We start from the raw sequence: 57,671 nt of genomic DNA, 5'->3' as shown, positions 1-57,671 counted from the left end.
TCCGATTCTCCGCAGCGAACAAATTGGCCCAGCTAACAATTGGCTTAGTTTGCTTTGCCGAACTAACAAAGGCACGCTAGCCATGCGTTAGCGTAACGTTGTTGTCATGCGTTTGCCGATGCAGGGTAGATACCGGTAATGGCATGTCGCGCGCGGTGGCCGTTTTATTAGTTGCCGATCATTTGACAAAAGCCTGCGGACGTACCATTCTTTTTGAGGTGGCGGTTGCAGAGTAGTACGGCCAGGCCGGTCACGATGAGCTGTGAAAGACACGTTACGTTCGGATCTAATTACAACCCTGGTTAAAACGGTAATTAAAGGAATCCGAATGGCGTCCACAGCACAAAAAATGTCAAAGATGCAGCTCACCGCGATGGTGGTGGGCGGGATGGTCGGAGCGGGGATTTTCTCCTTACCTCGAACTTTCGCAAATGCCACCGGGCCGCTGGGCGCCGTCATTGCGTGGCTGATTGCCGGCACCGGGATGTACATGCTGGCGCGGGTGTTCCAGTCTCTCGCCGAGCGAAAGCCCGAAATGGACGCCGGTGTGTTTGCCTACGCGAGGGCGGGCTTCGGCGACTACCCCGGTTTCCTCTCCGCCTTCGGCTACTGGATTGGTAGCTGCATCGGCAACGTTTCCTACTGGGTGCTGATCAAGTCGACGCTCGGTGCCTTCTTCCCTGTTTTTGGCGACGGTAACACGGTCGTGGCAATCGTCGTCGCTTCGATCGGGATATGGTTATTCCACTTCATGATCCTGAAGGGCGTGCAGCAGGCGGCGTTTATCAACAGCGTCGTCACGGTGGCCAAGATTGTGCCGATCCTGGTGTTCATCGTGATCCTGATCTTTGCATTCAGGATGAACCTGTTCCGCGCGAACCTCTACGGCGGAGACCTGACGGGTAATATCTTCGAGCAGGTGCGCGCGACCATGCTGGTCACGGTGTTCGTGTTCATCGGGATCGAGGGGGCGAGCGTGTATTCGCGTTATGCGAAGGAGCGTGCCGACGTCGGCCGCGCCACGATCCTGGGCTTCATCGGCGTGACCGCGCTGATGGTGCTCGTGACGATGCTCCCTTACGCGGTGCTGCAGCGCGCGGACATCGCGGGCATGCGCCAGCCTTCGATGGCGGCCGTGCTCGAGGCGGTGGTCGGACACTGGGGCGCGATTTTCGTGAGCCTGGGTCTGATCGTTTCCGTGCTCGGCGCCTATCTGGCCTGGTCGCTGATCTGTGCTGAAGTGCTGTTTGCTGCGGCGAATACTAAAGACATGCCGACGGTGTTCGCGAAGGAAAACGCCAACAAGGTACCCGCCAACGCATTGTGGCTGACCAACGTCATCGTGCAGCTGCTGGTTATCAGCACTTATTTTTCGCGGGACGCGTTCGCGCTGATGCTCAATCTCACCAGCGCCATGTCGTTGATTCCGTACCTGTTCGTGGCAGCTTACGGTTTCATGGTTTCCAGACGTGGTGAGACCTATGAGCTGCGCCCTGAGGAACGCACTCGGGATCTGATCATCGCCAGCATCGCCGGGATCTACACGATCTTCATGATCTTTGCGGGCGGTCTGAAATTCATCCTGCTTTCCGCCGTGCTGTATGCGCCTGGAACGGCGCTCTACATCTGGGCCCGGCGTGAGCAGGGCAAGACGGTCTTCATTACCCCGGACTGGGTCATCTTCATCGTTGCCGTCATCGGCGCGGTCATCGGCATCTATGCCCTCGCGACAGGAATGATCACGCTCTAATGACACCAGGTTGAACACAGCCGGTCAATGCCGGCATTCAGGAGATCATCATGGCGAGTACAGATGCGAAAGCGGAAGAGTTTGGTGTCTATTCCGAAGTCGGGCAACTGCGCAAGGTGATGGTGTGCGCGCCCGGAGTGGCACATACGCGGCTGACCCCGAGCAATTGCGATGAACTGCTGTTCGACGACGTTCTATGGGTCGAGAACGCCAAGCGCGACCACTTCGACTTCGTCACCAAGATGCGCGACCGCGGCGTCGAGGTGCTGGAAATGCACAACCTGCTGGCGGAAACCGTGGCGGTGCCCGAAGGCAAGAAATGGATCCTCGATAATCAGGTGGTTCCAAATCAGGTCGGGCTGGGTTTTATCGATGAACTGAGGAGCTTTCTGGAGGGGCTGGAAAATCGTAAGCTGGCCGAAACGCTGATCGGCGGGCTGTCGACCCACGATTTCCCGGAGTCGCATGGCGGCAAGGCGCTGGAGATCGCGCGCGAAGCAGCAGGGACCACCGAGTACCTGCTGCCGCCGCTGCCGAACACGCTATACACGCGCGACACGACCTGCTGGATCTACGGCGGAGTGACGCTGAACCCGCTGTACTGGCCGGCGCGCCATGAGGAGACGATTCTGACGACGGCGATCTACAAGTTTCACCCGGACTTCGCGGGCAAGGTCAACGTGTGGTGGGGCGATCCGACCGAGGATCACGGCTTGGCGACGCTCGAAGGCGGCGACGTGATGCCGATCGGCAAAGGAGTTGTGCTCATCGGCATGAGCGAGCGGACCTCACGCCAGGCGATCAGCCAGTTGGCGGCGACGCTGTTCAAGAAGGGCGCGGCCGAGCGGGTGATTGTGGCGGCCATGCCGAAGATTCGCGCGGCGATGCACCTCGACACGGTGTTCACTTTCGCCGACCGCGACTGCGTACTGCTTGCGCCCGACTTCATGAACAAGACGCGCACCTTCTCGTACCGGCCGAGCAGCCACCCGAGCGGTGTGGAACTGCACCGGGAGGACAAGCCGTTTGTCGACGTGGTGGCCGAAGCGCTGGGGCTCAAGAAGCTGCGTGTGGTGGAAGCGGGCGGCAGCGATTATCAGCGCGAGCGCACGCAGTGGGATAGCGGCGCGAACCTGGTGTGTGCGGCGCCGGGGGTGGTCTATGCATACGACCGCAACACCTACACGAACACCCTGCTGCGCAAGCAGGGCATCGAGGTGGTGACGATCGTCGGCGCGGAACTCGGCCGTGGGCGTGGCGGTGGCCATTGCATGACCTGTCCGGTCGTGCGCGATCCGGTGGACTACTAATCCAGCGAATGACCGGCGCAGCGTTGCCTGCTCGCCAAGGTTGCGGCGAGCGGCGACGCGCTCGCGACAGAACCGGACTTCACTGAAACGGTAGCGGGTTGATTACAGTTGGTGCGGATACGGTGACAAGCTCAAATGACCAGGCCCGAATCACCTCAACCGGTCACGCTGACCGAGGCGATCATCCCTGTTGCCAGCCTGATCGTGCTGGTGGGCCTGTCGTATTTTCTGTTTGGCGACGCCGGTGCAGGCGGCCCGAACCAGGTGGGCCTGGTCGTCGCGACCATGATCGCGGTGTTTATCGGCTGGCGTCGCGGGCACTCGCTGACGTCTCTGCGCGAAGCCGCGGTCGCGAGTGTCGGTACGGGGATCGGCGCGATCTTCATTCTGCTTGCCGTCGGCGCGCTCATCGGCACCTGGGCGCTCAGCGGCACGCTCGTGGCGATGGTCTATTACGGCCTCAAGCTTCTCAGTCCCAACTACTTCTACCTGACCGCGGCCGCTATTTGCGCGTTCGTTTCGGTCAGTATCGGCAGCTCGTGGACGGTGGCCGGCACGATCGGCATCGGCCTGATAGGCATTGCGCAAGGCATTGCGCAAGGCATGGGGCTGAGCCCCGCAATCGCGGCCGGCGCAATCATCTCTGGCGCATATTTCGGCGACAAGTCTTCGCCGCTTTCCGACTCCGCCAATCTTGCCGCTGCGGCGTCCGGCGCCGAGTTGTATCGGCACCTGCGTGAAACGTTCCTGACGTCGGTTGTGTCGATGGCGGTCACGCTCGCGTTGTTTTACATCCTTGGCCGGCCCGGCGATTTCGATGCCAGCGCCGAGATCGCCGCGATGCGGGGCGCGTTCCACATTTCGCTCTGGCTGTTTCTGCCGCTCCTCCTCGTCATCGTGCTGGCGATCTTCAAAATGCCACCGTTCACGGCGATCTTTCTCGGGGCCCCACCACAGCGGGACGACTGAGTGCTGGTGCCAGCGGAGGTTCTGCGTCCGATCGCTATGTAGCCCGGTTGGCGTTAGCGATTTTTCATTTGAATCAGTTTCGGCAAACAGGTGCAGCGGGGAATTCCTGATCTTGCGGCGAATATGCTGCGGTCGCGCAGCCCGGCTTGAAGTCGAACAGCCTTTTACTATACTCTGAACGACTACGAGTAAAACCTGAAATATCATTGCTTGCTAGATGGTTTCAGGAAATTGCATTCGGTATATCTGCCGTCGAGTGCAATGAACTTCGAGTCAATCAATTTGCCAACGGCGTCGTTGCCGGAAACGGGAAGTCTTCGAACCTTGGCATTGCATAACCATGCAGCAGATCCATGGCATGAATGTGGGTGTCGTAACGATGTGCGGTTAACTTCACACGAGTCAGGCAGTTCGTGAAGATGAGCTGACATTGTGACGTCGAAAAGGCATTGAACGTTGCGACGCCCTAACCTTTCTTTCACAGCAGGGAGGTTTGATCATGAACAAGCGGATTATCGTGCAGCTCGTCGCCCTTTCGTTTTCCGGCGTTTCCCTCGTCACCATCGCGGCAGGGCCGCCACCGGATGAAGGCGGGGCGCAGATGGCCAACCCGGGAACGGGCCGCCAGCAGGTCATGCCGTCGATTCCACATCGGGACTGGCACAAGGGGCAACGCGTTCCCGCCGAGTACCGTAACTACAACTTCATAATGAATGACTGGCAGGGTCATGGACTCAAGGCGCCGCCGCGGGGACAAAAATGGTTAGGGGTCAACGGAGACTACGTGCTGGTGTCGACCAGCAACTGGACCATCGCTAACATCGTCGCCGGAACACCCTGACGCGGCGTGAGCGAGCGTGTCGATGCTGTGCCGTAAAGGGAGTCGTGCCGCACGTGCAGCTTGTGCACGAATGCTGCCGGATCGGGCCGAAGCACGAGAGAAAAGCCAGCGTGCGCTTGCTGTTGCGAAATCCCCGTATTCGCCGCTCATAGCCACGCGCAGGTTGATGGCTATTCCCGGCCCGATCGTTCGCTGGATTTTCAGCCTTGGCGAATACGTGCCTGAGATTTGCCAATCCAACAAGGCATCTGCGCGAGCGGAGATCACACGATTCAAAAAGACGCTGTCTTCCAGGCCGACCCGAACGTTGCTACCCGTGATCGCGCCCATCGTCGCGAACGACAAACGCCGGCATCCCGCACCGGGAATCGAAAAGTGATAATTCTCGCGGCCGAACAGACGGCACCCGCGCACGCCGATATTTATCCCGAGTATCTGGGTGTCCGTGTTACTTCGATCAGCCGCAATGCGAGCTTCACTACGACAGCGGCATCCTCGAGCAGAAGCGTCAACTCGCGCACCGGTTGACGGCCACGCTATTGCAGGAAACGTGCGACAGGCTCATCGGCCAGGCGAAGACTTCCGTCGGCGTTTCCGGCGAGGTGTATCAGGTGCTGCTGCGCAAACCCGGCGAGTTTCCGGATATGGAAGTAGTCGCGGACGCGTTGTCGATGAGGAGCCGAGCGCTGCGGCGACGGTTGGAAAGCGAAGGCACTTCGTTCGTGGCGATTGTCGATGATGTACGCTGTTCGCTCGCGACCGAATACCTGAAGACCACCAGGATGAGCACCAAAGACATTGCGATGCTGCTGGGATTCAGCGACCCGGCGAACTTTCGGCGGGCGTTAAAACGCTGGACCGCGAAGGGGCCAGGCGAACTGCGTCGCTAGCATTGACGCAGTACACGCTCGAGCGGAGCATGCGAACAACGTGGCGCTGGTCCATGCGCCGGATCCGGAGATGAGGCGATTCGTCGATGTGGCTACGGCGGGGTTGTCGGCATTTCAGAGTGCAGAGGCGGCGCGTCGTTTCACGCTCACATCGACCGCGCCAGCTTCCTGTTCAGCCCACGCATACCGTCGAAGACCGCTTCGGCCACGTCCATCGGAAAATCCGCGGGCAGCTGCGACGACACTTCGTCGATCACCGCGTCGGTTCGTGCGGTCAGCTCGCCGATCATTGCCTCTACGCTCGCCGCGGAAAACCCGACGCGTTGTCCTTCGGCAATCCAGTGCCGACGCTGGATCTGATTGAGCAGATAGTGGACGTTCTTGCCATGCAGGGCCATCGCCAGCTTGACCTTTTGCGCCGGCAAACGACCGGCGCCGGCACCGATGATCGGGTGAGCGGAAAGCACATCGTAGAGCGGCGTGGATTCGTAACGGTTGCCCGGCAAGTGCGCGATGCTGAAGTTCTTTGCATGGCCGTCGGTTGCGGCGAGCAGCCAGAAGATCATCTGCGTCGTGAAGAAGTTGCGCCGGTCGATCGCCGCGCGTGCGGAGCCGGAGAGCACCTCCATGATCGCTTCGATCCCTGGCCCGCCATCGGCTTCGTACTTGTGGAGCGCCGACGTGGCTGTCGCCTGGCACATGTCTTCCTGGGGCAGGCGCACGATCCAGGTTGCGTCGCTGGATGGACGGCGGTCGAATCGCTCGACGATCAACACCTTCTGCTCTTCGAATCCGCCGATCTCGCAACGGGCGACGGGTAGTCCATAGGCCGCGACGATTTGCGAGCAGAGCCACTCGTTTTCGACGGAGGTGCGCATGTCCGCACGCATGTTGCCGACCAACCCCAGCGGCAACTTGAAGATATGCGTGGTCGGCGTGCTGCCTTCGGGCAGCAGCCAGCGGTCGTGATGCCGGAGCAGGGCGGTCTTTTCCTGCGCGCCCGCGATCGACAGGCGCAGATCTTCCAGTGGATCGTGCTGTCCGAGCGGTGACGCCGATGTCGTGCCGCGCAACAGGCGCGCAATCTCGCTGTCGCTGAGTTCGCGACCGCTGATGCTCGCGAGGTCGGTGGGCGCCTCATCCGGCGGCAGCATTTGCAGCGCGCCGACGCAGTCGCGGCCGAGCGCGGCGAGCAGCGCGAATGGCGCGGTGCTGCCGGTCCGGTAGCGCGTGGCGATCCGGCGGCGGATCGGTTCGCTGTCAGGAAGCAGGTTGTCGAAATAGTCCGCGACGACCTCGCCACGGTACGGCTGGTTGCCTGGCGTAAAAGGAAGCGACAACGACAGCGGACGCCCCTGCGGATCGTCGATCCAGTCGTCCCGATACACCAGACGCTCGCCGTTGCGGGTCGTTTCCCAATAGCCGACCTGCAAGCCGTTCATCCACAGGTTCAGGCGGTTGGGTTGTGGGCTTCGCACCATGCTTACCAGTTCTCCCGTTTCCTGGTTGCGCTCCTGGGTTTGGCGACGGTGCGTGGGGTTTCGGACGCGGTATTGCCGCGGACTTCCCGCGTAGTCGTTCTGGCGGTTTGCTTCGCGGGGCCCCTGGTGCGCGCGTGCGTTTCAGGGGGAGTCTCCTGCTTGCGCGACGATGAGGTTTTGCGCTTTACGTTGCCCGTTGTTATGGCCGATGCCTTTTTTGCGGAGCGGGCAGCCGGGGTTCGGTCCGCTGTTGGCGTGACGCCAGAGGAGGACGCTGCATTTTCCCCGGCGACGCTGCTTGCCGATGCCCCCCCCGCGGTTTGGGTTAGCTTCAGATCGACCTGGAGCACCCGCAAGACCTTGAAGAGCCGCTCCACGCTGACGGCGGCCGGATTGGCCTCGAGTTGCGCGTAACTCTGCTGGGTGACGCCGAGATGACTGGCCATCGCGGCCTGGGTGAGACGGGCGGTCTTCCTGAAGCCCTGCAGAATCGGCCTCAACTGGCTCAGCGTCTTGATCGGGTAGTCCACGGCAATATCTCCGGCTTGTGCTTCGGCACCATGACAGGTTAAAGCCTGTAAATTCTTTATACAGTCTATACCCTGTATTTTGCAAATACAATCTAAAGCCTGTTAATGGAGAATACACTCCTGGACTTGTATTCGCAGGGGCAGTGCCGCGTTTGGGGAGTGGCGTGGCGTGAGTTGGACGCGGCATCGAAGCAGGCACTGCTTGCCGCACAGCGACTATAACGCAACTAACGGTCAAGTCGGTTTCAGTCCACCCCGGCTGCTGCGCAGCCATCTGGTCGCGCTCAGGATCAGCGGGCCGGAACCGAGCATGGCACGTCCCGGCGTGCGCGGCACTTGACGACTACCCGCGTACGGATTCTGCAATTCACGCGAATGTCATGCTTCATCTGAAATCGACGAGTGGTGACCGTCAGAGCGTCATGCGTACATTCTCCAATTCCACACAGTCTTTATGATTTTTCTGATGTTTATTGCCCAGGTCAGGCCGTATTATTCAAAAAAATTTGAACTGACAGGCTCGGGGAATGGCAGGTAATGAAGGCGGAACGCATTGCGTTCGAGAACTAAAACCAGAAAATATCCTTGTGGCGCATGGGGTATCGGTTGTCACGAAAATGCACGTGAGGTTTTAAAGCCGCGCAGAATATTCGAGGGTAATTCACGCCCTGCCAAGTGTTCAAGAATCCCTGCATTCAGGGATAGCGGCAGCGAGCCCTATGCCACAAAGCCGATGCCAGGAAGTATTCCAGGCGAAAAATCGTTAAATTGCATTTCAATTTTTGAGGCGAAATTCGCGGGGTGTGATTCGCCATTCAGATTGTGCTCTTATGTCTACGGGAAACAGGTTGTGCGTGATATCCGGTAGCGGATCTCTCTTTCTATTTATCTAGAATAACTAAAATGCGTGAAATTGCTGTGGTCGGAATGGCGTGCCGCCTTCCTGGGGGGCTGGACGACGTCGATTCCCTGTTGGCTGGTCTTCGTGAACGTGTCGTCACCGCCGGTCCGATACCGGCGGATCGCTGGGATGCGGCTCGCTACTATTGCGCCGACGAGAGCGTGAAGGGCAAAGCCTATGTCGACAAGGCCAACTTCCTGAAGCAGGACGTCCGGTCGATCGACGCCGGGTTCTTCGATCTGCCCGCGCGGGTCGCCGAGAACCTCGATCCGCAGCAACGGCTGCTGCTGGAACTGATCTGGGAAGCATTCGAACACGCCGGTCTCGACCTGCCTGCTCATGCGGGTCACAAGATTGGTGTCTACGTCGGCGGCTTCATGCTCGATCACATGATCACGCTGATGCAGGTCGCGAACCGAACGCGGCACAACGCCAACACCGCGGCCGGCATGATGATGACCATGCTGGCCAACCGCTTGTCCCACGCGTTCGATCTTCGCGGCCCGAGCCTGTCGATCGACACGGCCTGTTCGTCGTCGCTGGTCGCCTTCAGCTATGCGTGCCGCGACATCTGGTCGGGCGACTGCGATGTCGCCGTGGTCGGCGGCGCGAACATCATGACGCGTCCCGAGTACTCGATCGGGATGAGCAAGGGGCAATTCCTGTCGCGCGACGGGCAGTGCAAATCCTTCGACGCCCGCGGCGACGGCTACGGCCGCGGCGAGGGCGGCGGCATCGTGCTGCTGAAGACGCTGGAGCGAGCGCTTGCCGATGGCGACACGATTCTCGCGACCGTCGCGGGCGCCGGCGTCAACTCGGACGGCCGCACGCCGGGCATCTCGATGCCGAGCGCGGACGCGCAAAGCCTGCTGATTCGCGACGTTTGCGAACGCTTCGCGATCGATCCGGCGCAGGTGCGCTACGTCGAATGCCACGGCACCGGCACGGCGGTCGGCGATCCGCTTGAGGCGGCGTCGATCGGCTCGGTTTACGGCACCGGTCGCCATGGCGACGAGCGCGTGGTGCTGGGCTCGATCAAGAGCAACATTGGCCATCTGGAGGCGGGCGCGGGGATCGTCGGCGTGATCAAGGCGGTGCTCACGCTGATGCATCGCGAAGCGTTCCCGCTCGGCAACCTGCAAACGCCGCATCCCGGCATTGCGTTCGAAGAACTCGGCGTGCGTCTCGCCGACGCGTCGATCCCGCTTGCCCAGCCGGACGAGCCTTTCCTTGTCGCTGTCAATTCGTTCGGCTATGGCGGCACCAACGCGCACGTGGTGCTGCGCTCGGCGCCGGAAGCGGTGAGCAAGGCGGGCGCCGCAGCGTCGCGGCGTCCCGAAGGTTTTCCGCTGTACTTGCCGTTGTCCACGCGCAGCCCCGCGGCACTCGAGGCGCTCGCGCAGCGCTACCACGACCGTCTGTCGAAGCCCGACGCGCCGCTCGCCGCTCTGCTGCATTCCGCCGCGCTACACCGTGCTTCGCTGAGCCATCGCGCCGTCGTGCTGGGCACCGGCAAGGACGGGTTGCGCGACGCGCTCGCAGCGCTGCTGCAAGGCGAGAAGTCGGACCAGGTCGTGACCGGCCAGCAGGTCGTGGCGGGCCGTCCGCTGCCGGTGTGGGTGTTCACCGGCATGGGACCGCAATGGTGGGCGATGGGCCAGGAGCTGTATCGCGACGAGCCCGTGTATCGCGCGGCCGTCGACGAAGCGGACCGCATCTTCCAGCGGCTTGCCGGCTTCTCGATCCTCGCGGAAATGCTGAGGAGCGAGGTTGAGTCGCAAATCACGCGGACCATCCACGCGCAGTCGGCGAACTTCATGATCCAGTGGGGCATCGTCGCGGTGCTGCGCGCCGCGGGCGTCAAGCCGGGCGCGGTGGTGGGCCACAGCGTCGGCGAAGTGACGGCGGCCTGCGTCAGCGGCGCATTGAGTCTCGAAGACGCGTTGCGCGTCAGTTACGAGCGCAGCCGTCTGCAGGCGCGTACGGCGGGCAGCGGCAGCATGCTCGCGGTGGGCCTGGATCGGGAGAGTGTCGCCGCGCTGTTGCAGCCGTTCGAAGGACGCGTCGAAATCGCCGCGGTCAACGGGCCCAACACGCTCACGCTGTCGGGCGAGACGGCGGCGATCCAGGCCCTTGCCGCGGACCTTGCCACGCGCGAGATATTCCATCGCGTGCTGAACGTCGAGGTGCCGTACCACAGCTACCTGATGGAGCCGATTCTCGATGAACTCGCGTCGTCGCTAAGCGCGATCGTCGCTTGCGAGCCCGCGGTGCCGCTGTATTCGACGGTCACCGGCCGCCGCACCGAAGGGCCGTCGTGCGGGACTACGTACTGGCCGCAAAACGTGCGTCGGCCGGTCGCTTTTGCCGACGCGGTCCAGTCGCTGCTCGACGACGGCTTCGCCACTTTTGTCGAAATCGGACCGCATCCGGTGTTGTCGAGCGCGCTGCGCGATTGCGCAAAGGCGCGGGCGAAAGAGATCCGTCTGGTCGAGACGCTGCGGCGTAACGAGGCGGAGCGAGCGCGCCTGCATCGCAGCGTGGCCCAGGTGTTCGCGAGCGGCTGCGAGATCGATTGGACGCCGCTGAACGGCCAGGGCGAGGCCATCGCGCTGCCGAACTATCCGTGGCAACGCGAGCGCTCGTGGATCGAGACCGAACGCGCAGTCCATCAGCGTGTCAGCCCGACCGAGCGTCCTCTGCTCGGCTGCGAGCAGTATCCCGCACTCGACGTGTGGGTCAACGACCTCGAACACCAGGGCCTCGCCTATCTGAAGGACCACATCGTCTCCGGCACGTCGATCATGCCGGCGGCGGGTTATGTGGAGACCCTGCTCGAGATCGCCGCGGTGCTGCATCCCGATGCGCCGGGCTGGCGCGTTAGCGATGTCGACATCCGCGCGCCGCTGGTGATCTCCTGCGACCGCGCGATCGACTACGTGTCCAGTTACGAGCGCAGCACATGCCGCGCCGCGATTCGCAGCGTCGAAAGCGGCAAGATCGGCGAAGGGCAACTGCATCTCACGGGCAGCGTCGGATCGCTGCAGTCGGCTGAAGTCCGTCATGTCGATCTGCAATCGCTGAAGGCGTCGCTGCCCGTCGAGCGGGATCCCGCGGTCTTTTACCGTGAGCTGTCGCGCACCGGGCTGCAGTACGGGCCGCATTTCCAGTCGGTACGGTCGCTGCGCGTCGCCCCGCAAGGCGGACGTGTGCTCGCGCTGATCGAGCGCGGCCCCGATCTGCGCAGCGCCGGCTATTGCGCGCAGCCGGTGATGCTCGACGCCTGCTTCCAGGTGCTCGTCAGCATGCTCGACGACAACGAATCGACGTTCCTGCCGACCGGCTTCAAGGAATTGCGCCTGCTCGTGCCGGCATTGCCGGATCGCTACTGGTGCGAGGCGGTGCAGGTCAACGCCACGCCGCGCCATGTCGACGCCGATCTGACGATTCTCGACGACGCCGGCCGGGTGCTCGCAGTGATTCGCGGGCTGCGCGTTACCGCGTCGTCGGCGAAGGTGGAACGCACCGATGCATACGGCGATCCCGTGAAGCTGCAAATGCCGCGTTACGAATGGGCCGACGCCGGTCGCCTGTCCGAGCCGAGGCGTCTCGGCCACTGGCTGATCGTCGAAGATGGCGCTACGACAGCGCTGGCCGACCAGCTGGCTGGCGGACTGGAAGCGTTCGGTGCGCGCGTCTGCGCGCGTTTGAGCGCGGGGTCGTCGTTCGGCGTTCAGGGCGTGCGGATCAGCGTGTGTCCCGATTCGGCCGACGACATCGCCAAAGCAATGGAAGCCGCCGGTGCGCTGCATGGCGTGGTCTTCGTTCACGGCGTGAATGCGAAGCTCGACGGTGCCGACCCGACCGGCATGCACGCGCTGCTATTCATGCACGCGGTGACGCGCCATCTCGCCGGCTTACCGGTGGCGCAACGCCCGCGCGCGTATGTGCTCACGCGTGATGCGTTCAACGCGAGCGAAAGCGATGCGCCGGTGCAGCCCGCGCAGACCGCGCTGAATGGTTTCGCGCGCGTCGCCTTCAACGAACTCGAAGGCATGCGCTTCACCACCGTCGATATTCCGGCGGCCGCCACCGACGACGACGTCGATGCGGCGATTCTCGAGTTGTTGTGCGACGCGCCGGAAGACGAGGTCGCGATCCGCCGCGGCCGCCGTCTCTTCAGCCGTCTCGAGGTGACACCGTTGCTTGCGCAGCCGCGCATCGCGCCGGTGCCGCTCACTGCCGACCGTGCAGTCCAGGTCCGCAATGCCGGCGAGCATGAAGACAGCGCGGGCAGCGTCAAGCTGATCGAGATCGCCCGCACGCCGTTGCGCGACGACGAAATCGAACTGAAGGTCGAGAGCATCGCATTGACGATGCGAGCGCTGCGCAGCTCGAACGGCGACACGCTCGATCTGGACTTTGTTGAAGTGATCGCGACGGTCCAACGCGTCGGCGCCGAAGTTGCTGATCTGCACGCCGGACAGCGGGTCTACGGTCTCGCGCCCGCCGAGTTTGCCAGCCACATTCGCGGGCCGCGTTCGGCCTTCCATCTGGTCGAACTGGCCGACGGCGCAGCCGCTTCGTCGCTGCTGCTCGCGGCGGTGCGCGAGGCGGTCGCCGAACGCCTGATCGAGCAGGCTGACCTCGACGGGAATGCCCATGTGCTCGTCGAAGCTGACGAACTTGGTGTGTCGGTGAACGCGGCGTTGCGCCGGCGCGGCATCCAGACCACGCTGCTCGCACACCCGAACACCGAGCCGGCGAAGCCGGTGGCCGGCTGCACACCGATCGCGGCGAGCCCTGCCGCGCTGGAAGCGGCGGTCGCCGATCGCACCGGCGGCAAGGGCTTCGACGCGATGGTCGGACCGCTCGCCGCGTGGGCCGACGCATTCGGCTGGCGCGCGCTTGCCGCGGGCGGCGTGCTGATCGACACCGACCAGCGTGCGCGTGCATTCACGCTGCCGAACGCGGCGTCGTCGATCGTGCGTGCCGACCTGGCGGTGCTGGCGCAGCGCGCCGAGCGCTTCGCCGCGGCGCTGCGCAAGGCCGTCGACCGTGCGGGCACTGGCGAATTCGTGCCGGCGGACAGCCTGTCGGTGTCGATCGTCGATCTCGCGAGCCGGAAGTTCGCGCTGCCCGATATCGACATTGCGCTCGTCGTCAGCTTCGACGATGCGTCCACCGCATTGCAGGTGCACGTGCTCGAAACGATGACGTTCAAGCCCGATGCCAGCTACCTCATCACCGGCGGGCTAGGCGGTTTCGGTCAGAAGACCGCGCGCTGGCTGGTGGAGCGCGGTGCGCGTCATCTCGTGCTGGCCGGGCGCAGCGGCGCGGACACGCCTGAACGGAGCGCCTTCGTCGCCGATCTGCGTCAGCGCGGCGTGAACGTGGTCTGCATCCAGTGCGATCTCGCCCACGAAGGCCAGGTGCGCGACCTGTTCGCCACGATCGCGGCCGCCGCACCGCCACTGCGCGGCGTGTTCCACGCGGCGGCGGTGATCATCGACCAGCCGATCGTCGAACTGGCTGCGCAGGATCTCGTCGCGGTGATGCGCGCGAAGGCCGAGAGCGCGCGTCTGCTGCACGAGTTGACTCGCGAGATGACGCTCGATCATTTCGTTCTTTACTCGTCGATCGCGAACCTCGTGGGCAATAGCCGCCAGGCCAGCTACGTCAGCGCGAACGGTTTTCTCGACGGCCTTGCATGGCACCGGCGCGCGCTGGGATTGCCGGCCACCAGCATCAACTGGGGGGCGATCGCCGACGTCGGCGTAGTGACGCGCGACGAGAAGCTCGAACAGTTCATGCGCTACATGGGGCTGCGCGGCATGGAATCGGCGGAGGCCTTGCACTGGCTCGAACGCGCGATGCTGCGTGAAGTCACGCAGCTCGGCGTCACGCTGATCACGAACTGGAGCGAGTGGGGCCGCTACGAAACGCTCGGCGCGCAGTCGCCCCGCTACGCGGAGCTGATTGCCGCCGACGCGAGCCCGGACGCCGATCCAGGCGCCGTGTTGCGCGCCGGGCTGGCGGAGTTGCCGGCGGCCGACCGCTTCACGGTGCTGGCGGGCCTCGTCGCGTCGCTGATTGCCGATGAACTGGAAACCGCGGCGGAGGCGATTCCGGTCGACCGGCCGATCCTCGATCTCGGCGTCGATTCGTTGATGGCGACTGAAATCCAGTTGCTGCTCAGCCGCGATCTCGGCATCAGCGTGTCGGTGCTCGAGATTCTGGACGACCTGACGATCCGCGCCATTGTCGACAAAGCCCTGAACGCGTTCGGATGGGGCGAGGCGGGCGACGCTGCCGCGCCGGCGGCCCAGGCTGCGTGATCCTGGGCTGATGCCGGTCTGACCCAAGTCTGCTCCAAGTCTGCTCCAGCAACATGAAAGAGAGTTGAACATGAATCCTGCAATGCACGTCGAGCGTCTGCGCGCCAGATTGCTCGGCAAACAGGGCGCCGCAAGCGCAGGCGACGACGCGCCGGCGGCGCGCGCGGTTGCGCCCAAGGTCACGGTCGGTCGCGAGCATTACGACTTCGCGCAGTTTCCCGAACTGCGCGAGTACGCCAACACGCGCTGGTACTACGACAAGCAGGGCTACGAGTGGAACATGTTCCGCGAGCATGTCGGCGTGGCCAGCGCGGAGGTCGAAGTCGCGGGGCGGCGGATGATCAATTTTTCGTCGTACAACTACCTCGATCTGTCGGGCGACCCGCGCGTGCAGTCGGCCGCGAAGCAGGCGATCGACCACTACGGAACCTCGACCGGGTCCGGGCGCATCATCATCGGCGAGATCCCGATCTTCGGCGAGTTCGAGAAGGAACTTGCCGACGTGCTCGGCGTCGAGGACGCGGTGCTCGGCGTCAGCGGCTATGGCACCAACGTCGCGGCGATCGGCTATCTCGCGCGCAAGCAGGACCTGGTGCTGTACGACGAACTGGTCCACAACAGCATGCTGGTCGGCGCGAAGCTCAGCGGCGCGCGCCGCTTCGCTTTCGCGCACAACGACTGCGATGCGCTGGAGCGGCTGCTGGCCGAGCATCGCGGCAACTTCGAGCGTGTGCTGATCCTGACCGAAGGCGTGTTCAGCATGGACGGCGATATCCCCGATATCCCGCGGCTGATCGAGATCAAGAAGCGGCACCATGCGCTGCTGATGGTCGACGAAGCGCATTCGATGGGCGTGATCGGCGCGCGCGGGCTCGGCGTGGTCGATCACTTCGGGCTGAACGGCGCGGATATCGACATTCACTACGCGTCGATGAGCAAGGCCTTCGCGACGATCGGCGGCTACATCGCCGGGCGCCGCGAGCTGGTCACGATGCTCAAGTACTACGCGCCGGGACTCGGCCTCTACATCGCGTCGCCGATGCCGGCCAACGCCGCTGCCGGGCTGGCGGCGCTGCGCATCATGCGCGCGGAGCCGCAACGCGCGCGCCGCGTGGTGGAGAACGCCCGCTACTTCCGTGAGCAGGCAAGACAAGCGGGTTTGAACACCGGACTGAGCGAAGGATCGGCTGTGATCCCGGTGATGCTGCCCGACGCCGAACTCGCGCTGTGGATGGCCGCGCGCCTGTTCGACAACCACATCTTCACGTTCCCGATGATCTTCCCGGTCGTGCCGCGCGATGCCGCTCGTCTGCGCTTCTTTATCAATACCGCGCACACCCGCGAGCAGATGGACCGCACGATTCGTCTGCTCGTCGAACTGAAGGCTGCCGCGCCGGCCAGCAAGGGGCTGTTTTGAAGCAGATTCGTTTCGACGCGTTCGGTCCGCCGTCACAGGCCGCGCGCTGCTGCGAGGTCCCGGCGCCTGGCGCGCCCTCGGCGTGGGAAGTGCTGGTCGATGTCGAGGCTTGCGCGGTGAATCCCGCCGACCTCGCGCGGCTCGCCGGCCGCTATGGCGAACTGCCGAAGCTGCCGGCCACTGTCGGCCTCGAAGCCGTGGGGCGGGTCGTCGATTGCGGCGCTTCGGTACACGATCTGGCAGTGGGCGACCGGGTCATCCTGATCGGCAACGACAACTGGTGTCAGCAGCGCCGTCTGGCGGCGTCGCAAGTGTTCAAGGTCGCGCCGGAGCTCGACCCGTTGCAGCTTGCCGCCCTCAAGGTGAACGCGTGCACCGCGCTCGAACTGGTGCGCCGCCACGCGACGCTCGAGCGGGGCGCCTGGATCGTGCAGACCGCGCCGCTGTCGGGTGTCGGACGCGCGGTGATGCAGATCGCCCGGCACGACGGCCTACGCACGCTCAACATCGTGCGGCGCTCCGACGCGATCGAACCGGTGAGGGCAGCGGGCGGCGACGCCGCCATCGTGGATGGCCCCGACCTGGCGCAGGCGGCCAGAGCAGTCACAGGCAGCGCGCCGGCGATGCTTGCGCTCGATGCGGTCGGCGGCGATGGCGTTGCGCGTCTCGCGAAACTGCTCGAACCCGGCGGCGCGATCGTGAACTACGGCATGTTGTCGGGCAAGCCGATCGAGCTTGGCTGCGATGAGTTGATTTTCAGGGGCATCGGTCTCAAGGGCTTCTGGCTCACGCAGCGCCTGTCGCGCATGACACACGTTCAGCGCAATGCGTTGATGGCGGAAGCCGTCGAGCTGCTGCGTCTGGGCGTGCTGCGCGCCGAGGTCGCCGCGACCTATCCGCTCGACGCCGTCGGCAGGGCGTTGCGCCATGTGGACGAGCCTGGGCGCAGCGGCAAGGTCTATCTGTTGCCTAACGGCCCGATCGACAGCGGCGCCGGCGACCGGCAACGCGCGTCGCCGGTTCTTGCCGCCGCAGACCCTCTTTGAAAAGACATTCAGGACATTCATGAAAATCGATCCGCACGAATCTGCGCTGCCCCTTGCGGACCTCGGGCCGGTTGCAAGCTATGCGAGGCCGGTCGCGCGTCTGAGCGGGGTCGGCAAGACGTACGGTCAGGTCCATGCGCTGGCCGATATCAATCTGGACGTTCAGGCAGGCGAGATGCTGGCGATCGTCGGGCCGTCCGGCAGCGGCAAGACGACCTTGCTGAATCTGATCGGGCTGCTCGACAAGCCGACCACCGGAGAGATCGAAGTGCTGGGCGAGCCGACGGCTCGCCTGAGCCCGGTCGAATACGCGCGACGCCGTCAGTCGTCGATCGGCTTCGTGTTCCAGAGCTACAACCTGATCCCCGTGCTCGATGCGCTCGACAACGTATTGCTGCCGCTGCGGCTCGCCGGCCGCACGAGTCACGCGCAGAACGCGCGGGCGCGCGAACTGCTCGATGAAGTGGGACTGAACGGCCATCACCACAAGCACCCGGAACAGATGAGCGGCGGACAGCGGCAGCGCGTGGCGATCGCGCGCGCGCTGATCACGAATCCGCAACTCGTCATCGCCGACGAGCCGACGGCCAGTCTCGACAGCGGTAACGCGCGCGCCGCGATGCAGCTGTTCCAGCGCCTGAACCACACGCACGGCGTGACCTTTGTCTTCTCGACGCACGACGAGCGCGCGCTGAGCTATATGACCCGCTCGATACGCCTGTGCGACGGACGGCTGCCTGATGGAGATGAACACTGATGCATTCGCTGGTTCTCGCGCTGAAGAACGCTTTTAGAAACCGTCGCCGGAGTTTTGTCACGCTTGCGGCGATTGCGCTCGGCCTCGCCGCGATCAATCTGTTCAGCGGCTATATCGCCAACGTCTATGCCGGGCTTGAGCAGCAGGCGGTGATGGGCGAGCGGCTTGGTCATCTGACCATTTTCAAGCGTGGCTTCCTGCTGGAAGGCAAGCTCAAGCCGAAACGCTATCTGTTCACGCCGGAAGAAACCCGCAGGATCGAGGCGCTCATTCTGCGCGAACCCGGCACGAAGCTGGTGTCGCCGCGCCTGAGTCTGAACGGCCTCATCTCGAACGGCGAGGCGTCGACGGTGTTCATCGGCGAGGGCATCGTCGCCGAACATAACGACATGCTCGGCGCGGCGGAAGAAGGCGATGCCGGCGGCCATCTCGACCGGCACAGGCAGGCGGGCGTGGCGGTGTCGTCGGATCTCGCGAAGCTGCTCAATCTCAGGAAGGGCGAGACGTTCAGCCTGCTCGCGTCGACCATCGACGGCCAGGCGAACGCTGTGGATGCGGACGTCGTCGACCTCTTCAATACGGGCAGCGCGGGCACCAACGACAAGTATGTGCTGACCAGTCTCGCGCTCGCGCAGTCGTTGATGAACACCGACTCGGTGGAGCGCTTCATCGTGCTGCTCGACAACGCTGGAATGACGCAGAAGTTGAAGCTGGACCTGAGCCGTCGTCTGCGTGCGGCGGGCTTCGACGTCGAGATCAGGAGCTGGCAGGAAATGTCGAGCTTCTACACGCAGGTCAAGGGCTTGTTCGACATGATCTTCTCGTTCATTGCGAGCATCGTGCTGGTCATTTCCGCGATGAGCGTGGCGAACACGATGTCGATGGCGGTGGTCGAGCGCACCCGCGAGATCGGCACGTTGCGCGCGCTGGGCTTGAGCAACGCGGGCGTCGTCCGGCTATTCGCGTTTGAAGGACTCTGGATTGCGCTGCTCGGCTGCCTGTCGGGTCTCGTTGTCACGCTCATCGCGGCGTTGGCGATCAATGCTTCTGGTATCGGCTATATCCCTCCCAACTCGTCATATCGCGTGTTGCTGCAGATCGACCTCGACTGGCTGCGCATGGGTGCGATTGCGCTCGCCGTGAGTTTTTTCGCCGTGCTGTGCGCGACTTATCCGGCTTATCGCGCAACCCGTATCGAAGTCGTCGATGCGTTGAGCTTCGTTTGACCGGCCGAATCGTTTCATCGTTTTTCTTATCAGGTATCGCGATCATGCAGCGTTATAAAAAAACCGTCCTTCTGCTGGCTTCACTGATCCTCGCGAGCGCAACCTTCGCGGTCAGTGCGCCTGCCACGGAAACCCCGAATGCCACGCAGATCGTCGCAGCGAGCGACCGCGCGCGCGGCGGCGGTCTGAATGGTGTGCAATGGACCATCGACATCACCGGCCAGGATTCTGGCGGCCCGATCGACAGGCGTACATATGTCGTGCGCGCGAGCGGCGACGACAGTCTCGCGGAGGCCACCTATCCGCCCCGTGAAGCGGGCAGCCGCCTGCTGCAAAACGGTCGCAGCATGTGGTTCGGCAAGGCCACGCTGACCAAGCCGGTGTCCATCTCGACGCGCCAGAAGATGGTTGGTCCCGCGTCGAACGGCGACATCGCTTCAACCAATTATGCGAAGGATTACGACGCAACGATGCTTCGCATCGAGCAGGTGAACGGTGAAGACGCTTACGTGCTCAACCTGCTGGCGAAGAACAAATTCGTCACCTATGACCGGATCGTCTACTACGTTTCGGTGTCGCGCCTGGTTCCATTGAAGGCCGAGTTTTATACCGTGTCGGGAAAGATATTCAAGACTGCCGTGTTCGAGATGAACAACCGGCTGGATATCGACGGCAAGGCGCAGCCGTTTGTCAGCAAGATGAGTATTCAGGACACCATCGAAAAGTCGAACTATTCGCTGCTGCAGTACAGCGAAGTCAGAACGCAGCAATTTGGTGCGGACACGTTCAACCTCGGCTCACTCAATCGTCCCTGATTGCAGGCTAGCGAAGTCATGCATCTGAAATGGGCCGATGGGCGGCCACGCTGCGAGCCGGGCGCGGCGACGCGCGTCATACTCGGCTTGTTGCGGGTGTTCGCGCTCATCTGGACAGGCATCTCGTCGCCGGCATGGGCGGCCGATGCGCAGGACGACGGTCCGTTCGGCGGTCTTACTTTCCAGCACCATACGCAGATTGTCGGCTTTGTGACGGGGACCGTGCTCAACCAGCGCTCACTGGTCAACCCGGACAACCAGATCGCGAAGCTGCCGAAGATCCAGGCCGAAATCGATCCGCGGGTGGATCTGACGCTCAGGGTGGATCCGTGTTTTCTGCAGCTCAAGCCTCGCGGGTTTTTCGTCTGGCAAGGCAATACGCCCGGCGCGGGCGCTCGCACGTCGACCGATGCGTACCTGAACGAAGGACGCCTGTCATGCCAGATGCGCGGGAACGTGAACGTGGAGGTCGGGCGCAGCGTGCTGCTCTGGGGCAGTGCGATACTGCTGTCGCCGAGCAATCCATTTTTTGCGGAAACGGGTAAGACCGACCCCGTCAGGGAGCAGCTAGGCCGGGATATGGTCCGCGTGAGCGCGCAGATTACTCCGGCATGGAGTGTTGAAGGCATCTACAACTTCCACGTCGATACACGCGATACGACCAAGGCTTACTTTTCTCCCGTCGCCGCCCTGAAGGTCAATTGGACCGGCGACTCGGTGTCGGCAAGCGCGCTGGTATCGCATCGCGACAATGGCGTGGACCGGCTCGGGGCATACGGCACGTGGACGGTGTCGGATGCGCTGCTGTTATACGGCGATGCGTCGGTGGGGCAGGGGCGTAATGCGCTGTTTGCCGAACAGCGGGCGCAGGCTCCGGCCGGCTGGACGCTCTCGCAGAATCAGACTCGCGACAGTTCATGGCGCGCCAGTGCGCTGCTCGGCGCGAGCTATACGCTATTGTCCGGATGGACCCAGACACTGGAGTTGCTCTACAACGGCGATGGTTACACGAGCGGCGAGCGACGCGCCTATCAGAACGCGATCCAGAGCGGCAATAGCGCGCTTGCAATGGGCAATCCGGCGGGGGCCGCGTTGTTGGGTCAGGCGTTGAACCCGCAGCAGAACCTGCTCGGACAACGTTACGCACTAGTCCAGTTGGGCCGCACGGACCTGTTCAATAAACTCGATGTGACGCTTCGTTATATCCAGGCTTTCGACGCGCCATATGGGGGAAATCTTGCGTTGTCACTCAACTATAAGCTGAGTCCGGCGGCCGAGTTGTTTGCATTCGGGCAATGGAATGTGGGCAACCCTCAATCAGAGTTCTTGCAGCTTTACCGATTTTCTGTCATGAGTGGTTTGCACTACTATTGGAACTGAATTAGATCGACTCTTGACGAATTAACAATTCATCCATCATCGATTAACTAGCGCCGCTGCGTTGGATTGACGGGACCAGCGGGGACATGAGCCAAAGCCGAACCGGCGAGGTAATTGGCGGAACAATTCTGTTTCGCATCCGACACTTCCCGGTCAATTCCTGGACAGACAGAATAAGCCATCGTCGTCGACAAGGACTAGTGGCTCGCAAGAATATACTCAATGCGTGTCGCTTTGACAAACGCTCAGCGTCTACTCGCATCGCGCCGCTTTCTTTCGTGTTCAGAGCGCACTTTCCTCGCCTTTCCGCGCGGCGCCGCTCTTCTGCGGCTTGCGCGGAAATGGACTTGGAAAATATGGAAAACGCTCTAGACTCTATAACGTGCGAAACCTTCAATGCGCGGATAGTTGACAACATCGCCAGCGACGACACCGGTTCGCGTCTTTGGGGGGAAAGTGAATTGTCCGCACCCAGCGTTGCCCGCGAAGCGATACTCGAGTCGCTCATTCGGTCTTCGTCGAGACTGCCCGGCTGCTCCGCCCGACGCCTCGTGTCCGCAATCAATCCCAGACCGTCATGACGATCTCCGCCATCAAGTTCGACGACGGAATACACAAGCCTGGACAGCAGGCAACTATTTCCCCGGCCAGGCCGGACTGGATGACCCTACTGCGCCAGGCAAGCCTGAACAAAGGAGACACGCACAGACACAGAGACCCTTCTTCTACATGACTCTATCGACGCCGCCGGATACGGTCGGCGCAGGATGCTGGAGAACATAACTTCCATGGAGTACGTGATGGCAACTAAACCGCAATGGCGAACGCTGTTATCTCTGACTTTCCTGACGTTCGCAATGATGGGCAATGTCGCCCGCGCAGAAAGCATTCCGATTGTCACGGGCGAGCAATGGACCACTTCGTCGGACGAGGCCAAGAAGGCGTATCTCGTTGGTGTCGCCAATATGCTTGAAATCGAGCGCGCCTACGCCGGCAATACGTCGGCCAGCAGCAAGGACATCGCGCCGCGCTTTGCGAAAGGCATGCAAGGTCAGACTCTCGACAGCGTGCGCCAGGGGCTCGACAGCTGGTACGCCGCCAATCCTACGAAAATCCAGCACCCGGTGATTGAGACCCTGTGGTTTGAAATGGTCGTGCCAGGCCTGAAGAAAAACCCATAAGGAAGACGATCATGAAACGACTTGGATGGATCATGAGCATTGGCGCGTTTGCGGTCGTGGTCGGGTGTACGGACATGACTCCGCGACAGCAGGGAACGATGAGCGGCGCGGCGATCGGCGCTGCCGGCGGCGCCGGCATTGCGGCGATCGCGGGCGGCGATGCCTGGACCGGTGCAATCATAGGCGGTGCAGCAGGCGGTGTGGCCGGCAACATCAGGGGTGGCCGCCAGTAAGAATTCCGGGGCGGGGCGGGGCGCGCCGTGCTTGCCGCGCTCCGGCCGGGTCAAGCGGTCTGCGTCAGGACGGGCGGCGGGGAGGGCCGGGTGACGGGCATCACTTGTCCGAGGCTCCGCGCCTGAGCCATCGAACGCCGTGAACGTGGCGGCATGAGAGCACGACGCAGACAGAAGCCTGCGAGGGAGCGCAACCCTCACTAAGAGAGCACGAATGCTACGCACGTCGCTGAAGGTAATAAAGATAAGTGCATTGATTCTGGTCCTGCTGATCATAGCCGCGCTCGGGTTGCGCGCGTGGTACTCGCAGCGTGCTCCGGAACTGGCTGTCTGGCATACCTACGTGCCGCGCGAAATGACGATCGTGGAAATGGACGCCGGCGACTGGAATGCCTACCTCAAGGCGGAGTCCCGGGTTTTCGAAGACGTGCGCACCAATGTCGTCGAAAAGCTGAGCGCGGCCCAGCGCGTTCCGTCGAACCGCTACTACGAAGGCTCGCCGATCTATCCGGAGCACTTCGAGCAGAACTGGAATCGCTCGTACATCCTTGAACCGTCGGGGCCGCCGGTCGGCGCCGTGGTGCTGCTGCATGGTCTGACCGATGCGCCTTTCAGCTTGCGTCACATCGCGCGCCGCTACCGCGACCGGGGCTTTGTCGCGATCGGCATCCGCTTGCCGGGACACGGCACGGTGCCGGGTGCGCTGACCCGGGTCGAATGGCGTGAATGGGCTGCCGCAACCCGCCTCGCGGTACGCGAAGCGCGTCGGCGTATCGGTCCGGACAAGCCGCTGGAACTGGTCGGCTTCTCCAACGGCGGGGCGCTGGCGCTGCAATATGCGCTCGACGCGATCGAGAATCCAGCTCTTTCGCGCCCGACCCGTGTCGTGCTCATCTCGCCGATGATCGGCGTGACCCGTTACGCCCGCTTTGCCGGTCTCGCCGGTCTGCCGGCTGTGTTCCCGGCGTTCGAGCGGGCTGCGTGGCTCGGCATCGTGCCGGAGTTCAATCCGTTCAAATACAATTCGTTTCCGGTCAACGGCGCGCGCCAGTCCCATCTGCTCACGAGCACCATCCAGGAGCAGATCATCAGACTGCATCGCGAGAACCGGCTGACTGCATTGCCGCCGGTGCTGACGTTCCAGTCCGTGACCGATTTCACCGTCAGCACGCCGGCGGTGATGTCGTCGCTATACGACCAGCTTCCCGAGAACGGCAGTGAAGTCGTGCTGTTCGACGTGAACCGCAGCGTGAGATTCAGAACCTTTCTGCGCGTGGCGTCTTACACCGCGCTGTCACGGCTGCTGCGGGTTGGTCCGCAAAACTATCGCGCCACGGTCATCGCTAACGCGTCTCCGGAGTCGAGCAGCACCGTCGAGCGCAGCGTCGACGCCGGCGAAGTCGAAACGCGCGTCAAGCCTTTGAACATCGATTATCCGCAGGATATTTTTTCGTTATCGCACGTCGCGATTCCGTTCCCGGTGACGGATGCGCTCTATGGCATTGCCCCGGACGACAAGGAAGATTTCAACGAGAACCTTGGCACGCTCGCACCGCGTGGCGAACGCGGCACGTTGATTCTGACGCTCGACTCGATGTTCCGGATCGCGTCGAATCCGTTCTTTCCGTATCTCCTGCAACGCATCGACGAGGGCATCGGCAAGATGCCGCCGCCGGTCGTCAAGTCACCCGAACGCTCCCATGCAACTGCGGCCGGGCAGCCGGACGAATCGGCCGATACGTTGCCTGAATTCAACGAGGTGGGGACTTACGAGCCGTAAGACACGGATGCCCGAGTCCCCAGAACGTCACGGCCTTGATGGTGGGCTCGTATTCGAACAGATCGAACACGGCTCGATAACGCTGCGCCTGTGCGCGCATCACGTCGTTCGGCACCGGATGACCGAGGTCGGGAAGACACGCACGCGGATTGCTCCAGCATTCGCCGGAATCCGTATAGAGGCCGCTGGACACGAAGGGCGCGGCGAAGGTCGCGGTCATCGGACCGACCGCCGACGATCCGTTGGCGCTGCTGGCCGGCTACAGTTTCCCGGTGCATCTGATCAACTCCGGCGGGCAGTCGGTCGCGTCGATCAGCACGCCTCTGAAGGCGCTGCGCGCGCTGCTCGGCGATGAGCGGGTGATTCACGCACGCGGCTGCGACATCATCGCGGAGCGCCGTGCCGGCGCGCCGGTGTTCCCCGGCGAATTGAAGGCCTTCGCCCGCGTGCCGCTGGCGGCGGGCGCCTGCGCACAGGTTCGCGTGCGCATGCCGGTCGACATGCTCAACTTCACCGACGGGCGAGGGGAGCGTATCGTAGAGCCGGGCGACTTCGATCTGATGATCGGCAGCTCGAGCCGCGACATCCTGCTGAGCGACACGGTGACGGTCACCGGCAACGCGGTGCGAACGCCCGAACGCGACTGGCGCATGGTGAGCGAGGTCGAGGTCCTGTCGTAACCCGCATGTCGGGAATGCGTGCAGCCGGGGGCGGCTGCATGCCATGTATTTGTTGTCATACTCGGAACAAGTGGAATATCAGATGTCGTACGCAATCTATCCCAGCCTCTCAGGCAAAACGGTTGTCATCACCGGCGGCGGCAGCGGCATCGGCGCCGCGATGGTCGAAGCATTCGCACAGCAGGGTGCGCGAGTTTTCTTCATCGACATCGCCGAGGACGATTCGCTCGCGTTGCAGGAATCGCTGCGCGACGCTGCGCATCCGCCGTTGTTCCGTCGCTGCGATCTGCGCAGTGTCGATGCGATCCAAAGCACGTTCGCCGAGATCGCCGAGATCGCCGGGCCGATCGAGGTGCTCGTCAACAACGCGGGCAATGACGACCGGCACGAAGTCGACGCCATCACGTCGACCTATTGGGACGACCGCATGGCCGTGAATCTGCGGCACCAGTTCTTTTGCGCGCAGGCCGCGGCGGCCGGCATGCGCAAGATCGGTCGCGGCGTGATCCTGAATCTGGGCTCGGTCTCCTGGCATCTCGCGTTGCCGAAACTCGCGATCTACATGAGCGCGAAGGCCGGTATCGAAGGGCTGACCCGAGGTCTCGCGCGTGATCTCGGCGACGCCGGCATTCGCGTGAACTGCATCATCCCCGGCGCGGTTAAAACCCCGCGTCAGATGCAGCTCTGGCAGTCACCCGAGAGCGAAGCGAAGGTCGTCGCGAGCCAATGCCTGCGCTTGCGCATCGAGCCCGAGCATGTCGCCCGCATGGCCTTGTTCCTTGCGTCCGACGATGCGTCCCGCTGCTCCGGTCGCGATTATTTCGTCGATGCCGGGTGGTACGGAGAATGAAAGTCGCCTCCCCGCGTGCGTATGGCCGGTCAATGCCGAACCGGGCGAAGGCTCGCTGTGGCAGGCCGCGGAAAACGCGGTTTATTTCGTCGACATCAAGGGCCGCAATATCGGTATCAACAACGGTACTTATGCGCTCGGTGCATGTCTGCTGGTCAGTTGCGTGCTGATCCTGCTCGTGCCGCGTAGCATGTTGACAAGAGCGGCGTCGGCCAACGACAGCAAGTCCGGCGCACAGACGGCGCGTGCCGCGGGCACGCAAGCGATTTAACCCTCCCCATGACCGAGAGACAAGCATCATGTCAGCATCCACACCGCGCCGGCTGAGAAGCCAGGAATGGTTCGACGACCCATCGCACGGCGATGCTTTCCGGCAGACCTATCTGAGCGAGCCCGGCGCGGAAAATACGTTCGAGGCCCGCGCAATCGTGTTCGACGGTCCTGAGGACTACCACGCGCGCATCAACGACCCGTCGCTCGAAATCGACCAGCACTGTATTCTGGTGATTCGCGGCGCGGGCACCGTGGGCTATCCGGGCAGCGCCGAAGTGGTGAACATGGCGCCGCCGGCGGAGCTCGTGCGGCAGGGCATCACGTCGTTGCCGACGCTCGGCGACGGACGGCAAAGCGGCACATCCGCGAGCCCGTCGATTCTCAACATGTCGCCCGAGGCGGCGGTTGGCGGCGGACTCTCGCTGTTGCGCACGAATGACCGCATCCGCGTGGACCTGAATGCGCGCAGCGTCAACGTGCTGGTCGACGAGGACGAACTCGCGCGGCGCCGTGAAACGGCGAGCTTCGCGATTCCGCCGGCGCAGACGCCATGGCAGGAACTGTACCGCCAGACAGTGGGCCAGCTCTCGACCGGCGGCTGCCTCGAACCGGCGACGCTCTATCTGAAGGTGATTGCCGAGCGTGGCAATCCGAGGCATTCGCACTGACGTGCAGGTTGCAGGGCCGGGCTCAGATTGCAGATCGAGCCCGGCCCTCCTGGTCTTCCAACTTTCCTGAAGAAATCTATTCCCATGTCCGCAACTACTCAATCCAGTTTCCTCCCGGACGATCTTGGCCAGGCGCTGCTCGTGGGGCGCGTGTGGCGCAAGACTGACCAGCATGAAGGCCCGTGCGTGGTCGTCGTGCGTGGCGGCGAGGTGTTCGACATCACCGCAACCGTGCCGACGACGGCAGACCTGTTCGATCGCGAGAACGCCGCGCAGGTCGCGCGTACTGCGCCTGGCGTGTCGCTTGGCGCCGTCGCGCAGCTGATCGCGTCCAACCTGCCCGGCGCCGCCGTGCCGGCCGCGCGATTGCTCGCGCCGTGCGACATTCAGGCGATCAAGGCGTGCGGTGTCACGTTCGCCGTGAGCCTGATCGAACGCGTCATCGAAGAGCAGGCGGGCGGCGATCCGGCGAAGGCGAAGGAAGTCCGCGAGACCATCGCTTCGATGATCGGTACGGACCTGTCGAAAATCGAGCCGGGCTCGGACGCCGCGCTGAAGCTGAAGGCCGAACTCGAGCGGCGCGGTGCGTGGTCGCAATACATGGAAGTGGGCATTGGCCCGGACGCGGAAGTGTTCTCGAAGTCGCAGCCGATGTCGGCGGTCGGTTTCGGCGCTGACGTAGGGCTGCTCGCGGCTTCGACCTGGAACAATCCGGAGCCGGAGATCGTACTGGCGGTGAACAGCCGCGGCGAGATCGTCGGCGCGACGCTCGGCAACGACGTCAACCTGCGCGATATCGAAGGCCGCTCGGCGCTGCTGCTGGGCAAGTGCAAGGACAACAACGGCTCGTGCGCGATCGGCCCGTTCGTGCGCCTGTTCGACGAGAGCTTCTCGCTCGACTCGGTGCGCAACGCCAGTGTCGCGCTGCGCGTGGAAGGTGCCGACGACGACTTCGTGCTCGAGGGCGTGAGCCATATGAGCGAAATCAGCCGCGATCCGGCGGACCTGGTTGCGCAAACATGGGGACGGCATCATCAGTATCCGGACGGTTTCATGCTGTTCCTCGGCACGATGTTCTCGCCGATCAAGGACCGCGACGCCGCTGGCGCGGGATTCACGCATCACCTGGGCGGCCTGGTGACGATTTCGACGCCGCAACTGGGCGCGCTGACCAACACGGTCCGGCTGAGCACCGAGATCGAACCGTGGACGTTTGGTGTGCGCGCGCTTTATCAGAATCTGGCCGCCCGCGGCCTGCTTGCCTCGGCCTGATCGGTCTGAGTGTATTGAGCGTATTGAGCGGCTGTCGCGTCACGCGCAGCCCACATGCATTTCCAGTCGCCTCCGCCGCGGCCTGACGATCAGGTGGTTCCGGCGGAGGCTTCATTCTGTATCGACCGGAGAGAGACCATGAGCCAGTTTGCAAACTACATCGACGGACAGTGGGTAGAAGGTGCGAGCGTGTCCCGCAACGTCAATCCGTCCAACCTCGACGACGTGATCGGCGAGTTCGCCCAAGCCGACGCCGAGCAGACGCAACGCGCGATCAGCGCCGCGCGCAAGGCGTTCGCGCGATGGTCGTTGTCCACGCCGCAACAGCGCTTCGACCTGCTCGACCAGGTGGGCAGCGCGATCCTCGCGCGCAAGGCCGAGCTGGGCCGGCTGCTCGCGCGTGAAGAGGGCAAGACGCTGCCCGAGGCGATTGGCGAAGTGGGCCGCGCAGGGCAGATCTTCAAGTTCTTCGCGGGCGAAGCGCTGCGCGTGGGTGGTGAAATCGTGCCGTCCGTGCGCCCGGGTATGACTGTGGAAGTGACCCGGGAGCCGCTCGGTGTGATCGGGCTCATTACGCCGTGGAATTTCCCCATCGCGATTCCGGCCTGGAAGATTGCACCGGCGCTTGCGTTCGGGAACACCGTGGTCGTCAAACCGGCTGACCTCGTTCCGGCCAGCACGTGGGAGCTCGTCAAGATCATCGCCGAGGCGGGCGCGCCGGCGGGCGTCATCAACCTCGTCATGGGACGGGGCGCCGTGGTTGGCGAAGCGCTGGTTTCTTCGCCGGATGTCGACGCCGTGAGCTTCACCGGTTCGGTCGCGACCGGTCATGCGATCGGCGCGAAATGTTTCGCCTCTGGCAAGAAGTTCCAGCTGGAGATGGGCGGCAAGAACCCGATGGTGGTGCTCGACGACGCCGACCTCGACGTCGCGGTCGAGGCGTGCATCAACGGTGCGTTCTATTCGACGGGGCAGCGTTGCACGGCGTCGAGCCGCTTCATCGTGACCGAAGGTATTTACGACCGGTTCATCGACGGTATGAAAACGCGCATGCGTGCGTTGAAGGTGGGCGATGCGCTGGCTGACGGCACTCACATTGGGCCGGTCGTCGACGACAAACAACTTCAGCAGGACGAACGATATCTCGCCATCGCGCGCGAAGAGGGCGGCACGGTCTTCGGCGGGGAGCGGGTCGAACGCGACACGCGCGGCTACTTCCTCGCGCCGGCGCTGGTCACCGACACGACCCCGGTCATGCGCATCAACCGGGAAGAAGTGTTCGGCCCGGTAGCCTCGGTCATCAAGGTCAAGGACTACAACGAGGCGCTCGCGGTTGCCAACGACACGGAATTCGGGCTCTCAGCAGGCATCTGCACGACGTCGCTGAAATACTCGAACCACTTCCGCCGTCATGCGCAGGCCGGCATGGTGATGGTGAACACGCCGACCGCGGGCGTGGATTATCACGTGCCGTTTGGTGGGCGCAAGGGTTCGAGCTACGGTCCGCGCGAGCAAGGCAGCTATGCCCGTGAGTTTTACACGACGGTCAAGACAGCGTATGTGAGTCCGGGCGTGGTTTGATGTCGAGGGAGTAGCAAGATTGGGCGATGACGAAGGCAAGACCGATTTGTCATGGTCATCGCTTAGCGGCGGTTGATAGAAATTCGTCGGCGTTCCGAGCAACACCGCGTTGTCCAACGACGATACCCGCGTGAACAGTCGACGGCGAATGGCGACGCAGGCCAGGCGGACGGCTAGAAAAGAGGAATAAAAAAAGCGCCCGCCCACGGAAGGCTGGGCGAAGCCGCCGGGAATCCGGGGCGGAGGTTCTGATATGAAACTGGCCCGCGATCGCGGGCCAGTGACTTGAACCAGCCGGGCGCAGCACGGGCGAGCGCTCCAGCAAAGCGACCGCTTGAAGCCGGCAGGCTTACTCGGCTGCTGCGTGACCTTGTTGCGACGAACCGCTGGCGATGCCGCCTACTGCGCTGTTCTGGGCGGCAACGCGTGCTTCAGCAGCCTGGATGTTCGCCGGATATTCGTTCGGGTTCGAACGTGCCGGGTTGTAGCCAGCCTTTTCGATCTGAATCAGTTCTTCGCGCACTTGCGCACGGGTCACGGATTGGTTCGACTGGGCGAAAACGGCAACCGGAGCAGCAAGGGTAGCGGCGATAACAACGGCTTGGATGAGCGACTTCATGGTTACTACCTCCAGAGATTTGTCTTGTTTGGGCTGCAAACTCGTTTGTTTGCGCCAGTGAGGACAGTCTAGGAGGATGAGAAACCAGGGTAAATACCTAATCTATGAAATCACTGTTTCGGAAACTAAAACAATCTGATTACGAATGCCATGTGTCGTGCGAGCTGATGCAAGTATCGCAAATATTGGGATTTTCGGTGGTGGGCTCGCCCCTGCATCACGACACGCAATCGAGCAATCGCCTCGGGCCGACGCACTACGATCCGAGTTTTTCCATCAGAAAGTCGACGAAACTGCGCACGCGCGACGACAGATGCCGCGCATGCGGATAGAGCAGGACGAACGGTCGCGAGCAACCGCCATAAGGAATCAACAGTTCGTGAAGCGTTCCTTCGGCAATGTCTTTGTCGACGATGAACCGATAGGTCTGAAAAAGACCCGCCCCATGACGCGCCAGGGTCACCCCGCCAAGTACATCACCCGACGACCCGTAGCCGCCGCGCGTCATCATCTCAGCCACCTCGCCTTCAAGGTTGAACAGCCACGGGAGATTGCGGCCGCTGCTCGGCAACGCATACTGGATACAGTCGTGATTGATCAGGTCGTCCGGCGTTTTCAGTTTGCCGGCGCTGCGCAGATAAGCTGGCGAGGCGACGACCACCAGTTCCGCATCCTCGATATTTCGCGCGATCAGTCCGGAGTCTCCCGGCGCACGTCCGCGAATGGCCAGGTCGAAGCCTTCTTCCGCGAAGTCGATGTTGCGATTGCTGAGATGCGCTTCGACCGTGACCCCGGGATAACGTGCACGAAATTCCGCAAGCAGCGGAAGCACACGGTAGTGGCCATAAGGCGTCGGCATGCTGATCCGCAGCACGCCGGTGGGGGTCGTCTGCTGACCGGTGGCTTCGCGCTCAGCCTCGGCAAGCTGATTCAGCGCCAGCCGGCATTGTTCGAAGTATCGCCTTCCTGCATCGGTCAGGCGGATCTGTCTTGTCGTCCGCACGAACAAGCGGACCCCGAGGCGCGTTTCCAGACGCGCGACCGAACGACTGACCGCGGCCGGCGTGACGCTCGCGGCGTTCGCGGCCACGGTGAAACTCTCCAGTTCGGCGGCGAGACAGAACAGTTCGATACTGCCCAGAAGAACATCTTCAAATTGACGCTGCATGGTTTCTCGATGACCTGCTTTATTGCGCTTTCCTGGTCGGGCAAAAAGGCACCTCGATCAACCATAGAGTGAACGCAACGGCCGGCGCGGTCGCCTTCGGTGCGCAACCAGGGTTTATGTACGATATCAGGACTATATTGTAGTGAGCATTGGTGAGGGATAGAGATGACAGACAATCGTACGTTGCTGCATTTGCTGGGTGTCGAAAAACCGATCATTCAGGCGCCAATGGCCGGTGTCAGCACGCCCGCACTGGCCGCGGCCGTCTCCAATGCCGGCGGCGTCGGCTCACTGGGCGTCGGGGCGATGAACGCCGAGGGAGCCCGCAAGATCATCAAAGAGACACGCGCATTGACGGGCAAGCCGTTCAACATCAACGTCTTCTGCCATCAACCCGCGCAAGCTGACGAGGCGGTCGAGCGGCAATGGTTGAAGTGGCTTGCGCCATATTTCGAAAAATACGGCGCAACGCCGCCGGCATCACTGTCGGAGATCTACACGAGCTTCGTTGCGGACCCGGCCATGCTGAAGGTTTTTCTCGAGGAGAAGCCGGCGATCGTCAGTTTCCATTTCGGTTTGCCTTCTGACGATGTGATTGCCGAACTGAGAAAGGCGGGCATCAAGCTGCTCGCCAGTGCAACGGACCTGGATGAGGCTGCGCAAGTCGCCGCGGCGGGAGTCGATGCGATTGTCGCGCAAGGTATAGAGGCCGGCGGGCATCGCGGCGTTTTCGATCCGGACGCAGCCGATGACGGGTTGGGCGTGTTTGCGCTGACGCGTCTGCTGGTCAGGGAATTCCACCTGCCGGTGATCGCTGCCGGCGGCATCATGGATGGCGCCGGGATCGCCGCGGCGCTCGCGCTTGGTGCTCAAGCCGCCCAGCTGGGTACTGCTTTTGTCGTCTGTCCGGAAACGTCGATCGACGACGGTTATCGTCGCGCGATGCTTGGAGAAGCAGCTCGCCGGACGACTTTTACCGCGGCGATCTCCGGGCGCGTGGCGAGAAGCATGGTGAACCGTTTCACTGCACTCGGCAGCGACGCGCGCTCGCCGAAGCCGCCCGCGTATCCGATCGCGTACGATGCCGGGAAGGCGCTTCATGCTGCAGCGAAGGCCACAGGTGAGTTCGGCTATGGCGCGCAGTGGGCCGGGCAGGCAGCCGCGCTGGCGAGGTCGTTGCCCGCAGCAGAGCTGGTTGCCCAACTGGAGCGCGAACTGAAGGAGAGCATCAGGCAACTGCAGCAGTTCGCGGGCTAGCGGCTCGACCGATCAATGCGGTTGCGCATTGCAGTCGAATGAGCACGCACGGGAAGGACGACCACAATGCGCCCTTGTCCATTCGACGAAGACCTTTCGGCCCGAATCACAGCGCACGTGTCGACGTTCAACCCGGCTTCAGGCCACGCTGCTTGCGATAGGCTTCGACCGGCAATCCGCCCCAGCCCCAGTTCTCGGTGTTCACCTCCTGAATGACAACAAAGGTCGATTCAAGCGGTTTGTTCAGCACGTCGAGCAATAATTGACTGGCGCCTTTGATGAGCGCGGCTTTCTCGTCGGCAGTGACGGCATCGTTGCCGGGCTTGGTGCCCTCACGGGTCACCTGAATTGTGACGATAGGCATGTGATCCTCCGAAAACCTGGGTTAATGTCAAGGGCGCCAGCCAGCGGCGCCCGAGTGTGATCAGTGGCCGGCGCTCTGTCCGCCGTCGACGTGCAGGATTTCGCCCGTGATGAACGGTGCGGCATCGAGGAACAGGATCGCGTTGACGATATCGCTCATCTCGCCCATGTGGCCCATCGGATGAAGGGCGCCCAGCGCTGCGTGGGTTTCCGGCGCATGCATCGGCGACTTGATGATCCCCGGCGAAACCGCATTCGCACGAATACCTTTCTTGGCGTACTCGATCGCCAGCGACTTCGTGGCGGCGTTCAGGCCGCCCTTGGTCAGGGAAGCCAACACGGAAGGCACACCGTCGATAGCATGGTCGGCGAGGGTAGTGGTCACGCTAACCACGTGACCCCTCGAATGCTTCTCCATTTCTGCGATGGCGAGTTGCGTGACGTAGTAGAAGCCCGCGACATTCACACTCATCACCGCAGCGTAGTCTTCAGCGGTGTACTGGGTAAAGGGCTTTGCAACAAAGATGCCGGCGTTGTTCACCAGCGTGTCGATCTGGCCAAACTTTGCAACACCTTCGGAAATGACACGTTTGGCGGTGGTCGGGTCGCCAATATCGCCGGCGACGGTCAGGATGTTCGGATCGTCCGATGGTTTGATCGAACGTGCGGTTGCGACGACGCGGTAATCGAGCTTTCGAAACGCCTTTACTACCTCGGCGCCAATGCCTTGCGATGCGCCGGTTACGACGACGACTTTTTGTGACGTGCTCATGATTGAAGCTCCAGATGAGTTGCTTGGGTTCAGATGCGGATCGGACTAAGGCTCCGATGGGTATGAAATCTAGGCGCATTGGCGCTGGATTCGAATACCCGCCATGGACAAACAGTCGTGCGTGCCAGTTACAAATGCGTGGTGGGGCGGATGCGTCGGTCGGTCAACCGTGGCGGGGCAAACGTCTGGAGAATCGAAGGCGCGCTCGATTCATATTGCGCCGGGATGGGCTGACCGTGCTGGACATTGGTCATTGATGCCGGCATCGGTTAGCGCTTTTTGCGTTGCTGCGATTGCGGATACGGAGGGTGCGTTTTGTCGTTGACACCTGCGTAAAGACTGGACCGGGTTGTCAGGAAATTTTGTTGGCAATGCGAATCAATGCAGATCGACAGGGCAGTAAAAGCATTCGAAGTACTCGACCTCGCGCCGAAGTCTGACCATATTCAGAGCATGTTGGACTACGCGCGCAAGAACTTGAACCGACCGTTGGCCATCGAAGATAGCCAGTGACAGAAGAGGTCTATCCCCCGCTTTCCTGGCGCACTGTCGAGAGGATGAAAAAAATATTTCACAAATCGGGTTGACCGATAGGATTTCCCCATTCGGACATCTTCGGATCAAAGCTCGTTTGCCAGCTCCCCGAAGCTTTTCGCAGGCTACACCGCCCGTCACACCATGGGAGTGGGTTTTACCAGAAGTGGCTAGTCTAACCGCAAGGAGGACGGTCACCACGGTAGGTTTGACGGTCGTGGGCGCGAGTGGCGGCCGTCGGAACGCGAACTGATGGAAATCTATGGCGTCGGCCGGCCGGCTGTCAGAGAGGCGTTACAGACGCTCGAACGTTCGGGCATCGTCGAGATCGTGCACGGCGAACGGGCGCGAGTCGTCGTGCCCACGGCGGACCGGCTAATCGGACAGATCGCCGGCGGCGCCATGCATCTGTTGCGCACGCATCCTGACATGCTGGAGCATCTGAAGCACGCGCGCCTGTTTCTGGAGACGGGCACCGCACGCATGGCCGCCGAACGTGCAACCGAAGAGGATGTCGCGCGGCTGCAATTGAGCGTGGCCCAGCACCGGGCATCGATGGTCAATCTCGAAGAGTTCATCGAGCGCGACATGGCGTTTCATCGCGAGATCGCAAAGATCAGCGGCAATCCGATTTTTCCGTCGATCGTCGAATCGTTGTTTCGCTGGGCCGGCGAATACTATCGGCCGCTTGTGCGCGCGCCCGGCGCCGAGGAACTGACGCTTTCAGAGCATCAGCGTATCGTCGATGCGATCGCCAAACACGACGGCGACGAAGCCGCGAAAGCGATGCGCGCGCATCTGACGCGCGCCAACGAGTTATATCGCACGTTGAGCACGTAATTCTGCCACGGGGCAGGAGCAAGCTGTTCTCCCGTTAGCTCGTCGGCTCGTGAGCGAAAAGAACTTTTCGCGCTGCGGCGAGCGTTCGTCAAGGCTTTGCGCTCATGCGCCCATTCGAGCCTGGCCTGCGTAATACCGTTCTCGTACCCCACGCCGCCAAAGCATCGTCTGCCTATCGGAACCGCTCCGGACGAAACGCATGCGGGTCGGTGAACGGCGTGGCGCCCGTCATCATTTCCGCCAGCAAACGACCTGTGACAGGTCCGAGCGTCAAGCCGTGATGGTTATGTCCGAACGAGAACCAGAGGCCGCGATGCCGGGGCGCGCGCCCGATCACAGGCCGCATGTCGGGCGTGCAAGGACGCAGCCCGAGCCAGGGCGACTTGTCCAGACGCTCGCCAAGACCGAATACAGGTTTGGCGATGCGTTCTGCGCGATCGAGTTGAATCGTCGTCGGCGCGGCTTCGCGCCTCGCAATTTCGACGCCGGTGGTCAGCCGCAAGCCGCCTCGCATCGGCGCGATCACGTAGCCTTCCTCCGTGTCGACCACCGGCACGGACAAGATCGTCTGCGTGGGCCGATAGTGCATGTGGTAGCCGCGTTTCGCGCGCAACGGAATGCGATAACCGAGTGGCCCGAATACGGTGTCCGACCACGGTCCGAGCGCGACTACCACCTCCTTCGCGCTGATTTCTCCATGGCCGGTCTGAACGGTCCACGCATCGTCCCGCGCACGCAGCGTGACGGCGTCGCCAGTCAGCAGCGTGCCGCCGGTCTGTTCAAACAGACGCGCATAGCCCTTGGTGAGCGCACCCGGATCGGAGATGCTCTTCGGATCCTGCCAATGCAGCGCACCGCAAAACCCCTGTCCAATGCCCGGTTCTTGCGCGCGCAGCGCCGTGGCATCGAGCTGCGTGATGCGCAGACCGTGTTTGCGCACGGCAGTTTCGGCGACCATTGTTTGATGGTCCAACTCGCTTTGCGTGCGAAATGCTTCGATCCAGCCGCCGTCGTGCGCGAGCCGTTCAAGACCCGCGCGCGCGATCAGCGCATCGTGTTCAGCGACGCTTTGCCGGATCAACGGCAACATATCGCGCGCCGCGAGCGCCAGCCGCTCGGGCGACGACTCCCACCAGAAACGGCCAAGCCACGCGGCGAATACGGGGAGCGCCCGGTAGTCCCAGTAGAGGTCGGTCGATTGATTGCGCGCGTAGCGCAGCAGCCTGCCAGGACGGCGCGGAAAGCCGTACGGCACGATGGACGAACTCTCGATCAGGCCCGCGTTGCCGAAACTGGTCTCCTCGCCAGGTCCGCGCCGATCGACCAGCGCGACGCGTCGTCCGCGATCCTGCAAATGCAGGGCGGCCGACACGCCGACAATACCGGCACCCAATACGATTACATCGAAATCCATAGACTGGCTCTGTTCCCCGCACCGTTTCTTGCGGCATGGATCTGCTGCTCCCGGGCCCGGGAGCCGCTTACTTCGCGATGATGTCGCGCTTGAAATACTTCATCGACAGATTGCTCAGTGTGCCGTCTTTCTTCAGCGCGTCGAGCGCGGCGTCGATCTTGCCGCCCAGCGCCTTGTCGCCCTTGCGCAGCCCGAAGCCGGTGCCTTCGCCGAGGGTCGCCGGATCTTTCAGCGGTTCGCCGACGATCACATAGTCACGTCCGGCCGGCTTGTCGAGAAAGCCTTCCTGGGCCGTCTGCGCTTCCTGCACCGCGGCGTCCAGGCGCCCCGCCGTGAGATCGGCATAAACCTGATCCTGGTCCTGATACGACACGATCGACACGCCCGCATTCGCCCAGTGCTGCTTGAGGAAGTCTTCCTGCGACGACCCTTGCAGGACGCCGACGCGCTTGCCCTGCAGGCTCTTGACGTCGGGCAGCAGCGGCGAGCCGTGCTTGACGACCATCACGATAGGCACGACGTAGATCGGCGGTGTGAAGTCGATACTTTGTTTGCGCTTCGCCGTGATGTTCATCGCCGAATTGATGACGTCGAACTTGCGTGCCTGCAATGCCGGAATCAGGCCGTCGAACGAGTTTTCCACCCACACGCACTTCACGCCCATCTTCGCGCAGACGGCATTGCCGACATCGATGTCGAAGCCCTGCAACTGGCCGGTCGGCGACTTGCTCTCGAACGGCGGATACGCGGCCTCAATACCAAAACGCAAGCTGCCGGCGGTTTCGGCGTAGGCTGCGCCGGTCATGCCGACCAGCGCGGCAGCAAGGCAAACAGAAAGCGAGAGCTTGAGATTCATGATGGGTCCGGGCGTAGTTGAGATCGCTAGAAAGGGGCCAAATGAAACAGCATGAGGTCTCCGCGGAGCCATGGCATGGACGCTGCCCTGTCGCTGTTCTGGAACATGAGTCTATTCTGGACCAGGATAATTGCAAAGCTTTTCAAAAAAAATAATCCAGACTGGACTTTAAATTTAGAATTGAACCCACGCCGGACCTCTGGCACCGACCTGGAGAGCAGACACATGAGCCACAGCGACACGACCACCCCGCTAATCGTCCAGCAGGACGCCGTACGCAACGCGCTGCCTGAACTGGATGTGCGCCGCGCATTGACGGAGATGTTCCGCGCGCTCCACAGCGATCATGCGGTGCAACCGCCGCAAAGCCTCACGCTGTTTCCCGCGAACGCGGGCGACTTCATTACGTACCTTGGCGCGATTGCCGACGCCAAGGTGTTCGGCGCGAAGATGTCGCCGTACATCGTCACGGGTGCGAAGCCGATCATCACCGCATGGACGGCGTTGATGTCGATGGAGACCGGCCAGCCGCTGATGTGGTGCGATGCGGGGCTGCTCACCGTCGAGCGTACCGCCGGCGCCACCGCGCTCGCGGTCGAACATCTCGCGGCACCCGGCGCGCGCCGGCTCGCGATCGTCGGCGCCGGCGCGGTGGCCCAGGCGCATCTGCGCCATATTGCGCCGCTGCGGCCCTGGGATTCGATCCAGGTTTTCTCGCCCAGGCTCCACGGCAGCACGGCGCAGCGTGCCGCCGTCATCGCGCTGGACCCGCGCGTGAGCGTCAGCGCGACGCTCGAAGACTGCGTGCGCGAGGCGGATGTGGTGGCGTTGTGCACCTCATCAGGCACACCGGTGCTGGCCGAAGGCATGTTGACGAAGCCCGCGCTGATCACGTCGATCAGCACCAACGTTGCGAACGCGCACGAAATCCCGCCGGCTTGGCTGCGAGAGATGGATGTGTATTGCGACTACCGGCGCACCACGCCCGCCAGCGCCGGAGAAATGAAGCTGGCGGCAGATCTGCACGGATGGTCCGCGCAGACCGTGGTGGCGGATCTCCCCGAGCTGGTGGGCGGCAACGCGGACCGGCCGTCGTACCAGCGACACGCTTTCTTCCGTTCGATCGGACTCGGACTGGAAGACGTCGCGATCGCGTATGAGCTGTATCGATATCTGACCACTCGACACCCCGTGGCAAAATAGTCCGGACCAATGGGGATGACGGCATATCGGGTAGCTCATGCTGGACCTTGCCGTCACCCTGGAACCTCTCCTATCTCCATGCGAAAGACAAAATCCACACCGGCCCGCCGGCTGCTGCTCGAACGCTATAGCCGTGTCGCCGACGGTATCGCGCTGCTGTTTTTTCCGTACGTCGAGATCGTCATTCACGACCTGCACAGCCAGACTATCGCGTACATCGCCAATAATCTGTCGAAGCGGGAACTAGGCGACGAATCGGCGCTGGAAGAAATCGATCATGTCGAGCAGCCTGGCACGATCGGTCCATACGAGAAGATCAACTGGGACGGCCGGCGCATGCGCTGTGTCAGCACGGTGTTGTTCGACGACGCCGGCGTGGCCTCGGGCATGATGTGCGTTAACTACAATATCGCCGTCTTCGAAGAAGTGAAGCACGTGATCGATCTCGTGATTTCCGGTGTCGGCGTGGTGAAGCAACCGGAGGAACTGTTCAAGGACGACTGGCAGGAACGGATCAACACGTTCCTGCACGCGTGGCTTCAGGAACGCCAGTTGGCGCTCAACTCGCTGACGCGCGATCATCGGCGCGAACTCGTCGCGGCGCTGTGGGCGGAGGGTGCGTTCAAGGGCAAGAGCGCGGCGAATTACGTCGCGAACGTGTTGGGGATGGGACGCGCGACGGTCTATCAGCACATCAGGGATTTGCGCGACACGGCGCAGTAGGGGCGGGCGCTGCGTCGCTGTCGCGGGGCCGCCGCCAAGCGGCGACCCGCGACCCGGCCCCTACGACACGTGATGAACCTCCTGCAGTCCAAAGACCGGCGTCGGAATCCCTTCCATGCGAGCCTTGAGTTGCAGCGACAGGTACTGCGAGTAATGGCGCGACTGATGCAGATTGCCGCCGTGAAACCACAGTGCCGGCTGCTGTGTGGGCTTCCACATGTTGCGCTGCTCGCCTTCCCATGGCCCCGGGTCTTTCGTCGTATTCGAGCCGAGCCCCCACACCTTGCCCACCTTGTCAGCGACCTCGCGCGAGATCAGCTCGGCGGCCCAGCCGTTCATCGAGCCATATCCGGTCGCGTACACGACCACGTCCGCTTCGAGTTCGCTGCCGTCGCTCAGCCGCACCGAGTGCTCTTCCAGTTCCACCACGTCGACGCCGCTTTTCAGCTTGATCTGGCCGTTAGCCACCAGCTCGGATGCGCCGACATCGATGTAGTACCCCGAGCCGCGCCGTAGATACTTCATGAAGAGTCCGGAATCGTCATCGCCGAAATCGAGCATGAAGCCGCTCTTTTCCAGCCGCGCGTAGAATTCGGCGTCGCGCTCCCTGATCGCGTTGAACACCGGAATCTGGAACTCGTGGAGTATCGCGTACGGAATCGATGCGAAGGTCAGATCGGCTTTCGACGTCGTCATGCCGGCCGCCACCGCGCGCTCTGAATACAGATCGCCGAGCGCCAATTCCATCAGCGAGTCCGACCTGACGATGTGAGTGGACGAGCGTTGGACCATCGTCACGTCGATGCCTGCTTCCCACAGCGCGGCGCAAATGTCGTGCGCCGAATTGTTCGCGCCGATCACGACGACCTTCTTGCCGCGATACCCATCCGGACCAGGATGTTTGGATGAATGGTGCTGCTCGCCCTTGAACACGTCCATGCCTTTGAAGTTCGGCAGGTTCGGCTTGCCTGACATGCCGGTGGCGAGCACGAGCTGTTTGGGCCGTAATGTGATGTTGCGGCCGTCGCGCTCGACTTCCACGATCCATTCGCCTTTCGCGGCCTCATAGCGCGCTGACTTGCAGATGGTCGACCCCCAGTAGTTCAGTTCCATCACCTTCGTGTACATCTCGAGCCAGTCGCCGATTTTGTCCTTCGGCGTGAAGACCGGCCAGTTGTCGGGGAAGGGCAGGTAGGGCATATGGTCGTACCAGACCGGATCGTGCAGGCAGAGCGTCTTGTAGCGGTTACGCCAGGCGTCGCCCGGCCTTGCGTTCCTATCGATGATGATGGTCGGCACGCCAAGCTGCCGCAGCCTCGCGCCCAGCCCAATCCCGCCTTGCCCGCCGCCGACGACCAGACAGTAGGGCTGCGACGAGTTGCCGAGCGCGTCGAGTTCGGCCTCGCGATTTTCTTTCCAGCTGGTCCGGTCGGGACGTGCACCGTGCTCGGCGCCCATCGGGCGCTTCGGTCCTTTAGGCTCTTCGTGGCCCTTGAGTTCGGCCATCGTCGTGAGCAGGGTCCAGATCTTGCCGTCCTTCAGGCGAATGAATCCTGTGCCGCGCGCCACTTCGGTTTCGAACGTGATCCAGCCCTGGGTCACGCCATTCGCATCGGTGGCCGGCTCTTCATTCTCCGCGAGCTTCAGCTTCGATGGCTTGATCGCGCCGAGTTGCGCATCCAGCATCGCGGCGATCTGCTCGCGGCTTTCCATTGTCTTGATGTTCCAGGTGAACGCGACCAGATCGCGCCAATAGCAATTGGGCTGGAACAGTTCGACGGCTGCCGCCGTGTCGCCGCGTCTCAGTGCGGCTTCGACTGTTTCAAGAACATTGGAGATCGGGCGGTTGAGGTTGTTTTCGGGCATGGTTGCTCCTCCATACAAAACGGATATCGGACTTCGATGGGAAACGCGGGTTCTGCGCCCGCTAAGGGAATCGATGAGGCGCTGCTAACACTTGTGCGGCGGCAGGATGCCCAGCTTTGCAATGCGCCGGTATAACGTCGCGCGTGACATGCCCAGCGCCGTCGCGGCCTGCTCCGTCCGCCACTTCGCTTCGCCCATGGCGCCAACAATGCGGTTGCGTTCGAGTGCATCGGTTTCGGACACTGCGGGCGTAGCCGGCGGCGCGGCGGTGTCGCGCGGCGCTCGTGCCGGCCGTTTGGGCATACGCGCGACGGGTGGTGGCCGTACGCGGGCAAACAGTGTCGAACCCGTGTCGTGCAGTCTGAGCGCGACGAGGCCGCGGCTCGCCTTGGCTTCGAACAGACGTTCCGCCGGGATGTCGAAAAGCTCGGCGACGTGGCGTGGCAACTGATTGAGCGCCGGCACGCATTCACGCGCGCGCCGGTTTGCGGCGATCGCGTTGCCGCACGCGTCGATGGCGATCAGGATTTCCGGCTGGGCTTCCACGTAGTGCCGATTGCGGTGCGCGAGCAGCACCCAGCAGTCCGTTGCCGCGTTGAGGAAGAAAGCGTCTTCGATCAGCAGTGCGCTCTGCCGCACGATATGGTTGACGAGACGCTGGCTCTCGCGCTCGTCGGGTGAGCGCACCGCCGAGGCGTCCAGCACGCCGAGCAACTCGCCGTGCAAGCCGAAGATCGGCGACGCGCTGCACGTCAACGTCGTGAACGACGCGCGGAAGTGATCGATTCTGTGCACGGTGATCGGTTCGGCATCGAGCAGCACCGATGCGACGCCGCAGGTGCCTTCTTCGCTCTCCGACCAGCACGAGCCGAGATAGAGACCGGCACGCTTGAACTCATGGCGGCGGTCGCGATCAACCCGATAGTCGATAGTCACGCCTTGCGCATCGGTGAGCATCACGCAGTAGTCAGCTTCGCGCACCATTTCATGCAGGCGCGAAAGACACTGGCCGGAGGCTCGCAGGAAGGTTTCTTCGCGATGCTGCACGTCGCGCAATTCGGGCACCGTGAGAATGCGCGGGCCGGCCGTCGCGCCGGGGTCGAGATGATACTGTTCGAGCGAGCGCCGGTACGACGACGCCAGCCTTTTGCCGTCGGCGCCGGGCCGCACGGTCCGCCCTTCGATGACGTTGCAGACGCGGTCGATATGTCGGGTTGACGGAACATACGGCATCACGAGCCTCCGGGCGAATTCAGCGCGAGCAGTGTGCAGGAGGCATTGTGCGCCACTTGTGGCACCGCATGTCTCCGATGCTGAAACGTATAGGACGTTTTTTAGCATGGGTGCTTCGGGAGATCACATTGCGGTGCACCATGACCGTGTTTGAGATTTTTTTCTCAACCACGTCTGTCGAGGACCTATGTTTGATGACGCTCGCCGACAAGCGCCGGGCGATGCCGAGCTGTCGAATGTCTCGCTTGCAAAGCACTCAGCGCGTTCAATAACGATTCCGGCTCGAAGTGCCTGCGGTAGTCCACATCGATGAACGCGAGCGCGACGGTGCCGTCGCGATCAAGCAGATACGTGGCGGGCAGCGGAACGAGCCAGGTGCCTGCCTTTCTGGTGGATGGCGGGGTGTAGCCAAGCGCCTCATAACCGGGGCGCAGGCCCACAGGAAGATCGAACGCGAGTCCATATGCGCGTGCGACCTTCATGTCGACGTCCCGCAACTCGGGAATCGGCATGGCGGCGCTGTGCGTCCCGACCTTGCACGGTGGCGCAATTGCAATTGCACTCGCGCCGAGCGCGAGTACCTGCTGATATGTCGCCGAAAACCCGGCGAGGCTTTCCTCCCCAAAGGAGCACCAGGCGCCTCTGAAAAAATGCAGCACGACAGGGCCCGCATCCAGCAGTTGCTCGAGCGCGACTTGCCGTCCGCTGGCATCGGCAAGCATGAAAACGGGCGCTCTTGCGCCGGCCCGCAGTGCGCTCGACGCTGCGACCATGGCAGCGGCAGCGGCCAGTTCAGCATCAGCGTCCGACTGCCTGCTGGCGCTTCTATCAACGACTGACATACCCACCTCCAACCAAGGCAATCGCCTCGATGGAATCAATTTATCCATTCCACTTGCGCAGCGGAAGGCGCAATATTGCATAGCGCTTATTCCAATGGAGAATCATGATGGACCGGCTTGCGGCAATCGAGATTTTCATACGGGTCGTGGATACCGGCTCGTTCTCGGCCACGGCGCGGCACTACGAAGTCGGCCAGCCCGCCGTATCGAAGGCGATTGCACAGCTCGAAGAGTGGCTGGGCGTCAAGCTGCTGCTTAGGTCTACGCGCGCGCTCACGCCAACCGAGGCCGGCCAGAACTTTTATCTGCGCGCGAAGCGGGCTGTCGAAGAGGCCGACGAAGCCGTGCTCGCCGCGCGCGGGTCGGCGTCCGGTCTGTCGGGCAAGCTGCGGGTGTCCGCCGCGGTCTGTTTCGCGCGACTCCATATCGTGCCGCGCCTACCCGCATTCCTCGAAGAACACCCGGACCTCGAACTCGAACTCGTGCTGGACGACCGCACGATCGACCTCGTCAACGAAGGGATCGACATCGCGTTGCGCATGGGCGCGTTGCCCGATTCCAGCATGACCGCGCGCAAGATCGCCGAGGCTCGGCGCCGTGTCATCGCGACGCCTGAGTACTTCGAGCGTCACGGCACGCCCCGCGAACCGGCCGACCTGCTCGCGCATCGTGCTGTCATCTACACGCGCGACGGGGGAGGGGAAGACTATAAGTTCCGCAAGGACACCGCGGAAATTTCAATCAAGATGCAAGGACGCGTGAAGATTACTGCAACGGAAGGCGTGCGCGCAGCCGTGATCGCCGGTATCGGTCTGAGCGTCGTGTCCGAATGGGCGTTCACGCCGGAACTGAAGTCCGGCGTTGTCATGTCCGCAATGGACGACTGGGAGCTTCCACCTGTCAACCTGTCGGCCGTGTATCCCACCGGGCGGCTGGCGAGTACGAAGGCACGGGAGTTCACTGCGTTCGTCGAACAGTGCGTGACGAGCTGAACCCGACTAGTAGCGAAACTCGCGTTCATGTCTTGCCGCGAAGTCATCCCGTACTGCGGGTTTGCGGCCCGTAGTCGCTTCGCACCCGTTGCGAGAATCTTGCGTTTTCTGGTGCTCGCATCAGTACGCCGAAAATTGACGAACGCGTTTGCCGGGACGATGGTCGTATCTCAGCTACACCGTCACGACGATCTTGCCGAACTGCGCATTGTTCTCCAGATAGCGATGCACTTCCACCATCTCATCGAACCTGAACGTGCGATCGATAACGGGTTTGAGTGCGCCACTCTCCAGACCCTTCAGGACATATTCCACGGCGGCCTTGCGGCGCGTTTCGTCGCCGCTGGTCAGCCAGATATTGTGGCCCTTGATGGTCAGCATTTTTGCGATCATCTCCAGCACCGGGATCGCTGTATTGCCCCCGGCCAGTGCGCCGTAGAGGTAAGCCGTGCCCTGGAAGGCGAGCGCCGTGATCAGCTTCGGGAAGTTCGGGCCGCCGACCGGGTCGAAAACGATGCGAGCGCCCTGGCCGCCTGTGATGCGCATGACTTCCTGCACCAGATCGACCTCATTCGTAGCAATCACGTGCGCCGCGCCCGCTTCAAGCAACTGCTGCTTCTTGGCCGAAGTGCGCGTCAATGCGATGGGTGTAGCGCCCGCGCAGGCGGCGATCTGGATCGCCGCAAGCCCCACGCTGCTCGAAGCCGCGGGAATCACGACGAAGTCGCCTTCGCCAACCTTGGCGTCCTCGATGAGCGGACCGTAGGCCGTTGTGAACATCATCCACACCGACGCGGCTTGCTCGAACGAAAGCGACGCCGGGTGCTTGATCACCGCATAGGACGGGATGGTGATGACTTCGCCGTAAGTGAAATACTGATTCTGCGAGAACGAAGGCATCACGCTGACCGCGTCACCCACCGCGATGCCGGTGACGTCAGCGCCAACCGCATCGACGATGCCGGCTGCCTCATACCCCAGCCCCGCCGGAAACCTGACCGGCTCGATATACACGTCGGTGCGCCACATCGACTCCGCGCGGTTGATGCCGATTGCCTTGACTTTGATGCGAACTTCGGAAGGTCCGGGTGCCGGGACATCCGTCTCGATGAATTCGAGGACGTCCGGGCCGCCGGCTTTTGCGAACTTGATCACGCGTGACATACGAGCCTCCTGAGTCAGAAATTGCGGGGTGAATGAAGGGTGAGGCTTTGAGTCACTCGGCCTCGGTGGGTTCAAGCGTAGGCGACCAGGCCGGGAAATCCGAGTAATGCTTTTCGTCGCCGCCCCAGAAGGCAGCGCGTACATACGGTGTAAGCGGCAGCTTGTGTTGCAGACGGTACGGCAGGTCCGGGTTCGACGAGAAGTGACGGCCAAACGCGACCAGGTCTGCATCGCCAGCGGCCACGATCGCTTCGGCGCTTGCACCGTCGAAACCGCCGGCGGCGATGATTGGACCGCTGAAATGCGGACGCAGATACTTCACGGCAACAGGCGGATGATCTTCGTGCAGCGTGTCGTCACCCTTGATGCGCGGCTCGATCACGTGCAGATAGGCCAGCTTGTAGCCGTCGAGCACTTGCGCCACGTAGCTGAAGGTTGCTTCCGGATTGCTGTCGGAGATGCCGCCCCATTGACCCGACGGTGAGATCCGTACGCCAACCCGGTCGGCGCCCCACACCGAGATCAGCGCTTCGACGGCTTCGCGCAGGAAGCGCACGCGATTCTCGATCGGGCCGCCGTATGCGTCGGTGCGCTTGTTGGTGCCGTCCTGGATGAACTGGTCGACCAGATAGCCGTTCGCGCCATGCAGTTCGACGCCATCGAAGCCGGCATCGAGCGCACGTTGGGCCGCGACGCGGAATTCTTCGATGATGCCGGGGATCTCTTCGATTTCGAGCGCACGGTGCGGCGAAGCCGGAACGAAACCGTCTTTGGTGAACGCCACGCCTTCGAACGGGACGACCGAGGGGGCCACCGGCGCGACGCCGCCCGTCATGTCGACGTGGCTTTGACGGCCGCCGTGGATGAGCTGCATGAAAGCGCGGCCGCCTTTGGCGTGAATGGCGTTGGCAATGGCCTTCCAGCCTTCCGTCTGACCGTCGTGATAGAAGCTGGCAGCGCCCAGATAAGAGCGGGCCGGTACCGAGATGCTGACGCCTTCGATGATTTCGAGGCCGCCTTCCGACGCGCGCTGGCCGTAGAAGTCGGCCATCATCGGGCTGGGGATGTCGCCGGGCTGGATGGTGCGCATGCGGGTCATCGGTGCAAGAACGACACGATGCGAAAGGGTATAAGCGCCGACCTTCTTCAGAGTGAACAGATGAGCCATGATCTTTCCTTTAACGGTACTGAGAGCTTGACGTCCGACTGGGGTGTCGATTCGTTGAAGTGGAATTTATCCATTCCGTACCGCTTCGATAAGACAGGTGAACGGGATATGAATCATTCCAATCGAGGATCAATCACGGCGCGAGAGCGGCCGCGAAGGCACCGGTTGCAGCTTGCTCGGGAAGCGGGGGCTGACAACGCGCGATAACCTGCGGCACGTTCGGTCTCAACCGCCGTTCGCCCCGCCCGGGTTCAGGACCGTTCTCCGCGCTGGCGGCTTCCACCTTCGCGCAGCATACCGTTCGAGGATTGGTACACTATCGATTCAAAACCAATCGGTAGTTGATAAAGAATTCGGCAAGCCAATCCCTCGCGTGCGTTTCCGGCCAGCAGACCACGGCCCACCGCCAGGACCACGCGTGGCGCACGAAACCTATTCACGCGCCCGTGCCGCCGCCCAGCGGCATTGGCTGTTTAAATCATCAAAGGTTGATCGAAGCATGGAACCCAAGTTCTACCGCGGCTGGCACCTCGCAAAATCGGACATGGAATACAAGGCGACAGAGTTCGAGTGGGCGCTGATCCGTTTTTACGAGTCGTTTTCGCGTTTCGTCCAGACGACCGGCATGATCACGATCGCCGCCGATGTCGATATCAAGTATCAGGAGCACGTGATCCTGCACGTGATCCGCATGCAGGATCGCCCGAAGAACAGCGCGACGATTGCCCGGCTGATGAATCGGGACGATATCCCGAACATTCAATACAGCCTGCGCAAGCTGGAGTCCGTCGGGCTGATCGAAAAGCTCAAGGACAAGAACAGCAAGACCTACTCGTACAAGGCGAGCGAACTCGGCGTCAAGCTCACTGACGAGTACTACAAGGTCCGGGAAGAGATATTGATCAAGCGCCTCGAGGAGATCGCCGATGTCGCCGAGAAGTTCGATCGCGGCGCGCGCTTCATGTCCCTCCTGACAGGCATCTATGAAGAGGCGGCGCGCGATTCGGCGACCATCACGCCGCAAACCGACGAGCCGCCGCCGAAGCCGAAAAGTTCACGCAAGTCGGCCTGAGCGGGGAGAAGCCGCCGGCACCCGCGCGGCACGCCGGCTCGCGCGAGCGCTACAGCGCCGGATGGCGTCGATGCCAGTCCGTGGCGTTCTGGAACGCGATGCCGGCGCGGCACAGCAGCGCCTCGGCGCCATGCGCGGCGACGAACTGGAAGCCGATCGGCATGCCGCTCGCGGTGAGTCCGCATGGCAGCGTGATCGCAGGATGACCGCTGGAGTTGAACGGCGCGCTGAACTGGATCAGGCGGGCGTTGAGTTCCGGATCCTGAGCGAGTGCGCCGAGTTGCTCGTGGGTCGGCGCGGCGAACGGCTGCACGGGCACGATCAGAAGATCGATCCGCGCCATCAGGTGGTTGATTTTTCCGCGCAGCGCGGCGCGGTTCAGCAGGACCTGTTGATACTGCGTCCCGCTGGTTTCACGCCCAATCTCGATGAGGCGGGTGAGCGCAGGCCCATAATCCGCTGAGAGCCGCGGATACGTTTCGGCATGAGCCACTGCCACTTCGACGCCGCAGTTGATCTGCCATTCATCGACGACCGTGCGTACCTCGGGAAAGCGAACCTCCTCGACCCTGCCGCCCAGCGACGTGACCACCTCGACGACCTGCGCGAGCGCGCGCACGATGACTTCGTCGGTGCCGTTGTTGTTCCACTGAGGATCGATGCCGACCTTCAGTCCTTGCAGATCGTGCGCGCTTTCGGGCAAGGCGAGCTTCGGCTCGGGCAGCGAGGTCGGGTCCAGCGGATCGTGGCCGGCGATCGCCCCGAGCAGCAACGTGGCGTCGGCGGCGCTGCGGGCCATGGGTCCTGCGTGATCGAGACTGGGGCCGAGCGCGAACACGCCGTGACGGCTCACACGTCCCCATGTCGGCTTGATTCCCGTGAGACCGTTGGCCGCCGACGGGAAACGAATCGAGCCGCCCGTATCCGTGCCAAGCGCCGCGTAGCACAGGCCCGCGGCCGTCGCGACGCCGGAGCCGCTCGACGAAGCGCCGGCCCAATGGCCCGCATGCCACGGATTGACCGGCTCGGCGATCTCCGGATGGTGGGTCGCGAATGCGCCCTCCGTGAGCTGGAGCTTGCCGAGCAGGATTGCACCGGCATCGCGCAGCCGCTTGACGGCAGTGGCATCTTCGGATGGGACGAAGCTGCGATGGATTGTCGTGCCGGCCGCGGTCGGCGAGCCCGCGCTCCAATACAGGTCCTTTACCGCTACAGGCACGCCGTGCAGCGGGCCGAGGTGCTCGCCTGCCAGCAATTTCCGCTCGGCTTTGCGCGCCGCGACGAGGGCCTCCTCGCGCATCACGTGCGCGTAACTATGCAGTGTGGTGTCGAGCCGCTCGATGCGCTCGAGCATCGCGCTCGTGACTTCCACCGGAGAGATCTCGCGTGCGGCGATCAGGCGCGCGAGCTCGCCGGCTTCAAGGTAGTGCAGGTCTGAACGGGACATGGTCAATCTGCCTCCGCGCTCAAATGCGCGGATCGAAGTCCGAGCTCCGCGCGCTGCCTGGTGAGCGTGTCGATCACCGCGTACATGATCTTGTGCGCGCAAGGCATCAGGTCGGGAACATAGGTCGCGCCCATGCCGCCGAGTCCCTCGGCCACTGGCAGCGGCGAGCCTTCGGCGGGCCAGGGCCAGCCGATCCGCGCGGTCGGAATGCCGAAGCGGCGCAACGCGGCGCCATCGGTCTGGCCGCCGAGCAGGTCGGGTGTCGGATGCGCGCGCTGTTCGATATGCTCCCAGCCGCGCCGTGCGGACTGGACGATCCAGTTCGCCGGCGAGGTCGTGCCGCCGGGGACGGAGCCGTACATTTCCCAGTCGAGATCGAAATCCGGATGACGTTCGCGCAGCGCAGCGACGAACTGGGCGAACTGGGCCTTCACGTCACCCGGTGTGGTACGCGGATTGATTCGGATATCGAAGAAAATTTCGGTGACGGCCGAAGGAAACGCAGGACGCTCAGGCCAGCCCGCGCGCACGCCCGAGATCCAGCCATGCGGCTTGACGGCGCCGGACGTATTGCGCTCGGCATAGTCGATCAGCCATTGCTCGAGTTCGAGAATCACGTGCGCGGCCGGCACGACCGAGCTGCGGAAACCCGGCGTTTCGCGCGGCACACCGGCGTAGCCCAGCGTGCCCTTGACCTTCAGCTTGAACCAGCCCATGCCAGGCTCCTCGTGATAAACCCAGTTCCAGGGCTTCATCACGATCGCGAAATCGGGCGCGACGCCGCGGCTCAGCAGGTGCGTGACGCCGGCGGACATGCCGGCATGGTCGCGCGCGGCGAGATCGACCGGCATGCCGCCGTCCGCCATCGCGACGATCAGGTCGCCGATCAGCGGCACCTCGGCTTCGATCAGTGCGGTCGCCACTTCGGTTAGCGTGGCGATCATGCCTTTCGGGTTCGACGCGCCGAGGCCGTAGACCCAGTCACCCTCGCTGCGGGCTTGTGGCTTGAGGTCCGCGTAGTCGGGCGGTCCGACCCACGGGTCGTCACTGGCGTCGCCTTCGAGGTGGGTATCAATCGGTGCGTACAGCATCAGCGCCGCGCCACCGCCGCTGCCGCGCTTCTCGGCGACGACATTGCCGGTCCGCTCGTTCATGGGCCGGTAGCTGGCGTTCATGCCGACGTTCGACAGATGGCGGGCCATGAACTGGCTCGCTTCGCGTGCCGCTCCGGTTGGGCTGTGGATGTCGGTGAGATCGAACAGCAGCGCTTGCAGCCGCCGTGCGTCGAGTTTTGCACAGGCCTTCGCGTACCAGGCCTGCTGCTCGGGAGAAAAGGGCAATGGGGTGGTGCTGACCACGAGTGATACCTCCAGATTCTGCTGCGATGCGCGTGGTCAGTTCGACGGTGCGAACTGTTCGGCGTAGATGTTTTCCGGGCGCAGGCCGAGCGTCACGAGCTTCGTCGTCGCGGCCTCGATCATGCGCGGCGGCCCGCACAGATAGGCCACGGCGTTCTCATGGGTCACGTCGGCGTCGCGAATCGCGTCGACGGGATTGCCGGCCAGCAGGTCGCCGCTGGCGTGATGGTCTACCGAAATCCGCGTCGTGAGATTCGGCAGCCATTGCTTGCGCAGCTCCAGGTCATCAAGGCAGAAGAGCTGCTCAGGCGTCGCGCAGCCGAAGCTCAGCAGGATCGGCGGCTTGCGGCCGGGCTGGCGGCGCAGGCTGTCGATCATCGACAGGATCGGCGCGAGGCCCGTGCCGCCCGCGACCATGATGTGTGGCGCAGGAACCTTCTCACGCAGGAAGAAACTGCCGAACGGTCCCTCGATTTCGAGGACGTCGTCGGGTTTTGCGTCGAGTTCGAGCCACTTCGACATGACGCCGTCTTCAAGCACGCGAATCAGCAGTTCGATCTTCGGCAGATCGGACGCGGTGCTGGCGGGCGAGTAGCTGCGCGTGACGTTCGTGCCCGGTACGCGCACCTGAATGAACTGCCCCGGCTTGAAGTCGAGCCAGGCGCCTTCGGCCAGTTCGAGCCGCAGGCGCACGACGTTCGTTGCCACCTTGTCGACGCTATCGACGAACGCATGCGCCTGCACCGCCTGGGTGGCGCCGGCATCGCTTGCGTAGTTCAGCGCGAACGTGCAGTCGGTTTCGGCTTCGGTCAGGCACAGCAGGCGGTCGCCGGCGTCGTATTCGCTGCGCAGGAGCGTCGAACTGGCGCCGGCACGCATGCCGGCGCGGCCTTCGACAAGCTTTGCCATGCAGCTGGAACAGGATCCCGATCGACACTGGTGGATGACCGGGATGCCTGCCGCGAGAGCGGCGTCCAGCACGCTCTCGCCCTGCTGCACGGCAACCGATGTCGCTTTCCCGTCGCGGAAGTTGAATGTGACGTTTCTAACGGAAGACATACGGATACCTTCAGTGCTGCTGTGATTACTGGTTTTCTTCAATCTTTTCGACGAAGTAGGCGGGACGCTTGCCGTCTGCCGTCCGCTTCATGCGGATGCTCGACGCCTTGATGGTGCCGTCGACCCCACGGCCCGGCCTGGCGATGCCGCGATTCCAGCGCGATGCGATCTTGCGCCACGTGATCGGCGAGACATCCGTCGAGACCAGTTGTTCGTTATCCCAACCGGTGCCGTCCGCGTAGAAGTCCTGCATCGCTTCGCGTGCATACAGATCGCAGTTGTTGAAACCGTGCAGGCACAGCGGCTTGAACAGATAGTCGTAGCGATACTTGAAGTCCTTGCGCTCTTTCTCGGTCGGGCACACACGCGCGAGGATTTCCCAGTACTCGTAGGTGTCGTCGGTGATCGGCACATACCACTCGAACTGAACGACATGCTCCTCCGGCCAGTTCTCGACCATCAGCACGCCAGGCAGGAACACCGAGGTGCGGTACGGACGGGCGTTCACATTCTCGATCTTCAGGTCGACCCGCTGGTTCTCGAGGATGGGATTCCATTTCTCGGTGAAGAGCCATTGCACGAGACCCTTGGGGCCGTTCTCGTCTTCGACCGGCGCGATGCAGTCGTCCGCGGTCGGCACGATGCCTAGCGGCAGCACCCAGTCTTTCGCGTGAATGATCGCGTTGTCCTTATGGACGAGGATGTGCGCATTGTCGAAGCCGTTTTCGCAGGCGATGCGCCAGTTCGCGTAGCCGGTGCGGTGCATGCCGTAGGCAACAATGTCCTTGTCCAGCAGACTCGGCGCGGACGGCCACAGCGGGTGCGGGAAGCGCTCGTCGTTCTCCGGGAAGCGGATCGGCAGGTCGTGCGCAAGCGGCGGCACGTCTTCGTCGGGATAGTCGTCCTCGCGCACGAAGACGAAGATCATGCCCGCTACTTCCTCGACCGGGTAGGTCGTGAGGCCCGTCGTGCCAACCAGCTTGTCGTCCGGATTGCCGGCGATCGTCGCGAGCTTGCCGCTTTCGAGATCGAACGTGAAGCCGTGGTACCAGCAGCTGATGGTGTCCTTGGTGAGGCACATCGGTTTGGCCGACAGGCGCACGCCGCGGTGCACGCACTGGTCCTTCAGCGCATGGATCTTGCCGTTCACGCGGCGCAGCACGATCTGCACGCCGCAAATCTGGATGCCTTCCACCGCATCTTCCGGCAGTTCATGACTGAACAGCGCCGGATACCAGTGATTGATGAATCCCCACGCCGCGTCCTTGTAGGGCTGGTATTGGCTCTGAACTTTCGCGTCGTTGACGCGGGCGTCGCTGATCTCGTTCAGTCTCTGGCCGGTGCTGCGCCGGCGCACGATGGGCGTGTCGCTCATTGGGGGCTCCTGGTGTGTGAACGGAGGGCGTCGTGAAGGCTCACGAGCGCTGATTTTGTACAGCCCTCGGCGGTTCGCCATGCGTGCCGCATCCGATGCTGCGAGCGAAGATTACGCAAACACAAATTGACAGTCAATTTGTTTTCAATCAATCTTTCGTCGTGAATTGATCGTCAGGCGATCGATCATGAATCGCCTGAGAGCTGGCGAAGGCCGGCGGGACGGTGCTCAGCGGCCTGTACGAGGGATGGGGAGTCACATCGGAGGCTAGCGCCGCATCAGGGTAGTCCCTGGCGATGTGGCGGACTCCGGGGGGCGCAGGCCATCGAGTCCTGCGTCTCACGCCACGTATTCGCCGAGCGATGCGAAGTGCCGCTTCGGGCCGTGGCGCGCATGAGATGACGGCAGGCAGCCGGCGAGCAGCCGCAATGAAGACTATTGACCATAGAGAGGAGACTGCGGTGAAGGTAAGGAACTCTGTACTACTGATTGGAATGGCAATCGCTGCAAACGCTCATGCACAAAGCAGCGTGGAAATCTACGGAATCATCGATACCGGGGTGATGTACGCATCGAACGTGGGCGGCCATAGCAATTGGCTGGCCGACCCGGATACGATCGCCCCCAACCTGTTTGGCTTTCGCGGAACGGAAGATCTGGGCGGCGGGTTGAAAGCGATATTCAAGCTGGAGGGCATGTTCAGCCTGAACAACGGTGCATCCGTCAACGGGCTTTTCGGCCACGAGACCTATGTGGGTCTGCGCGACGACAGGTGGGGCACGCTGACGGCCGGCAACCAGATCGACTTCATGTTCTATTCGCTGGTCGTCGATCACTGGGGCTCCGCATTTCCCTTCGTCAATTCGATGAGCCTGCGGCAGGGTTCGTTTTCGGGGCTGAATATACCGGGGCCGCCGGGCAACAACTCATTCGACTTCGACCGCACGCTCGGCGCGCCAATCGAGAACTCCGTCAAGTACATGAGCCCCACGATTGGCGGTCTGTCGGCCGGGGCCCAGTACAGCTTTGGTGGGCAGGCCGGTTCGTTCGGCCAGAACAGCGCGCAGAGCTTCGGGCTCAACTACCACATTGGTGCCGTGGCACTGAACGGCGCGTACACCTACGTCAAATATCCCGAGCTGAACAACGGCAATGACGGCATCCGCAACATGGGGCTCGCCGCTTCGTGGGCCGTGGGCCCGACCGTGCTGGCCGCGATGTATACGAGCACACAAAACACAGAGAACGGTGCGCGTGTCTCGGTGTACGAGACCGATGTGAACTGGACCGTCTCGCCGTTCCTGCACGCGAATCTCGCGTATCAATACATGAAGGGTAACGACGTCCTGAAAGGTCAAAAGGCCCATCAGGAAACGCTGTCGTTGATCTATTCGCTGTCCAGGCGCACGAGCATCTATTCGGCACTCGCTCTTCAGCAGGCCTCCGGCGGTCCCGCATGGATTTCGCTGGTGCCCGGCCCAGCATCGGGCGGCCGCCAGACGGCGGTGGACATCGGACTGCTGCACGTGTTTTGACGACACAACGAACCTGCGCAGGTGCTGCGTCCGGCTTGCTGCCGATTCCAGCACCTCGCTTCACAGCTGGCGCGAGCCGGTCATGACTCATCTGATCCCTACAGGAGACGTAACGATGAATACGACCTCTAAGATGCGTGCAATGCGTGTTCATGAACCCGCCGGCCGCTTCGTGCTGGACACGATCCCGCGCCCCGAACTGCTGCGCTCGACCGATGTGCTCGTCGACGTGAAGGCGTCCGGCGTCGTGCCGAACCTGCGCAACGTGATGAGCAATTACGGCGAGCGTGCGTACCTCACGGTGCCGGACCTGCCCGCGATCTACGGACTCGATGCCGCCGGCGTGGTCGCGCAAGTAGGCAGCGCCGTGACTGGCATCGCGCCGGGCGAGCGCGTCTACATCAACCCGGGCCGCTCGTGCGGATCGTGTCACGCGTGCCGGATCGGCGAGCCGATCAACTGCGTGGCGTTCACGTTTCAGGGCTACTTCGGGTTTGGCCCGCAATCGAAGCAGATGTATCGGCAATACCCGTACGGCGGCTTCAGCGAGTTCGCGACGGCGCCAGCCGACGGGCTTGTCAAACTGCCGGAGCAGGTGAGCTTCGAGCAGGCAGCGCGCTTCGGCTACCTCGGCACCGCGTACTCCGGGCTGCGCAAGGCCGGTGTCGGCGCGGGCAGGACTGTGCTGATCGTGGGAGCAAGCGGCACGCTGGGGCTCGGTGCCGTGCAGATCGCGCGGGCGATGGGCGCGACGCGCATTCTGTGCGTCGCCCGCAACGAGGCGTTTCTCCAGCGCGTGCGCGCACTCGACCCGCAGCGTATCAGCACGTTTTCGTATGGCCAGGGATCGCTGGCCGATTGGGCGCGCGAGCAAACCGGCGGTGTGGGTGTCGATGCGGTGGTCGACGCGATCGCGCCGGGTGCGTCGCATCAGGTGACGCTCGACAGTATCGCGGCGCTCAGGCGCGGCGGCCGGCTCGTCGAGATCGGCGCCATGACTGATCCGTTGCCCATGAACCTGCACGAAATGATGTGTGCGCAGGTGAGCATCGTCGGATCGCTCTGGTTCTCGGTTGCCGAGGGCCAGGACCTCGCCGCGATGGCCGCGGCCGGCACGCTCGACCTGAGCGTATTCGAACATCACCGCTATAGCCTGGACCAGGCGAACGAGGCTCTCGCGGAAGCGGAAAAGCGGGCGGGCGGTTTCGTCAACGTCGTTGTCGTTCAGTGAATAACCCCGAATCAATCAGGAGAACATCATGGTAAGACGCATCGTGACAGGCGAGAAAAACGGCAAGTCGGTCTTCGCCTCGGATGGCCCCGTCCCCAGCACGCATGACTATGCTGCTGTACCTGGCTTTCAGACCACGCTCGCATGGGCGACGCTGCAAGGCGTAGCGGCGCTCCCGTATGACGGCCGCGACCCGGTGGTCGAGATCCGGCCGGTCGTGCCCGATCCGCATGGCACGCGCCTGCTGGTTGTGCAGTTTCCGCCCGATAGCGCGCTCGATTCCGTGGACTTCGACCCGGTCGCAGCCGCTCAGGAGTACGAGGCGCATCTGCCGGGTCTTGCGCAGGCCTTCGAGCCGGACGGCTCGGGCATGCACCGCACCACGACGGTCGATTACGACATCATCGTGTCGGGCGAACTGTGGCTCGAACTCGATGACGGCGAGATTCGCCATCTGAAGGCGGGTGACATCGTGGTTCAGAACGGGACACGGCATGCGTGGCGCAATCGCGGCACCGTGCCGGCGGTCATGGTGGCGGTGTTGATCGGCGCCGCAAGGTAAGCAAGCCGGTCGGTGTCGAACAACGAAGTGGGAGAGTAACCGATGAGTCAGCAAGAGGATCGTCCGCAGGACGGACCGCCTACGGCACGACGCGCCGAAACGCTGGAATGGAGCGATGCGATGCTGCTTGGCCATGCGCCGATCGACGCGGCGCATGAAGAGTTTGTCGAAGTGGTGACGGCGCTCGCCGACTGTACGCAGCATACCGCGCTCGGTTGTCTGCAGGCCGTGGACGCGCATCTGCTGTCCCACTTCGCGATCGAGCAGGCATGGATGGAGAAGTCCGGCTTTCCGGCTGCGGATTGCCATCTCGACGAGCATCAACGAGTGCTGGACGCGGTGCAGAAAGTGAACGCACTCGCTGCCGTGGGTGAAGTCGGCCTGCACGATGTAAAGCGTCTGGCACAGGCATTGGCGGACTGGTTTCCTGGCCATGCCGACTACATGGACTCGGCGTTGTCTGCGTGGATCAACAAGAAGATGCATGGCGGAGCGCCCGTCGTATTGCGGCGCGATCTGCAGGTCGCAGTGGCGGCCTGAACGAGGTGACGGAGCTAAACATGATCATGAAAGACCAGGTGGGACTCGTGACCGGCGGCGGTTCGGGCATGGGCCGCGCGGCGGCGCTCGCGCTGGCGCGCGAGGGGGCGCTCGTCGTGCTCGCCGGCCGGAGCGAAGACAAGCTCGCGGCCGTGCGCGACGAAATCGTGCGCGCGGGCGGCCAGGCGGAAATCCGTTGTGCCGACGTGTCGCGTCGCGAGGACAACGAGGCGCTCGTGGCCTTTGTCGAGTCGCGTTTCGGCAGACTCGCCTTCGCGTTCAACAACGCGGGCGGCCACGCCGACTTCA

At 62.8% G+C, this 57,671-nt stretch carries 47 protein-coding genes, 4 pseudogenes and 1 other annotated feature (1 of these 52 cut by a window edge); of the genes and pseudogenes, 32 read left to right on the top strand and 19 right to left on the bottom strand.

Going from position 1 to position 57,671, the window contains the following annotated elements; genetic code table 11:
* The first annotated feature begins 328 nt into the window (after positions 1-328).
* The 4 genes from HV744_RS25150 to HV744_RS25135 all read left to right on the top strand — a co-directional run bounded on the left by HV744_RS25150 (position 329) and on the right by HV744_RS25135 (position 4,870).
* Positions 329-1,750, top strand: a complete 1,422-nt coding sequence (locus tag HV744_RS25150) for a basic amino acid/polyamine antiporter (protein WP_175152090.1) — start codon at positions 329-331, stop codon at positions 1,748-1,750.
* A gap of 50 nt (positions 1,751-1,800) precedes the next feature.
* Positions 1,801-3,060, top strand: coding sequence for an arginine deiminase (arcA, locus tag HV744_RS25145; RefSeq protein WP_175152078.1), 1,260 nt, complete (start codon positions 1,801-1,803; stop codon positions 3,058-3,060).
* A gap of 135 nt (positions 3,061-3,195) precedes the next feature.
* A complete protein-coding gene (locus HV744_RS25140; protein ID WP_175152077.1) occupies positions 3,196-4,029 on the top strand; it encodes a Na+/H+ antiporter NhaC family protein in 834 nt (277 codons plus the stop codon).
* Positions 4,030-4,528: 499 nt separating this feature from the next.
* Entirely contained in the window at positions 4,529-4,870 is a 342-nt protein-coding gene (locus HV744_RS25135; protein ID WP_175152076.1) for an RcnB family protein, read from the top strand.
* Between the two features lie 70 nt (positions 4,871-4,940).
* On the opposite strand, the pseudogene HV744_RS37600 reads toward HV744_RS25135, so the two are convergent.
* Positions 4,941-5,105: pseudogene (locus HV744_RS37600) on the bottom strand (IS6 family transposase); the annotation flags it as partial.
* Positions 5,106-5,272: 167 nt separating this feature from the next.
* Here HV744_RS37600 and HV744_RS25125 point away from each other — a divergent pair.
* Positions 5,273-5,760 (top strand): annotated as a pseudogene (locus HV744_RS25125) (helix-turn-helix transcriptional regulator); the annotation flags it as partial.
* 146 nt (positions 5,761-5,906) lie between these two features.
* Here HV744_RS25125 and HV744_RS25120 read toward each other — a convergent pair.
* Both HV744_RS25120 and HV744_RS25115 read right to left on the bottom strand, forming a co-directional pair.
* Complete coding sequence (locus HV744_RS25120) at positions 5,907-7,241, bottom strand: type II toxin-antitoxin system HipA family toxin (protein ID WP_175152074.1); 1,335 nt, start codon at positions 7,239-7,241, stop codon at positions 5,907-5,909.
* 2 nt (positions 7,242-7,243) lie between these two features.
* Positions 7,244-7,771, bottom strand: coding sequence for a helix-turn-helix transcriptional regulator (locus tag HV744_RS25115; protein ID WP_175152073.1), 528 nt, complete (start codon positions 7,769-7,771; stop codon positions 7,244-7,246).
* A gap of 903 nt (positions 7,772-8,674) precedes the next feature.
* On the opposite strand from HV744_RS25115, the gene HV744_RS25110 reads away from it, so the two are divergent.
* The 10 genes from HV744_RS25110 to HV744_RS25065 all read left to right on the top strand — a co-directional run bounded on the left by HV744_RS25110 (position 8,675) and on the right by HV744_RS25065 (position 24,845).
* Positions 8,675-15,010 (top strand): type I polyketide synthase, encoded by a 6,336-nt coding sequence (locus tag HV744_RS25110; RefSeq protein ID WP_175152072.1) that lies wholly within the window; start codon positions 8,675-8,677, stop codon positions 15,008-15,010.
* A gap of 70 nt (positions 15,011-15,080) precedes the next feature.
* Positions 15,081-16,427: an aminotransferase class I/II-fold pyridoxal phosphate-dependent enzyme gene (locus tag HV744_RS25105; protein ID WP_175152071.1), complete on the top strand. Its 1,347-nt coding sequence runs from the start codon at positions 15,081-15,083 to the stop codon at positions 16,425-16,427.
* Positions 16,424-17,473, top strand: a complete 1,050-nt coding sequence (locus HV744_RS25100; protein WP_175152070.1) for a zinc-dependent alcohol dehydrogenase family protein — start codon at positions 16,424-16,426, stop codon at positions 17,471-17,473. The genes HV744_RS25105 and HV744_RS25100 overlap by 4 nt, the downstream gene beginning before the upstream one ends.
* A gap of 19 nt (positions 17,474-17,492) precedes the next feature.
* Entirely contained in the window at positions 17,493-18,230 is a 738-nt protein-coding gene (locus HV744_RS25095; RefSeq protein ID WP_175152069.1) for an ABC transporter ATP-binding protein, read from the top strand.
* Complete coding sequence (locus tag HV744_RS25090; RefSeq protein WP_175152068.1) at positions 18,230-19,456, top strand: ABC transporter permease; 1,227 nt, start codon at positions 18,230-18,232, stop codon at positions 19,454-19,456. Before HV744_RS25095 ends, HV744_RS25090 begins: the two co-directional genes overlap by 1 nt.
* A 44-nt stretch (positions 19,457-19,500) precedes the next feature.
* Positions 19,501-20,271 (top strand): outer membrane lipoprotein-sorting protein, encoded by a 771-nt coding sequence (locus HV744_RS25085; RefSeq protein ID WP_175152067.1) that lies wholly within the window; start codon positions 19,501-19,503, stop codon positions 20,269-20,271.
* 18 nt (positions 20,272-20,289) lie between these two features.
* The gene (locus tag HV744_RS25080) at positions 20,290-21,651 is read left to right on the top strand and encodes a hypothetical protein (protein WP_175152066.1); all 1,362 of its coding nucleotides are present in this window, start codon (positions 20,290-20,292) and stop codon (positions 21,649-21,651) included.
* An 800-nt stretch (positions 21,652-22,451) separates the two neighbouring features.
* Positions 22,452-22,832, top strand: coding sequence for a hypothetical protein (locus HV744_RS25075; RefSeq protein ID WP_175152065.1), 381 nt, complete (start codon positions 22,452-22,454; stop codon positions 22,830-22,832).
* 11 nt (positions 22,833-22,843) lie between these two features.
* The gene (locus HV744_RS25070) at positions 22,844-23,065 is read left to right on the top strand and encodes a hypothetical protein (protein ID WP_175152064.1); all 222 of its coding nucleotides are present in this window, start codon (positions 22,844-22,846) and stop codon (positions 23,063-23,065) included.
* 214 nt (positions 23,066-23,279) lie between these two features.
* Positions 23,280-24,845, top strand: coding sequence for an alpha/beta hydrolase (locus HV744_RS25065; RefSeq protein ID WP_175152063.1), 1,566 nt, complete (start codon positions 23,280-23,282; stop codon positions 24,843-24,845).
* On the opposite strand, the gene HV744_RS25060 is transcribed toward HV744_RS25065, so the two are convergent.
* Positions 24,817-25,065, bottom strand: a complete 249-nt coding sequence (locus HV744_RS25060) for a hypothetical protein (protein WP_246279189.1) — start codon at positions 25,063-25,065, stop codon at positions 24,817-24,819. The two genes, HV744_RS25065 and HV744_RS25060, sit on opposite strands and share 29 nt — an antisense overlap.
* A gap of 22 nt (positions 25,066-25,087) precedes the next feature.
* On the opposite strand from HV744_RS25060, the gene HV744_RS25055 reads away from it, so the two are divergent.
* From HV744_RS25055 to HV744_RS25030, 6 genes and pseudogenes are all read left to right on the top strand, one after another.
* On the top strand, positions 25,088-25,525 hold the full coding sequence (locus HV744_RS25055; RefSeq protein ID WP_217469156.1) for a fibronectin type III-like domain-contianing protein: 438 nt from the start codon (positions 25,088-25,090) through the stop codon (positions 25,523-25,525).
* Positions 25,526-25,607: 82 nt separating this feature from the next.
* Positions 25,608-26,375 (top strand): D-xylose 1-dehydrogenase, encoded by a 768-nt coding sequence (xylB, locus tag HV744_RS25050; RefSeq protein WP_175152062.1) that lies wholly within the window; start codon positions 25,608-25,610, stop codon positions 26,373-26,375.
* Positions 26,353-26,646 (top strand): hypothetical protein, encoded by a 294-nt coding sequence (locus HV744_RS38545; protein WP_425497826.1) that lies wholly within the window; start codon positions 26,353-26,355, stop codon positions 26,644-26,646. Before xylB ends, HV744_RS38545 begins: the two co-directional genes overlap by 23 nt.
* An 88-nt stretch (positions 26,647-26,734) precedes the next feature.
* Positions 26,735-27,316: pseudogene (locus HV744_RS25040) on the top strand (dihydroxy-acid dehydratase); the annotation flags it as partial.
* Positions 27,317-27,400: 84 nt separating this feature from the next.
* Positions 27,401-28,588 (top strand): fumarylacetoacetate hydrolase family protein, encoded by a 1,188-nt coding sequence (locus tag HV744_RS25035; RefSeq protein WP_175152061.1) that lies wholly within the window; start codon positions 27,401-27,403, stop codon positions 28,586-28,588.
* A 138-nt stretch (positions 28,589-28,726) separates the two neighbouring features.
* The gene (locus HV744_RS25030; RefSeq protein WP_175152060.1) at positions 28,727-30,169 is read left to right on the top strand and encodes an aldehyde dehydrogenase family protein; all 1,443 of its coding nucleotides are present in this window, start codon (positions 28,727-28,729) and stop codon (positions 30,167-30,169) included.
* Between the two features lie 349 nt (positions 30,170-30,518).
* Here the strand turns inward: HV744_RS25030 and HV744_RS25025 are convergent, their stop codons facing one another.
* A complete protein-coding gene (locus HV744_RS25025) occupies positions 30,519-30,788 on the bottom strand; it encodes a DUF4148 domain-containing protein (RefSeq protein WP_175152059.1) in 270 nt (89 codons plus the stop codon).
* A 256-nt stretch (positions 30,789-31,044) separates the two neighbouring features.
* A complete protein-coding gene (locus tag HV744_RS25020) occupies positions 31,045-31,956 on the bottom strand; it encodes a LysR family transcriptional regulator (RefSeq protein ID WP_175152058.1) in 912 nt (303 codons plus the stop codon).
* Positions 31,957-32,121: 165 nt separating this feature from the next.
* Between HV744_RS25020 and HV744_RS25015 the strand changes: the two genes are divergently transcribed.
* The gene (locus HV744_RS25015) at positions 32,122-33,213 is read left to right on the top strand and encodes an NAD(P)H-dependent flavin oxidoreductase (RefSeq protein WP_175152057.1); all 1,092 of its coding nucleotides are present in this window, start codon (positions 32,122-32,124) and stop codon (positions 33,211-33,213) included.
* 127 nt (positions 33,214-33,340) lie between these two features.
* On the opposite strand, the gene HV744_RS25010 is transcribed toward HV744_RS25015, so the two are convergent.
* Positions 33,341-33,577, bottom strand: a complete 237-nt coding sequence (locus HV744_RS25010) for a tautomerase family protein (protein ID WP_175152056.1) — start codon at positions 33,575-33,577, stop codon at positions 33,341-33,343.
* Between the two features lie 60 nt (positions 33,578-33,637).
* A complete protein-coding gene (locus HV744_RS25005) occupies positions 33,638-34,348 on the bottom strand; it encodes an SDR family NAD(P)-dependent oxidoreductase (RefSeq protein ID WP_175152055.1) in 711 nt (236 codons plus the stop codon).
* Between the two features lie 556 nt (positions 34,349-34,904).
* Positions 34,905-35,022 (bottom strand) — a sequence feature (23S ribosomal RNA rRNA prediction is too short).
* A gap of 94 nt (positions 35,023-35,116) precedes the next feature.
* On the opposite strand from HV744_RS25005, the pseudogene nanR reads away from it, so the two are divergent.
* Positions 35,117-35,722, top strand: a pseudogene (gene nanR, locus HV744_RS25000) (transcriptional regulator NanR); the annotation flags it as partial.
* 172 nt (positions 35,723-35,894) lie between these two features.
* Here nanR and HV744_RS24995 read toward each other — a convergent pair.
* Both HV744_RS24995 and HV744_RS24990 read right to left on the bottom strand, forming a co-directional pair.
* Entirely contained in the window at positions 35,895-37,136 is a 1,242-nt protein-coding gene (locus tag HV744_RS24995; protein ID WP_175152054.1) for an NAD(P)/FAD-dependent oxidoreductase, read from the bottom strand.
* Positions 37,137-37,203: 67 nt separating this feature from the next.
* A complete protein-coding gene (locus tag HV744_RS24990) occupies positions 37,204-37,992 on the bottom strand; it encodes an ABC transporter substrate-binding protein (protein WP_175152053.1) in 789 nt (262 codons plus the stop codon).
* A 225-nt stretch (positions 37,993-38,217) separates the two neighbouring features.
* Here HV744_RS24990 and HV744_RS24985 point away from each other — a divergent pair, with 225 nt between their 5' ends.
* Both HV744_RS24985 and HV744_RS24980 read left to right on the top strand, forming a co-directional pair.
* Positions 38,218-39,195, top strand: coding sequence for an ornithine cyclodeaminase family protein (locus HV744_RS24985; protein WP_175152052.1), 978 nt, complete (start codon positions 38,218-38,220; stop codon positions 39,193-39,195).
* 78 nt (positions 39,196-39,273) lie between these two features.
* On the top strand, positions 39,274-39,918 hold the full coding sequence (locus HV744_RS24980; protein ID WP_175152051.1) for a helix-turn-helix transcriptional regulator: 645 nt from the start codon (positions 39,274-39,276) through the stop codon (positions 39,916-39,918).
* Positions 39,919-39,978: 60 nt separating this feature from the next.
* Here the strand turns inward: HV744_RS24980 and HV744_RS24975 are convergent, their stop codons facing one another.
* The 3 genes from HV744_RS24975 to HV744_RS24965 form a co-directional block, all read right to left on the bottom strand.
* On the bottom strand, positions 39,979-41,784 hold the full coding sequence (locus HV744_RS24975; protein ID WP_175152050.1) for an NAD(P)/FAD-dependent oxidoreductase: 1,806 nt from the start codon (positions 41,782-41,784) through the stop codon (positions 39,979-39,981).
* Positions 41,785-41,868: 84 nt separating this feature from the next.
* Positions 41,869-43,017 carry a GAF domain-containing protein gene (locus HV744_RS24970; RefSeq protein ID WP_175152049.1) on the bottom strand — a complete coding sequence of 383 codons (1,149 nt, stop codon included), beginning with the start codon at positions 43,015-43,017 and terminating at the stop codon, positions 41,869-41,871.
* A 185-nt stretch (positions 43,018-43,202) separates the two neighbouring features.
* A complete protein-coding gene (locus HV744_RS24965; protein ID WP_175152048.1) occupies positions 43,203-43,859 on the bottom strand; it encodes a peroxiredoxin-like family protein in 657 nt (218 codons plus the stop codon).
* Positions 43,860-43,966: 107 nt separating this feature from the next.
* On the opposite strand from HV744_RS24965, the gene HV744_RS24960 reads away from it, so the two are divergent.
* Positions 43,967-44,851 (top strand): LysR family transcriptional regulator, encoded by an 885-nt coding sequence (locus tag HV744_RS24960; RefSeq protein WP_175152087.1) that lies wholly within the window; start codon positions 43,967-43,969, stop codon positions 44,849-44,851.
* A 174-nt stretch (positions 44,852-45,025) separates the two neighbouring features.
* Here the strand turns inward: HV744_RS24960 and HV744_RS24955 are convergent, their stop codons facing one another.
* Complete coding sequence (locus HV744_RS24955; RefSeq protein ID WP_175152047.1) at positions 45,026-46,015, bottom strand: zinc-dependent alcohol dehydrogenase family protein; 990 nt, start codon at positions 46,013-46,015, stop codon at positions 45,026-45,028.
* A 52-nt stretch (positions 46,016-46,067) separates the two neighbouring features.
* Positions 46,068-47,183 (bottom strand): alkene reductase, encoded by a 1,116-nt coding sequence (locus tag HV744_RS24950; RefSeq protein ID WP_175152046.1) that lies wholly within the window; start codon positions 47,181-47,183, stop codon positions 46,068-46,070.
* Between the two features lie 499 nt (positions 47,184-47,682).
* Between HV744_RS24950 and HV744_RS24945 the strand changes: the two genes are divergently transcribed.
* Complete coding sequence (locus HV744_RS24945; RefSeq protein WP_175152045.1) at positions 47,683-48,255, top strand: winged helix DNA-binding protein; 573 nt, start codon at positions 47,683-47,685, stop codon at positions 48,253-48,255.
* A gap of 49 nt (positions 48,256-48,304) precedes the next feature.
* Here HV744_RS24945 and HV744_RS24940 read toward each other — a convergent pair whose 3' ends face one another.
* The 4 genes from HV744_RS24940 to HV744_RS24925 are packed head-to-tail and all read right to left on the bottom strand — an operon-like array spanning position 48,305 to position 53,494.
* The gene (locus HV744_RS24940) at positions 48,305-49,702 is read right to left on the bottom strand and encodes an amidase (RefSeq protein WP_175152044.1); all 1,398 of its coding nucleotides are present in this window, start codon (positions 49,700-49,702) and stop codon (positions 48,305-48,307) included.
* 2 nt (positions 49,703-49,704) lie between these two features.
* The gene (locus HV744_RS24935; RefSeq protein WP_175152043.1) at positions 49,705-51,060 is read right to left on the bottom strand and encodes a M20 family metallopeptidase; all 1,356 of its coding nucleotides are present in this window, start codon (positions 51,058-51,060) and stop codon (positions 49,705-49,707) included.
* Between the two features lie 36 nt (positions 51,061-51,096).
* Positions 51,097-52,119, bottom strand: a complete 1,023-nt coding sequence (locus HV744_RS24930) for a ring-hydroxylating dioxygenase ferredoxin reductase family protein (RefSeq protein ID WP_175152042.1) — start codon at positions 52,117-52,119, stop codon at positions 51,097-51,099.
* Positions 52,120-52,144: 25 nt separating this feature from the next.
* A complete protein-coding gene (locus tag HV744_RS24925) occupies positions 52,145-53,494 on the bottom strand; it encodes an aromatic ring-hydroxylating dioxygenase subunit alpha (protein WP_175152041.1) in 1,350 nt (449 codons plus the stop codon).
* A gap of 494 nt (positions 53,495-53,988) precedes the next feature.
* On the opposite strand from HV744_RS24925, the gene HV744_RS24920 reads away from it, so the two are divergent.
* The 5 genes from HV744_RS24920 to HV744_RS24900 all read left to right on the top strand — a co-directional run.
* The gene (locus HV744_RS24920; RefSeq protein WP_246279188.1) at positions 53,989-55,029 is read left to right on the top strand and encodes a porin; all 1,041 of its coding nucleotides are present in this window, start codon (positions 53,989-53,991) and stop codon (positions 55,027-55,029) included.
* Positions 55,030-55,144: 115 nt separating this feature from the next.
* The gene (locus tag HV744_RS24915; RefSeq protein WP_217469155.1) at positions 55,145-56,260 is read left to right on the top strand and encodes an alcohol dehydrogenase catalytic domain-containing protein; all 1,116 of its coding nucleotides are present in this window, start codon (positions 55,145-55,147) and stop codon (positions 56,258-56,260) included.
* A 28-nt stretch (positions 56,261-56,288) separates the two neighbouring features.
* Positions 56,289-56,822 carry a cupin domain-containing protein gene (locus HV744_RS24910; protein WP_175152039.1) on the top strand — a complete coding sequence of 178 codons (534 nt, stop codon included), beginning with the start codon at positions 56,289-56,291 and terminating at the stop codon, positions 56,820-56,822.
* Between the two features lie 42 nt (positions 56,823-56,864).
* Positions 56,865-57,362: a bacteriohemerythrin gene (locus tag HV744_RS24905; RefSeq protein ID WP_246279187.1), complete on the top strand. Its 498-nt coding sequence runs from the start codon at positions 56,865-56,867 to the stop codon at positions 57,360-57,362.
* A gap of 20 nt (positions 57,363-57,382) precedes the next feature.
* On the top strand, positions 57,383-57,671 hold the start of the coding sequence (locus HV744_RS24900) for an SDR family NAD(P)-dependent oxidoreductase (RefSeq protein WP_175152038.1). Its footprint extends 455 nt past the window's final position; 289 of the gene's 744 nt are visible here — the first part of the coding sequence; it begins with the start codon at positions 57,383-57,385; its stop codon lies beyond the right edge, outside the window.

The sequence above is a fragment of the Paraburkholderia ultramafica genome (assembly GCF_902859915.1).
GTDB lineage: Bacteria > Pseudomonadota > Gammaproteobacteria > Burkholderiales > Burkholderiaceae > Paraburkholderia > Paraburkholderia ultramafica.
Note: the sequence above shows the minus strand (reverse complement) of the source record. Positions and strands in the feature narration are given on the sequence as shown.

Excerpts from the sequence above, each read along its gene's own strand:
- HV744_RS25150 (WP_175152090.1), top strand. The coding sequence starts at position 329 with ATGGCGTCCACAGCACAAAAAATGTCAAAGATGCAGCTCACCGCGATG.
- arcA (WP_175152078.1), top strand. The coding sequence starts at position 1,801 with ATGGCGAGTACAGATGCGAAAGCGGAAGAGTTTGGTGTCTATTCCGAA.
- HV744_RS25140 (WP_175152077.1), top strand. The coding sequence starts at position 3,196 with ATGACCAGGCCCGAATCACCTCAACCGGTCACGCTGACCGAGGCGATC.
- HV744_RS25135 (WP_175152076.1), top strand. The coding sequence starts at position 4,529 with ATGAACAAGCGGATTATCGTGCAGCTCGTCGCCCTTTCGTTTTCCGGC.
- HV744_RS25120 (WP_175152074.1), bottom strand. The coding sequence starts at position 7,241 with ATGGTGCGAAGCCCACAACCCAACCGCCTGAACCTGTGGATGAACGGC.
- HV744_RS25110 (WP_175152072.1), top strand. The coding sequence starts at position 8,675 with ATGCGTGAAATTGCTGTGGTCGGAATGGCGTGCCGCCTTCCTGGGGGG.
- HV744_RS25105 (WP_175152071.1), top strand. The coding sequence starts at position 15,081 with ATGAATCCTGCAATGCACGTCGAGCGTCTGCGCGCCAGATTGCTCGGC.
- HV744_RS25095 (WP_175152069.1), top strand. The coding sequence starts at position 17,493 with ATGAAAATCGATCCGCACGAATCTGCGCTGCCCCTTGCGGACCTCGGG.
- HV744_RS25090 (WP_175152068.1), top strand. The coding sequence starts at position 18,230 with ATGCATTCGCTGGTTCTCGCGCTGAAGAACGCTTTTAGAAACCGTCGC.
- HV744_RS25085 (WP_175152067.1), top strand. The coding sequence starts at position 19,501 with ATGCAGCGTTATAAAAAAACCGTCCTTCTGCTGGCTTCACTGATCCTC.
- HV744_RS25080 (WP_175152066.1), top strand. The coding sequence starts at position 20,290 with ATGCATCTGAAATGGGCCGATGGGCGGCCACGCTGCGAGCCGGGCGCG.
- HV744_RS25075 (WP_175152065.1), top strand. The coding sequence starts at position 22,452 with ATGGCAACTAAACCGCAATGGCGAACGCTGTTATCTCTGACTTTCCTG.
- HV744_RS25070 (WP_175152064.1), top strand. The coding sequence starts at position 22,844 with ATGAAACGACTTGGATGGATCATGAGCATTGGCGCGTTTGCGGTCGTG.
- HV744_RS25065 (WP_175152063.1), top strand. The coding sequence starts at position 23,280 with ATGCTACGCACGTCGCTGAAGGTAATAAAGATAAGTGCATTGATTCTG.
- HV744_RS25060 (WP_246279189.1), bottom strand. The coding sequence starts at position 25,065 with ATGACCGCGACCTTCGCCGCGCCCTTCGTGTCCAGCGGCCTCTATACG.
- xylB (WP_175152062.1), top strand. The coding sequence starts at position 25,608 with ATGTCGTACGCAATCTATCCCAGCCTCTCAGGCAAAACGGTTGTCATC.
- HV744_RS38545 (WP_425497826.1), top strand. The coding sequence starts at position 26,353 with ATGCCGGGTGGTACGGAGAATGAAAGTCGCCTCCCCGCGTGCGTATGG.
- HV744_RS25035 (WP_175152061.1), top strand. The coding sequence starts at position 27,401 with ATGTCCGCAACTACTCAATCCAGTTTCCTCCCGGACGATCTTGGCCAG.
- HV744_RS25030 (WP_175152060.1), top strand. The coding sequence starts at position 28,727 with ATGAGCCAGTTTGCAAACTACATCGACGGACAGTGGGTAGAAGGTGCG.
- HV744_RS25025 (WP_175152059.1), bottom strand. The coding sequence starts at position 30,788 with ATGAAGTCGCTCATCCAAGCCGTTGTTATCGCCGCTACCCTTGCTGCT.
- HV744_RS25020 (WP_175152058.1), bottom strand. The coding sequence starts at position 31,956 with ATGCAGCGTCAATTTGAAGATGTTCTTCTGGGCAGTATCGAACTGTTC.
- HV744_RS25015 (WP_175152057.1), top strand. The coding sequence starts at position 32,122 with ATGACAGACAATCGTACGTTGCTGCATTTGCTGGGTGTCGAAAAACCG.
- HV744_RS25010 (WP_175152056.1), bottom strand. The coding sequence starts at position 33,577 with ATGCCTATCGTCACAATTCAGGTGACCCGTGAGGGCACCAAGCCCGGC.
- HV744_RS25005 (WP_175152055.1), bottom strand. The coding sequence starts at position 34,348 with ATGAGCACGTCACAAAAAGTCGTCGTCGTAACCGGCGCATCGCAAGGC.
- HV744_RS24995 (WP_175152054.1), bottom strand. The coding sequence starts at position 37,136 with ATGGATTTCGATGTAATCGTATTGGGTGCCGGTATTGTCGGCGTGTCG.
- HV744_RS24990 (WP_175152053.1), bottom strand. The coding sequence starts at position 37,992 with ATGAATCTCAAGCTCTCGCTTTCTGTTTGCCTTGCTGCCGCGCTGGTC.
- HV744_RS24985 (WP_175152052.1), top strand. The coding sequence starts at position 38,218 with ATGAGCCACAGCGACACGACCACCCCGCTAATCGTCCAGCAGGACGCC.
- HV744_RS24980 (WP_175152051.1), top strand. The coding sequence starts at position 39,274 with ATGCGAAAGACAAAATCCACACCGGCCCGCCGGCTGCTGCTCGAACGC.
- HV744_RS24975 (WP_175152050.1), bottom strand. The coding sequence starts at position 41,784 with ATGCCCGAAAACAACCTCAACCGCCCGATCTCCAATGTTCTTGAAACA.
- HV744_RS24970 (WP_175152049.1), bottom strand. The coding sequence starts at position 43,017 with ATGCCGTATGTTCCGTCAACCCGACATATCGACCGCGTCTGCAACGTC.
- HV744_RS24965 (WP_175152048.1), bottom strand. The coding sequence starts at position 43,859 with ATGTCAGTCGTTGATAGAAGCGCCAGCAGGCAGTCGGACGCTGATGCT.
- HV744_RS24960 (WP_175152087.1), top strand. The coding sequence starts at position 43,967 with ATGGACCGGCTTGCGGCAATCGAGATTTTCATACGGGTCGTGGATACC.
- HV744_RS24955 (WP_175152047.1), bottom strand. The coding sequence starts at position 46,015 with ATGTCACGCGTGATCAAGTTCGCAAAAGCCGGCGGCCCGGACGTCCTC.
- HV744_RS24950 (WP_175152046.1), bottom strand. The coding sequence starts at position 47,183 with ATGGCTCATCTGTTCACTCTGAAGAAGGTCGGCGCTTATACCCTTTCG.
- HV744_RS24945 (WP_175152045.1), top strand. The coding sequence starts at position 47,683 with ATGGAACCCAAGTTCTACCGCGGCTGGCACCTCGCAAAATCGGACATG.
- HV744_RS24940 (WP_175152044.1), bottom strand. The coding sequence starts at position 49,702 with ATGTCCCGTTCAGACCTGCACTACCTTGAAGCCGGCGAGCTCGCGCGC.
- HV744_RS24930 (WP_175152042.1), bottom strand. The coding sequence starts at position 52,119 with ATGTCTTCCGTTAGAAACGTCACATTCAACTTCCGCGACGGGAAAGCG.
- HV744_RS24925 (WP_175152041.1), bottom strand. The coding sequence starts at position 53,494 with ATGAGCGACACGCCCATCGTGCGCCGGCGCAGCACCGGCCAGAGACTG.
- HV744_RS24920 (WP_246279188.1), top strand. The coding sequence starts at position 53,989 with ATGGCAATCGCTGCAAACGCTCATGCACAAAGCAGCGTGGAAATCTAC.
- HV744_RS24915 (WP_217469155.1), top strand. The coding sequence starts at position 55,145 with ATGAATACGACCTCTAAGATGCGTGCAATGCGTGTTCATGAACCCGCC.
- HV744_RS24910 (WP_175152039.1), top strand. The coding sequence starts at position 56,289 with ATGGTAAGACGCATCGTGACAGGCGAGAAAAACGGCAAGTCGGTCTTC.
- HV744_RS24905 (WP_246279187.1), top strand. The coding sequence starts at position 56,865 with ATGAGTCAGCAAGAGGATCGTCCGCAGGACGGACCGCCTACGGCACGA.